General features: G+C 44.0%; 67 protein-coding genes, 1 other RNA gene and 2 pseudogenes (2 of these 70 running past the window's edge). 19 read left to right on the plus strand and 51 right to left on the minus strand.

Annotation, left to right across the window (positions count from 1 at the left end):
- Positions 1–68, minus strand: the beginning of a protein-coding gene (locus tag ACOJUN_RS12225; protein WP_422136877.1) for a hypothetical protein. The gene continues 379 nt to the left of window position 1, outside the view; the window shows 68 of its 447 coding nt (coding positions 1–68); it begins with the start codon at positions 66–68; the stop codon falls past the left edge of the window.
- Positions 69–267: 199 nt separating this feature from the next.
- Between ACOJUN_RS12225 and ACOJUN_RS12230 the strand changes: the two genes are divergently transcribed.
- From ACOJUN_RS12230 to ACOJUN_RS12250, 5 genes are all read left to right on the plus strand, one after another.
- Positions 268–621: a helix-turn-helix domain-containing protein gene (locus ACOJUN_RS12230; protein WP_422136878.1), complete on the plus strand. Its 354-nt coding sequence runs from the start codon at positions 268–270 to the stop codon at positions 619–621.
- Complete coding sequence (locus tag ACOJUN_RS12235) at positions 618–1,886, plus strand: type II toxin-antitoxin system HipA family toxin (protein WP_422136879.1); 1,269 nt, start codon at positions 618–620, stop codon at positions 1,884–1,886. Before ACOJUN_RS12230 ends, ACOJUN_RS12235 begins: the two co-directional genes overlap by 4 nt.
- 241 nt (positions 1,887–2,127) lie before the next feature.
- The gene (locus ACOJUN_RS12240; RefSeq protein ID WP_422136880.1) at positions 2,128–3,345 is read left to right on the plus strand and encodes a hypothetical protein; all 1,218 of its coding nucleotides are present in this window, start codon (positions 2,128–2,130) and stop codon (positions 3,343–3,345) included.
- Positions 3,346–4,470: 1,125 nt separating this feature from the next.
- Positions 4,471–5,535, plus strand: a complete 1,065-nt coding sequence (locus ACOJUN_RS12245) for a hypothetical protein (protein WP_422136881.1) — start codon at positions 4,471–4,473, stop codon at positions 5,533–5,535.
- A 283-nt stretch (positions 5,536–5,818) separates the two neighbouring features.
- A complete protein-coding gene (locus tag ACOJUN_RS12250; protein WP_422136882.1) occupies positions 5,819–7,546 on the plus strand; it encodes a hypothetical protein in 1,728 nt (575 codons plus the stop codon).
- Between the two features lie 166 nt (positions 7,547–7,712).
- Here the strand turns inward: ACOJUN_RS12250 and ACOJUN_RS12255 are convergent.
- A pseudogene (locus tag ACOJUN_RS12255) lies at positions 7,713–8,881 on the minus strand (IS3 family transposase).
- A 258-nt stretch (positions 8,882–9,139) separates the two neighbouring features.
- Between ACOJUN_RS12255 and ACOJUN_RS12260 the strand changes: the two are divergent.
- A complete protein-coding gene (locus ACOJUN_RS12260) occupies positions 9,140–9,640 on the plus strand; it encodes a hypothetical protein (protein ID WP_422136883.1) in 501 nt (166 codons plus the stop codon).
- Between the two features lie 72 nt (positions 9,641–9,712).
- On the opposite strand, the gene ssrA is transcribed toward ACOJUN_RS12260, so the two are convergent.
- From ssrA to ACOJUN_RS12300, 8 genes are all read right to left on the minus strand, one after another.
- Positions 9,713–10,077, minus strand: a transfer-messenger RNA (tmRNA) gene (ssrA, locus tag ACOJUN_RS12265).
- A 55-nt stretch (positions 10,078–10,132) separates the two neighbouring features.
- Positions 10,133–10,960 (minus strand): UTP--glucose-1-phosphate uridylyltransferase GalU, encoded by an 828-nt coding sequence (gene galU, locus ACOJUN_RS12270; RefSeq protein WP_422136884.1) that lies wholly within the window; start codon positions 10,958–10,960, stop codon positions 10,133–10,135.
- A 62-nt stretch (positions 10,961–11,022) separates the two neighbouring features.
- Positions 11,023–11,640 carry a hypothetical protein gene (locus ACOJUN_RS12275; protein WP_422136885.1) on the minus strand — a complete coding sequence of 206 codons (618 nt, stop codon included), beginning with the start codon at positions 11,638–11,640 and terminating at the stop codon, positions 11,023–11,025.
- The gene (locus tag ACOJUN_RS12280) at positions 11,633–12,391 is read right to left on the minus strand and encodes a tyrosine-protein phosphatase (RefSeq protein WP_422136886.1); all 759 of its coding nucleotides are present in this window, start codon (positions 12,389–12,391) and stop codon (positions 11,633–11,635) included. Before ACOJUN_RS12280 ends, ACOJUN_RS12275 begins: the two co-directional genes overlap by 8 nt.
- Positions 12,392–12,633: 242 nt before the next feature.
- Positions 12,634–12,966: a type II toxin-antitoxin system HicB family antitoxin gene (locus tag ACOJUN_RS12285; RefSeq protein ID WP_422136887.1), complete on the minus strand. Its 333-nt coding sequence runs from the start codon at positions 12,964–12,966 to the stop codon at positions 12,634–12,636.
- Positions 12,963–13,217, minus strand: a complete 255-nt coding sequence (locus ACOJUN_RS12290; RefSeq protein WP_422136888.1) for a type II toxin-antitoxin system HicA family toxin — start codon at positions 13,215–13,217, stop codon at positions 12,963–12,965. Before ACOJUN_RS12290 ends, ACOJUN_RS12285 begins: the two co-directional genes overlap by 4 nt.
- Before the next feature lie 876 nt (positions 13,218–14,093).
- A complete protein-coding gene (locus ACOJUN_RS12295) occupies positions 14,094–14,519 on the minus strand; it encodes a helix-turn-helix domain-containing protein (protein WP_422136889.1) in 426 nt (141 codons plus the stop codon).
- Positions 14,516–14,830, minus strand: a complete 315-nt coding sequence (locus ACOJUN_RS12300; protein WP_422136890.1) for a type II toxin-antitoxin system HigB family toxin — start codon at positions 14,828–14,830, stop codon at positions 14,516–14,518. The genes ACOJUN_RS12295 and ACOJUN_RS12300 overlap by 4 nt, the downstream gene beginning before the upstream one ends.
- Positions 14,831–15,252: 422 nt before the next feature.
- Between ACOJUN_RS12300 and ACOJUN_RS12305 the strand changes: the two genes are divergently transcribed.
- On the plus strand, positions 15,253–15,672 hold the full coding sequence (locus ACOJUN_RS12305) for a hypothetical protein (RefSeq protein WP_422136891.1): 420 nt from the start codon (positions 15,253–15,255) through the stop codon (positions 15,670–15,672).
- Positions 15,673–15,728: 56 nt separating this feature from the next.
- Here ACOJUN_RS12305 and ACOJUN_RS12310 read toward each other — a convergent pair whose 3' ends face one another.
- Positions 15,729–16,016, minus strand: coding sequence for a hypothetical protein (locus tag ACOJUN_RS12310; RefSeq protein ID WP_422136892.1), 288 nt, complete (start codon positions 16,014–16,016; stop codon positions 15,729–15,731).
- A 554-nt stretch (positions 16,017–16,570) separates the two neighbouring features.
- Between ACOJUN_RS12310 and ACOJUN_RS12315 the strand changes: the two genes are divergently transcribed.
- A complete protein-coding gene (locus ACOJUN_RS12315; RefSeq protein ID WP_422136893.1) occupies positions 16,571–17,152 on the plus strand; it encodes an ATP-dependent zinc protease in 582 nt (193 codons plus the stop codon).
- Between the two features lie 263 nt (positions 17,153–17,415).
- Here ACOJUN_RS12315 and ACOJUN_RS12320 read toward each other — a convergent pair whose 3' ends face one another.
- The 6 genes from ACOJUN_RS12320 to ACOJUN_RS12345 all read right to left on the minus strand — a co-directional run bounded on the left by ACOJUN_RS12320 (position 17,416) and on the right by ACOJUN_RS12345 (position 23,075).
- Complete coding sequence (locus ACOJUN_RS12320; RefSeq protein WP_422136894.1) at positions 17,416–17,940, minus strand: hypothetical protein; 525 nt, start codon at positions 17,938–17,940, stop codon at positions 17,416–17,418.
- Positions 17,930–18,235 carry a hypothetical protein gene (locus tag ACOJUN_RS12325; RefSeq protein WP_422136895.1) on the minus strand — a complete coding sequence of 102 codons (306 nt, stop codon included), beginning with the start codon at positions 18,233–18,235 and terminating at the stop codon, positions 17,930–17,932. The genes ACOJUN_RS12320 and ACOJUN_RS12325 overlap by 11 nt, the downstream gene beginning before the upstream one ends.
- 137 nt (positions 18,236–18,372) lie before the next feature.
- Positions 18,373–19,773: an O-antigen ligase family protein gene (locus ACOJUN_RS12330; protein WP_422136896.1), complete on the minus strand. Its 1,401-nt coding sequence runs from the start codon at positions 19,771–19,773 to the stop codon at positions 18,373–18,375.
- A gap of 76 nt (positions 19,774–19,849) precedes the next feature.
- Positions 19,850–21,220 carry an undecaprenyl-phosphate glucose phosphotransferase gene (locus tag ACOJUN_RS12335; RefSeq protein WP_422136897.1) on the minus strand — a complete coding sequence of 457 codons (1,371 nt, stop codon included), beginning with the start codon at positions 21,218–21,220 and terminating at the stop codon, positions 19,850–19,852.
- A gap of 11 nt (positions 21,221–21,231) precedes the next feature.
- Positions 21,232–21,609: a VanZ family protein gene (locus ACOJUN_RS12340; RefSeq protein WP_422136898.1), complete on the minus strand. Its 378-nt coding sequence runs from the start codon at positions 21,607–21,609 to the stop codon at positions 21,232–21,234.
- 83 nt (positions 21,610–21,692) lie between these two features.
- The gene (locus ACOJUN_RS12345; protein ID WP_422136899.1) at positions 21,693–23,075 is read right to left on the minus strand and encodes a phosphomannomutase CpsG; all 1,383 of its coding nucleotides are present in this window, start codon (positions 23,073–23,075) and stop codon (positions 21,693–21,695) included.
- A 120-nt stretch (positions 23,076–23,195) separates the two neighbouring features.
- On the opposite strand from ACOJUN_RS12345, the gene ACOJUN_RS12350 reads away from it, so the two are divergent.
- The 3 genes from ACOJUN_RS12350 (at position 23,196) to ACOJUN_RS12360 (ending at position 24,334) form a co-directional block, all read left to right on the plus strand.
- Positions 23,196–23,519 (plus strand): DNA-binding protein, encoded by a 324-nt coding sequence (locus ACOJUN_RS12350; protein ID WP_422136901.1) that lies wholly within the window; start codon positions 23,196–23,198, stop codon positions 23,517–23,519.
- A 118-nt stretch (positions 23,520–23,637) separates the two neighbouring features.
- Positions 23,638–23,907 carry a hypothetical protein gene (locus tag ACOJUN_RS12355; RefSeq protein WP_422136902.1) on the plus strand — a complete coding sequence of 90 codons (270 nt, stop codon included), beginning with the start codon at positions 23,638–23,640 and terminating at the stop codon, positions 23,905–23,907.
- Between the two features lie 178 nt (positions 23,908–24,085).
- Positions 24,086–24,334, plus strand: coding sequence for a hypothetical protein (locus tag ACOJUN_RS12360; protein ID WP_422136903.1), 249 nt, complete (start codon positions 24,086–24,088; stop codon positions 24,332–24,334).
- Positions 24,335–24,400: 66 nt separating this feature from the next.
- On the opposite strand, the gene ACOJUN_RS12365 is transcribed toward ACOJUN_RS12360, so the two are convergent.
- Positions 24,401–24,736: a type II toxin-antitoxin system RnlB family antitoxin gene (locus ACOJUN_RS12365; protein WP_422136904.1), complete on the minus strand. Its 336-nt coding sequence runs from the start codon at positions 24,734–24,736 to the stop codon at positions 24,401–24,403.
- 178 nt (positions 24,737–24,914) lie between these two features.
- Here ACOJUN_RS12365 and ACOJUN_RS12370 point away from each other — a divergent pair, with 178 nt between their 5' ends.
- The gene (locus ACOJUN_RS12370) at positions 24,915–25,145 is read left to right on the plus strand and encodes a type II toxin-antitoxin system Phd/YefM family antitoxin (RefSeq protein WP_422136905.1); all 231 of its coding nucleotides are present in this window, start codon (positions 24,915–24,917) and stop codon (positions 25,143–25,145) included.
- Between the two features lie 147 nt (positions 25,146–25,292).
- Entirely contained in the window at positions 25,293–25,541 is a 249-nt protein-coding gene (locus ACOJUN_RS12375; protein WP_422136906.1) for an AbrB/MazE/SpoVT family DNA-binding domain-containing protein, read from the plus strand.
- Between the two features lie 113 nt (positions 25,542–25,654).
- On the opposite strand, the gene nadS is transcribed toward ACOJUN_RS12375, so the two are convergent.
- From nadS to ACOJUN_RS12415, 8 genes and pseudogenes are all read right to left on the minus strand, one after another.
- Positions 25,655–25,951, minus strand: coding sequence for a NadS family protein (gene nadS, locus ACOJUN_RS12380; RefSeq protein ID WP_317143432.1), 297 nt, complete (start codon positions 25,949–25,951; stop codon positions 25,655–25,657).
- Positions 25,952–26,180: 229 nt separating this feature from the next.
- Complete coding sequence (locus ACOJUN_RS12385) at positions 26,181–27,665, minus strand: mannose-1-phosphate guanylyltransferase/mannose-6-phosphate isomerase (RefSeq protein WP_422136907.1); 1,485 nt, start codon at positions 27,663–27,665, stop codon at positions 26,181–26,183.
- Between the two features lie 393 nt (positions 27,666–28,058).
- A complete protein-coding gene (locus ACOJUN_RS12390; RefSeq protein ID WP_317143429.1) occupies positions 28,059–28,322 on the minus strand; it encodes a DUF2442 domain-containing protein in 264 nt (87 codons plus the stop codon).
- Positions 28,323–28,454: 132 nt separating this feature from the next.
- Positions 28,455–28,580, minus strand: a complete 126-nt coding sequence (locus ACOJUN_RS12395) for a hypothetical protein (RefSeq protein WP_422136908.1) — start codon at positions 28,578–28,580, stop codon at positions 28,455–28,457.
- 428 nt (positions 28,581–29,008) lie between these two features.
- Positions 29,009–29,149: a hypothetical protein gene (locus ACOJUN_RS12400; RefSeq protein ID WP_422136909.1), complete on the minus strand. Its 141-nt coding sequence runs from the start codon at positions 29,147–29,149 to the stop codon at positions 29,009–29,011.
- Positions 29,094–29,621: pseudogene (locus ACOJUN_RS12405) on the minus strand (sugar phosphate nucleotidyltransferase). Before ACOJUN_RS12405 ends, ACOJUN_RS12400 begins: the two are co-directional and overlap by 56 nt.
- Positions 29,593–29,736, minus strand: coding sequence for a sugar phosphate nucleotidyltransferase (locus ACOJUN_RS12410; RefSeq protein ID WP_422136910.1), 144 nt, complete (start codon positions 29,734–29,736; stop codon positions 29,593–29,595). The pseudogene ACOJUN_RS12405 and the gene ACOJUN_RS12410 overlap by 29 nt, the downstream one beginning before the upstream one ends.
- Before the next feature lie 82 nt (positions 29,737–29,818).
- Positions 29,819–29,944, minus strand: coding sequence for a hypothetical protein (locus tag ACOJUN_RS12415; protein ID WP_422136911.1), 126 nt, complete (start codon positions 29,942–29,944; stop codon positions 29,819–29,821).
- 122 nt (positions 29,945–30,066) lie between these two features.
- Here ACOJUN_RS12415 and ACOJUN_RS12420 point away from each other — a divergent pair, with 122 nt between their 5' ends.
- Both ACOJUN_RS12420 and ACOJUN_RS12425 read left to right on the plus strand, forming a co-directional pair.
- Positions 30,067–30,324, plus strand: a complete 258-nt coding sequence (locus tag ACOJUN_RS12420; protein ID WP_422136912.1) for a type II toxin-antitoxin system Phd/YefM family antitoxin — start codon at positions 30,067–30,069, stop codon at positions 30,322–30,324.
- Positions 30,324–30,761, plus strand: coding sequence for a type II toxin-antitoxin system VapC family toxin (locus tag ACOJUN_RS12425; protein ID WP_422136913.1), 438 nt, complete (start codon positions 30,324–30,326; stop codon positions 30,759–30,761). The genes ACOJUN_RS12420 and ACOJUN_RS12425 overlap by 1 nt, the downstream gene beginning before the upstream one ends.
- Here the strand turns inward: ACOJUN_RS12425 and ACOJUN_RS12430 are convergent, their stop codons facing one another.
- The 14 genes from ACOJUN_RS12430 to ACOJUN_RS12495 form a co-directional block, all read right to left on the minus strand.
- Positions 30,762–31,049 (minus strand): four helix bundle protein, encoded by a 288-nt coding sequence (locus ACOJUN_RS12430; RefSeq protein ID WP_422136914.1) that lies wholly within the window; start codon positions 31,047–31,049, stop codon positions 30,762–30,764.
- A 106-nt stretch (positions 31,050–31,155) separates the two neighbouring features.
- Positions 31,156–31,404 carry a sugar phosphate nucleotidyltransferase gene (locus tag ACOJUN_RS12435; protein WP_422136915.1) on the minus strand — a complete coding sequence of 83 codons (249 nt, stop codon included), beginning with the start codon at positions 31,402–31,404 and terminating at the stop codon, positions 31,156–31,158.
- Between the two features lie 209 nt (positions 31,405–31,613).
- A complete protein-coding gene (locus ACOJUN_RS12440) occupies positions 31,614–32,261 on the minus strand; it encodes an SGNH/GDSL hydrolase family protein (protein ID WP_422136916.1) in 648 nt (215 codons plus the stop codon).
- Complete coding sequence (locus tag ACOJUN_RS12445) at positions 32,248–33,066, minus strand: polysaccharide lyase (protein ID WP_422137070.1); 819 nt, start codon at positions 33,064–33,066, stop codon at positions 32,248–32,250. The genes ACOJUN_RS12440 and ACOJUN_RS12445 overlap by 14 nt, the downstream gene beginning before the upstream one ends.
- Complete coding sequence (locus ACOJUN_RS12450) at positions 33,047–33,382, minus strand: acyltransferase (protein ID WP_422136917.1); 336 nt, start codon at positions 33,380–33,382, stop codon at positions 33,047–33,049. The genes ACOJUN_RS12445 and ACOJUN_RS12450 overlap by 20 nt, the downstream gene beginning before the upstream one ends.
- Before the next feature lie 387 nt (positions 33,383–33,769).
- Entirely contained in the window at positions 33,770–34,909 is a 1,140-nt protein-coding gene (locus ACOJUN_RS12455; RefSeq protein WP_422136918.1) for an O-antigen ligase family protein, read from the minus strand.
- Between the two features lie 329 nt (positions 34,910–35,238).
- The gene (locus ACOJUN_RS12460) at positions 35,239–36,531 is read right to left on the minus strand and encodes a polysaccharide pyruvyl transferase family protein (protein ID WP_422136919.1); all 1,293 of its coding nucleotides are present in this window, start codon (positions 36,529–36,531) and stop codon (positions 35,239–35,241) included.
- Positions 36,503–37,966 carry a lipopolysaccharide biosynthesis protein gene (locus ACOJUN_RS12465; protein ID WP_422136920.1) on the minus strand — a complete coding sequence of 488 codons (1,464 nt, stop codon included), beginning with the start codon at positions 37,964–37,966 and terminating at the stop codon, positions 36,503–36,505. The genes ACOJUN_RS12460 and ACOJUN_RS12465 overlap by 29 nt, the downstream gene beginning before the upstream one ends.
- The gene (locus ACOJUN_RS12470; protein ID WP_422136921.1) at positions 37,947–39,161 is read right to left on the minus strand and encodes a glycosyltransferase; all 1,215 of its coding nucleotides are present in this window, start codon (positions 39,159–39,161) and stop codon (positions 37,947–37,949) included. Before ACOJUN_RS12470 ends, ACOJUN_RS12465 begins: the two co-directional genes overlap by 20 nt.
- A 120-nt stretch (positions 39,162–39,281) precedes the next feature.
- Entirely contained in the window at positions 39,282–40,091 is an 810-nt protein-coding gene (locus ACOJUN_RS12475; RefSeq protein ID WP_422136922.1) for a hypothetical protein, read from the minus strand.
- Positions 40,088–40,573 carry a glycosyltransferase gene (locus ACOJUN_RS12480; protein WP_422136923.1) on the minus strand — a complete coding sequence of 162 codons (486 nt, stop codon included), beginning with the start codon at positions 40,571–40,573 and terminating at the stop codon, positions 40,088–40,090. Before ACOJUN_RS12480 ends, ACOJUN_RS12475 begins: the two co-directional genes overlap by 4 nt.
- A 12-nt stretch (positions 40,574–40,585) precedes the next feature.
- On the minus strand, positions 40,586–41,032 hold the full coding sequence (locus ACOJUN_RS12485; protein WP_422136924.1) for a UDP-N-acetylglucosamine--LPS N-acetylglucosamine transferase: 447 nt from the start codon (positions 41,030–41,032) through the stop codon (positions 40,586–40,588).
- A 318-nt stretch (positions 41,033–41,350) separates the two neighbouring features.
- Positions 41,351–41,578 (minus strand): nucleotidyltransferase domain-containing protein, encoded by a 228-nt coding sequence (locus tag ACOJUN_RS12490; RefSeq protein WP_422136925.1) that lies wholly within the window; start codon positions 41,576–41,578, stop codon positions 41,351–41,353.
- A complete protein-coding gene (locus ACOJUN_RS12495; protein ID WP_422136926.1) occupies positions 41,575–41,745 on the minus strand; it encodes a hypothetical protein in 171 nt (56 codons plus the stop codon). The genes ACOJUN_RS12490 and ACOJUN_RS12495 overlap by 4 nt, the downstream gene beginning before the upstream one ends.
- Positions 41,746–41,951: 206 nt before the next feature.
- Between ACOJUN_RS12495 and ACOJUN_RS12500 the strand changes: the two genes are divergently transcribed.
- The gene (locus ACOJUN_RS12500) at positions 41,952–42,287 is read left to right on the plus strand and encodes a hypothetical protein (RefSeq protein ID WP_422136927.1); all 336 of its coding nucleotides are present in this window, start codon (positions 41,952–41,954) and stop codon (positions 42,285–42,287) included.
- 206 nt (positions 42,288–42,493) lie between these two features.
- Here ACOJUN_RS12500 and ACOJUN_RS12505 read toward each other — a convergent pair whose 3' ends face one another.
- The 7 genes from ACOJUN_RS12505 to ACOJUN_RS12535 form a co-directional block, all read right to left on the minus strand.
- On the minus strand, positions 42,494–42,775 hold the full coding sequence (locus tag ACOJUN_RS12505) for an addiction module antidote protein (protein WP_422136928.1): 282 nt from the start codon (positions 42,773–42,775) through the stop codon (positions 42,494–42,496).
- Between the two features lie 392 nt (positions 42,776–43,167).
- On the minus strand, positions 43,168–43,584 hold the full coding sequence (gene hepT, locus ACOJUN_RS12510) for a type VII toxin-antitoxin system HepT family RNase toxin (RefSeq protein WP_422136929.1): 417 nt from the start codon (positions 43,582–43,584) through the stop codon (positions 43,168–43,170).
- A complete protein-coding gene (gene mntA / locus ACOJUN_RS12515; protein ID WP_422136930.1) occupies positions 43,577–43,981 on the minus strand; it encodes a type VII toxin-antitoxin system MntA family adenylyltransferase antitoxin in 405 nt (134 codons plus the stop codon). Before mntA ends, hepT begins: the two co-directional genes overlap by 8 nt.
- Positions 43,982–44,389: 408 nt before the next feature.
- Positions 44,390–44,644, minus strand: coding sequence for a UPF0175 family protein (locus ACOJUN_RS12520; RefSeq protein WP_422136931.1), 255 nt, complete (start codon positions 44,642–44,644; stop codon positions 44,390–44,392).
- Positions 44,641–45,057 (minus strand): nucleotidyltransferase substrate binding protein, encoded by a 417-nt coding sequence (locus ACOJUN_RS12525; RefSeq protein WP_422136932.1) that lies wholly within the window; start codon positions 45,055–45,057, stop codon positions 44,641–44,643. The genes ACOJUN_RS12520 and ACOJUN_RS12525 overlap by 4 nt, the downstream gene beginning before the upstream one ends.
- Positions 45,058–45,096: 39 nt before the next feature.
- A complete protein-coding gene (locus ACOJUN_RS12530) occupies positions 45,097–45,300 on the minus strand; it encodes a hypothetical protein (RefSeq protein ID WP_422136933.1) in 204 nt (67 codons plus the stop codon).
- A 109-nt stretch (positions 45,301–45,409) separates the two neighbouring features.
- Entirely contained in the window at positions 45,410–45,820 is a 411-nt protein-coding gene (locus ACOJUN_RS12535) for a nucleotidyltransferase family protein (RefSeq protein WP_422136934.1), read from the minus strand.
- Positions 45,821–45,838: 18 nt separating this feature from the next.
- Here ACOJUN_RS12535 and ACOJUN_RS12540 point away from each other — a divergent pair, with 18 nt between their 5' ends.
- Positions 45,839–46,036 carry a type II toxin-antitoxin system VapB family antitoxin gene (locus tag ACOJUN_RS12540; protein WP_422136935.1) on the plus strand — a complete coding sequence of 66 codons (198 nt, stop codon included), beginning with the start codon at positions 45,839–45,841 and terminating at the stop codon, positions 46,034–46,036.
- Positions 46,037–46,257: 221 nt separating this feature from the next.
- Positions 46,258–46,494: a hypothetical protein gene (locus ACOJUN_RS12545; RefSeq protein WP_422136936.1), complete on the plus strand. Its 237-nt coding sequence runs from the start codon at positions 46,258–46,260 to the stop codon at positions 46,492–46,494.
- Between the two features lie 133 nt (positions 46,495–46,627).
- Here the strand turns inward: ACOJUN_RS12545 and ACOJUN_RS12550 are convergent, their stop codons facing one another.
- The 4 genes from ACOJUN_RS12550 to ACOJUN_RS12565 form a co-directional block, all read right to left on the minus strand.
- Positions 46,628–47,800, minus strand: a complete 1,173-nt coding sequence (locus ACOJUN_RS12550; protein WP_422136937.1) for a nucleotide sugar dehydrogenase — start codon at positions 47,798–47,800, stop codon at positions 46,628–46,630.
- Positions 47,801–48,683: 883 nt separating this feature from the next.
- A complete protein-coding gene (locus tag ACOJUN_RS12555) occupies positions 48,684–50,897 on the minus strand; it encodes a GumC family protein (RefSeq protein ID WP_422136938.1) in 2,214 nt (737 codons plus the stop codon).
- Positions 50,898–51,062: 165 nt separating this feature from the next.
- Positions 51,063–51,635, minus strand: a complete 573-nt coding sequence (locus tag ACOJUN_RS12560; protein WP_422136939.1) for a polysaccharide biosynthesis/export family protein — start codon at positions 51,633–51,635, stop codon at positions 51,063–51,065.
- Between the two features lie 390 nt (positions 51,636–52,025).
- On the minus strand, positions 52,026–53,219 hold the full coding sequence (locus tag ACOJUN_RS12565) for a hypothetical protein (protein ID WP_422136941.1): 1,194 nt from the start codon (positions 53,217–53,219) through the stop codon (positions 52,026–52,028).
- Between the two features lie 260 nt (positions 53,220–53,479).
- On the opposite strand from ACOJUN_RS12565, the gene ACOJUN_RS12570 reads away from it, so the two are divergent.
- Positions 53,480–53,827, plus strand: partial view of a hypothetical protein gene (locus ACOJUN_RS12570; RefSeq protein WP_422136942.1) — the 5' portion only. The gene runs 189 nt beyond the window's last position; only the first 348 of its 537 coding nucleotides appear in the window; its start codon is at positions 53,480–53,482; the stop codon falls past the right edge of the window.

Here is a 53,827-nt window from a genome sequence, read left to right on the forward strand (position 1 = left end):
TTAGAGCGGGCAGTGCTTGAGAAAACACTCGTATACCCAAGCATTATTACAAACAGGTAATTCTTCATAAAGCGACCTCAATGGTAATTAATTCATGATTGGACATGAAAAAATAGCATTTGACTGAAAACTTGCAATTCTGGCTGCTTTGGGTCTGATTCAATGGATTGGAAAATTGTAAAGCAATACATTAGTTGCTTTTCTCAAAAATGAAACTAATATGTTTCTTTATAGCTAACAAAGCAACTAGTAAGTTGACAAGATGATATGGATACTTTGCTTCAGCAACTTAAAAAAAGGCGCTTGGATTTAGGTCTGAAACAAAACGACATGTTGCTGCGTGTTGGTGTTTCCCGCCAGCAATATCAGCGCCTGGAGTCTAAAGGGAATCCACGGCTTGACACGCTCCAATTGATAGCAAAGGGCTTAAATAGTGAAGTAGTGCTTATACCCAAAGAGAAGCTTGGGGCGGTTCTGACCGTCCTGGGGAGAAGCGTTAACGAAGAGCAGGAGGCAGGATCTGAAGGCGTTAGCTCAGGCCAAAGAGATCAGTCTAATTCAGTGAACAAGAAAAGCTTGTTTGATGATCCGTGGCAAGATTTGCTTGGAGATGATTCGTGAGCAACGATGTTAACGTCATTAAGCTGACACTTCATGGAGAGTGCGTGGGTTATTTGGCTGGCTACCAGAGTGGTAGGAATGTACTTTTTTTTGCCGATGAATTTAGCAGTAATATTCATCGGTCAACGTTTAGCCTGATCACCCATCCTGCATTTCCTCATTCTGATAAATTGATGTCAGAGCCTTGGGCACGAAATCAACGCTTGCATCCAACGCTATCAAATTTATTACCAGAAGGATCGCTGCGAGAACTCATTGCACAGGGATTAAAGGTGCATATTGATAATGAATTTCAAATCTTCTCTTATCTGGGGGAAGATTTGCCCGGAGCAATCATTGCCACACCATTAGAGCCAGAACACGTACCTGATGATGTTGTATCCCTTATTTCCAGAGGTCATTATCGAAATGCGAAAGTGATTAAGTTCGAAAAATTAGAACGAGAAAATAAATTTTCCCTGGCAGGCGTCCAGATGAAGTTTTCAATGGAAGAAAAGGATGGGCGTTATAACCTTTGTAAATCCGGGGTTTTAGGCGATTGGATTATAAAAACGCCATCAACAAAATATAGAGATGTTCCTGTTAATGAATATTCGGCGATGACTCTGGCATCCATAGCGGGTATTGATATACCGGAAATCAAGCTGGTTGATATGGGACAGTTGGATAACCTGCCACAAATCAATTTACCTGAAGAATCCCTTGCTTTTGCGATAAAGCGTTTTGATCGAAAAAAGAGCAGGCGAGTTCATATGGAAGACTTCGCACAAGTATTGGTGAAGTATCCCCATGAAAAATATCGCACCGCAAACTATGAACAGATTGCCAGGGTCTTGTACGAGTTTTCTGGTGATGCATTAACAGATGTACAGCAGTTCGCAAGACGACTGTTAGTGAATATTTTGTTGGCAAATGGTGACGCGCATTTAAAAAACTGGAGTCTTTTATACGAAGACAAGGTGACACCACGGCTATCTCCTGCTTATGACATAGTAACGACAAATGTGTATATCGATGGGGAGCGAAACTTTGCTTTGAATTTGGGAAAAACAAAAGATTGGTATGCTGTATCATTCTCAAACTTCAAGGCGTGGTCAGAAAAATCGGGCATACCATGGCGAGCAGTAAGGCCTCATCTAGAAGATGTAATGTATAGGGCCCGAACATTGTGGCATTCCGCTATTAAAGAACTTCCGATGAATGTGAAACACAAAGAAAAGTTAACAGAGCATTGGAAAAACTTGCATCAGGATTTCAGGCTGTAAACCTATCTTGATGAAGAAAAGTGACAGAAGGGGCAAGGCCTCATGTATTGCTCAGCGGATGGTCTGCCATCTTCCCAGCTCTCAAGACACTGCGATGGTGCTAGTGGCAATGGTGTCTACAAACTTTTTTTGCGGCAACCTTTGGTTTGTTTCTGAAGGCAAATTACAGTTATTTTTTTGATTTGCCATTTTTCTGGTCTATCAATTACTCTCCACAAAATTAAATTGTATAGACCGGATAATGAAACAGCTGTTTTTTACGACATTGCTCTTACCGCTTCTGTTGCTGTCTGTCATCTGTCAGGCAGAATCGTTGACAACACGTTTTCTTGTCGAGCATGCACAGTTATACCAGAGCTTTTCTATTAAGTGCGCCTTGAATTCATTGCAGTACACCCCGTCAGGCGATGCCGATACAAACGACTATGCATGGGCAACTTTTCCGCCTGATGACCAACTACGAAGGCTTGTTGTTTACGGGCGAAAAAAGAACTTTATCGAGTCCATTTCATGGCGATTGCTTTTCACCATCAATCCGCTGGTTGCTTACGAACTGATCCTGGCCAAAGGTGACACCGCTTCCAGCGGCAAACCTTATTCATGGATAACAGCAGAAGCGTTTGTCGCTGTTAGCTGGCTTTTAAAAAGCTACTGGAACTCCGATTCACTGCTGTTTAAGCCAATGGATCAACTGGAGGCAAGTCAGGATGACTCGTTTGCAATCACCACTTTGATGCTCCCGGGACAAAAGCAACAACAAAGTGACCAACAAAAGCCGCCATCAGAATCATCCGGTCATCAAGCCTCAGGGACAAGTACCCGTGTTTCAGGCTCTATCACAAGTCGACTGTCGTCTGGATCTGGCGGCGGAAAGGAAGACCCTGAACAAAACCAGCATACTTTGGATTTAAATTGTTACGTCGGTTCCTGTTGTGGTGTTTGTGAACTCCGACAATCATCTGATAGTAGTGAGCCACTTGTTAACGCCTTTCCAGCGGAGCACAGCACTTTTTCGGCAGTCGCAAAAGCTCATGAAGTTGTGTCAGGTATTATAGGGCACATGAACTCTTTAAAAAAAATTCTGATTGAAAACGATGAGCATTATGGCCCGAAAAATCCTAACACGGATATTCAGGCATTCGAGAATGCCATCCAATTACTTGAATATCTTCAACCTTGGGATATTTCAAAAGGTGAAGATGTTAAATTCGTGCCTGATGTCTGTGGAAACTATGATTTTGGCATCAATACTTATTACCATGTTTATTATAAAGGTGATGTGTTATTCACTGTTAATGAAACTGTTAGTGAAAGAAGATTTTCAACTAAGTACAGTTGTGGACAGTTAGCAGATATTAAAACCAGTACGTTATTTGATGAACTCTATTATGCTCCTGATGCCCCCGGGTACCAATCTGCAAAAAGTGAATTTGAGGCGTGTGCAAAATCAACTGGTTAGGTACTTAATGACGTATATTATGACCGGGTGCTGGTTCAGATTAAATAAGTTATCCAAGAGTGAGGAAAATCTGAGTTTTTTGTCTAGAATGATGTTTTCGCTTCTATTTGGGCTTGGTTATCAATAATGAAGAGTAATTGTTGTGTCTTTATTTTTGCCAGCATATTTTTTTTCAGCTGGCAGTCAGGCTGCAATTCCTTACACTTCATCATTGGTCTCTGGTTATGGTGTAGATACAATTCTGTCCTCTATCTTATCCGCCGACCCAGTTCGTATACCAAAACCTAACCTGCCTTTGATGCGCAAGACCTCGACTCTTTTATTTACATGATGATCCACATTTTGAATATATCGGGGCCGGAACCCGATTTCGTTACATTGTGTCAGTTACGCCAGTTTCCTCTGAGGTTTGCACACCTGACTCAGGGACAGCAGAATCTGAATCGGTTGCTGGAGAAAATTCCTGAAGAACGTCAAAAGGAGGTGAATCAGGTAATCGATGAAACTCGGGGCCTGTTAACCCTCAATGATGGAACTCTCCGTAACAACGTGAACCTGGCTGCTACCCTACTATGGATGAAATTGAATGTTGATTTGTTGGATGGGAACTGCCAGGGGCAGGGAAAATAAATCAGCCTTGCTTACTCTTTTGTGACACCCTCGACAAGGCGGGGAGTGTCAAAGTGCGCAGGTCGAATAATGAAACAATCGCTTTTTGCGACGCTGCTGTTCCTGCTTTTAGCGCTGTCTATTGTCTGTCAGGCAGAATCGTTGACAAGACATTTTGTTATCGAGCATACGCCAATCACTCAGAGCTTTTCTGTAAAGCACAACTTCAATCCGTTGTTGGGCAATCCGACAGACCTTGCTGACACAAACGACTGTGCAGGATCAACTTTGCCACATGATGACAAGCCAGGCAGACACGGTGTTTACGGGCTAAAAATGAACTTTAGTGAGTCCATTTCATGGCGATTGCTTTTCGTCACCAATCTGCTGGTTGCTTACGAACTGATCCTGGCAACCAATCACGCCGCTCTGAGTGGCAAACATTATTCATGGATACCTGCAGAAGCGCTTGTCACTGTCGGCTGGCTTTTAAAAAGCTATTGGAAGCCCGATTCGATGCTGTTTAAGTCAATGGGTCAGCTGGGGGTAAGTCAGGATGACTCGTTTGCGATCACCACTTTGGTGCTACCCGGACAAAGCCAACAACAAAATGACCAACAAAACCCACAATCAGAATCATCCGGTCAGCAAGCCTCAGGCTCAGGGACAACTACCCGTGTTGCAGGCTATTTCACTTATCCACTGGCGTCTGACTCTGACGATGGAAAGGAAGACCCTGAAGAAGAACAGCATACTTTTGGTTTAAATTGCTATGTCGCTGCCTGTTATGGCATTTGTAAATTCTCTCTATCATCCAACAGTAGTGAGTCTGATGAAGGGGCGCTGAATTCCGTTGAAAGTTCGACAAGCCAAAGTCATCACGCGATGAAAGAAAAACAACGCTCTCAGCCACGCGCCGATAAGGCTATTGCAAAAGTAGAGAGACAAGCTAAGAAAAGAAAAAAAGAGAAACGGAAAAAGGAGAAAAAGAAAAAGGAGAAAAGGAGAAAGGAGAAAAGGAGAAAGGAGAAAGTGTCAAAAAAACGCAGGTTTGAGGAAGTAGATGAGCATGTTGACGCCTCTTCTGACACTGAACAATCGAAGCGTAGGCGTACTTCTTCGACCGCTTCAAAAGCTCATAAAACTGTGCCAGGCATCATAAAGCATATGAACAGGTTAAAAAAAATCCTGACTGAAAACGATGAGCACTATCGCGCAAAAAAACCTAACCCGAAGATTCAGGTATTCGAGAACGCCATCCAATTACTTGAATATCTTCAACCTTGCGATATTTCAAAGGGCGAAGATGTTCATGACGGGAATAATATTTGTTCATGTTGTGAAGGTTATAGCAGTACTTATTATCGTGTCTATTACAGGGGTGAAGTGTTATTGACTGTAACTCAAACTGTTAGTGAGACAAGATTTGCTAAACAATATACATCTGGGGAATCTGCATATATTGAAACAAATAATTTGTTTGATGAACTCTATTTTGCTCCTGGTGCTCCCGGTTACCAATCTGCAAAAACTGAATTTGAGGCGTCTGCAAAATCAACTGGTCAGTTAGTCAAAGATTGATTCCGTTGGGCATGTTTAAACGGTAATATTTACTACAAAATGGAGTAGCGGGTATTTGTGATCGATGATTATCTGCCTGAGCTTGAATCAGTTCTGAAAATACGTCTAAAGGTAACATAGACGGAATTCCCGGTTTTTAGTTAGTTGATGTCGTATATATTGAGCTTCTGATCTGTTTAAGACAATCTTCTTAAGACAAAAAGAAGACACCACCTAGTCGGGCAAATCTGAGTTTTTTGTCTAGTATGATATTTTTGTCTTTATTTGAGCTTGGTTATCAACAATGAAGAATATGAGCCATGTCTTTATTTTTGCCAGCATCTTTTGGTCAGCTGGCGGCCAGGCTGTAATTCCTCACACTTCGTCATTGCTCTCCAGTGGTGGTGTCGATGCGATTCTTTCCTCTTTCTTATCTGACCCCATTCGTTTACCTGAGTCTAAGGTTGTTCCGTTTTTGCTGTTACAGAAGAAAAAAAAAGGTTCGATAGTCAGTTCACCTGTCTCTGAATGGGGAGGATTACAGCCAGATAAAGCAACGGTGTTTTCTGCCTATCCATTCGAATTGAACCGTTTTGGTAATGAAAACAAGAAACAGACCAAAACGGGCAATCAATCGCCACCACCACAGCAGCAGCGACAAAGCAAAAAGCAACGCAGTGAAGGGCTGGGCAGTTCAGGTTCCTCTGCTGCAGCGTCAGCGTCAGCTTCCGGAAACGGTGAGGGTCATGCCAGGTATCTTGAAAAACTGAAAGAAATACTTAAGGCCACTGAAAAGTCGTTGAAAACAATGGATCAGAAAAAAAATATTGATGACTTTACTGAAGAAGTGAAAAAATTCTACGCCGAAAACCCCGGTATTCTGGAAGAAAAAGGCTCTCTGGAGAAGAGTCAATACCGTTGGAAAGCGATTCTAAGTTTACTTCAGCTTTATTTTCCTGGAAAGCTGGAAACTGGTGAAATGACACATGTTCTACTTGACTATCCAAAGCTTAAGAGTTTGCCAGTAAATTTAATCGAATTTTTTGCCAAAGCGGTGCTTCCTGAGCTTGAGTTACCCAAAGGGCTGCTCGACGACGAGTTAGTTGAGAGGGTTTTGGATGCTGCCAGCCCGGATATTATAAAACTCATACATATTTATATTGGCTTCCCGCAGTGTCTTTACCAGCTGGTTGCGTTATTTATAACCGAGCTGCCATTAATGGCAACCGAAGAGCCAAAAAACTATATTTTTCAGGTTAAAACAGGCCACATTAGTGTTTTTTCTATCAGGAAAAATAGCAAAGGGCATTATCGGGTTTTTGTCGCTGATAGCCTGAATGTTTTTAAGCACTACAATAATGAACAAACTTATTCACCCCTGCCGCATTTTGTCGCTTTAGCTTTAACACTGGCGATAAAATATCACGGCTTTACTGATTCCCGGTTTTACTTTTTTCCTCAACGTCAAGTCAGTCGCTTTGGTTGTGAGTCATTCGTGTTTCACGATCTGGAAACATTGTTGGCATTCCCCATGTTGGCTGATAACGGTTATTATTCAGAAAAAGAACCTCTTACTAAAGAGAAGATGTTGAGGTTTTTTTTGCAAATAATGTATCTGGAGGGAAGTGAACAACTGGGACGATTGGTAATCAATGGGGAGGATAAGGACTTTATTGAAACGCTAGACAAGCCTGCCTTTGATACCCTTGATCTGGAATCCCTTGTTATGATGGCATTGCGAAATTGGAAGGACTGGGGGCTGGAACCAGATTTGGTTAAACTTTATCAGCTGTGCCAGTTTCCTCCGAGGTTTGCATATCTGACCCAAGGGCAGCAGTGTCTGAAACGATTGCTGGAAAATTTTCCTGAAGAACGCCAACAGGAGGTGAATCAGGTGATCGATAAGACTCGGGGCCTGTTATCTCTCGATGATGGAACCTGCCATAACAACGTGAACCTGGCTGCTACTCTGCTGTGGATGCAACTGAATATTGATTTAATGGATAAGAGCTGCTCAGGGCAGAAAAAATAGATCAGTACGTTCAGTGTTTACTGTTGGTGGACAGCACTAATCCCTGAATATTCCAGAGTGATGTTTTGTTTCTATTTGAGCTTGGTTATCTACAATGAAGTATCTGTGTTGTGCCTTTATTTTTGCCAGCATTTTTTGTAGTGGTCAATTAAAAACGGACACCTGATTAAGCTGCTTTTTTCAATTTTTGCTTCTCGAAGTCTACTGGACTCACATAGTCCAGATAGGAATGTAATCTGTTATTGTTGTAGAACAAAATGTAATCAATAACATGTGCCTCTACTTCTGCCCGAGTATCATAAATATAATGATCCGTTCTTTCCCTTTTCAGGCTGCCAAAGAACCGCTCCATCACAGAGTTATCCCAGCAATTACCCTTGCGACTCATACTACAGACCATCCCATACTCCCTGAGTTGATTCTGATACTCCAGAGACGCGTACTGGCTGCCACGATCTGAATGGTGCATCACACCATCTCCAGGCTTTTTGCCCCAGTAAGCCATTCTCAAAGCTTCCAGGGGCAGCTCTGTCGTCATACGGTTACTCATCGACCAACCGACGACTTTCCGCGAAAACAGATCAACGACAGCCGCCAGATAAACCCAGCCTTCACGAGTCCAGAGGTAGCTGATATCAGCTACGTATACTCTGTCGGGTGCTGAAACTGAAAACTCACGATTCAAAAGGTTTGCCGCCACTGGCAGTTTGTGTTTGCTGTTGGTTGTCACCTTGAATTTTTTGACCACCCGAACCCGCAGGCCAAGCCGTTGCATCAGGGTTTTGGCCTGATAACGCCCTATGCTGTAACCTTTTGAACGCAGGGCTTTCGCCATTCGACGACTTCCATAAGAGTCACCTGATTGAGCAAAAATCTCTCGGGCATCTGCCTCCAGGCGAAACATCTCCGGGTCAATCTGTTGATTTTTTGCCTGTTGTTTATTCTATTCGTAGAAGCTACTGCGACTAACTTTTAGTGCTTTGCATAGCGTTACGACAGGATAGGCCTTCCTCTCCCGCTGTATGAAGGCGTATCTTACAGCTGGTCTTTCGCAAAGAAGGCCATGGCTTTTTTTAAGATTTCCTGTTCCATTTTCAGCTGTTTGTTTTCAGCTTCAAGCTCTTTGATTCTCTGCTGTTCAGTCGTCAGGGCCTGATGGCCTTTGCCGGGGAAAGCCAGCTCTTTCTTCTCTTCACTGAGTCGAACCCAACGACGGAGGTTAGTCGCACAAATTCCTAGACTTCTGGCGACTGCTGTAGGCGACTGAGCTTGTTCAGTAACCAGTTTTACAGCTTTGAGTTTGAATTCCTGAGAATAATGTTTTCGCGTTGCCATTATGAACCTCGTTACTGGTTGCACTATTGTGCTTAACGAGGTGTCCGGTGTCATTAGACCACTTCACTTTAACTCCCAACACATAGCGGCAACCAAGCCAAGGTGATTGAGGTTCTTAGACTGGTATTGAGCTTGAGGTATGTTGGTGCACCTGAATGTCTGTTTATTTCTTTGACAACAGATTTTAGGCAAATATCAATCGGGGTGGTGAAAGGCAGCTAGAATGTAAGTTGTTGTGATGTAGCGAGAGATTCCATTATGTTGACGCAAAATACAAGGCAGGCCTTTAAGCTCGCGTTTTTAACGGTTGTGTTCTCTTTATGCTCCCTGAATGTTCTCTCCGACGGTGTGAGGCAGGTAGAAATCTTTCAGAAAGTCGGACCCGATGAGGACGCCTACTCCGTTAAGGCAGTGTGGGACTCATCGGGCGTATGTGTTGACTTTGTCGTGCCTCGTTATGTGGGGACGATTCAGGCGTATGAAAACGGTCAATCCATGAATATCCATTATCTTGAATCCGGTGCTTGTAGCGAAAAGTCGGCTGCTACCCAGCTGTTCCTGGTGAAAAGCAAAGCACACTCTGAGAGAGTGGCGAAATTTTGGTGGGAGAAAAAGACTGGTGAGGCCCCCAGTGTCAGTGTGAGTGAAGGCGCGGATCCATATGGATTATTATGGATTGATAATGGCGATGCCAACAGGATTAAAGTCTGGGTCAGTTATGATGGCAAGAAGAAGCCTGATGGATTCGAGAGTCAGTAACGAGGGTTGATAGTTAATTTAAAATAAAAAGCCCTAATGGTTGCTAAGAACTCATTAGGGCTATTGACAAGTTGGTGGAGGCGGCGGGAATTGAACCCGCGTCCGCCGATTCTCCGCCTTCGGCTCTACATGCTTAGATTCCGTTATTAGGTTAACGCAGAACGACCCAACGGTCAGGGTGACACTGCGCGATCCTGAAAAGTTTAACCTGTCAGCCCCAGGCAGACATCAAGGCGATCCTGTTTTCAGTAGCGGTCATTTCCAGCCAACAGGCAAGTCGGAGTGACCGGGAGGAGGCAGGGTTTAGGCTGCCAGAGCTCCTTGGAAGTTGTCTTCGTTAGCAACTAAAAGGTTGTAGTGTTTTGATTTACGAGAATCACTACATTCTCGACATGCACCTAAGGTTTCGTAACCGTCGTCGAATCCAGATCGCCCCCGGTGAAACCTGAGACTAATTATTCAAAAAGTGGGTTCAAAGTCAACCACTTATTATTAATGAGCGTAAAGCTTATCGTAGCAATAGTTAGTGGCTTCGATGAAACCTTCAATACTGCCGCAATCGAACCGTCTGCCCTTGAATTTATAAGCCAGCACACAGCCAAGCTGAGCCTGGGTCATCAGCGCATCGGTAATCTGGATCTCACCTCCCTTGCCCGGCTGGGTATCTCTGATCAGGTCGAAAATGTCCGGAGTGAGAATATAGCGCCCGATAATGGCCAGATTACTGGGAGCCTCTTCTCTGGCAGGTTTTTCCACCATATTTTCTACGCGAATCAGGTCATCAGAAATAGCCTGTCCGGCAATGACACCGTATTTATGGACTTCATCTTCCGGCACTTCCATGACTGCCACAATTGAGCAACGGAACTGTTTGTAGAGCTGTGCCATCTGTGCCAGTACACCAGGCCCATCGGCATTGATACACAGGTCATCGGCCAGGACCACACCAAAGGGCTGCTTGCCAATTAATGTTTCACCACAGAGAATGGCATGGCCCAGACCTTTCATCTCTCGCTGTCGTGTATACGAAAAAGTACAGCTGTCGATCAACTGTCGAATATTGGTCAACAATGTTTCTTTGTCCGTACCTGCGATCTGGTGCTCCAGCTCGTAATTGGTATCGAAGTGATCCTCCAGTGCTCGCTTACCGCGACCAGTCACCATACAGATGTCCGATAAGCCAGCCTGCAGGGATTCTTCTACACCGTATTCAATCAGTGGTTTGGACACCACCGGCATCATCTCTTTGGGCATACTTTTAGTAGCAGGCAGAAAACGCGTACCGTACCCGGCAGCAGGGAAAAGACATTTTTTCAGCATAATCAATTGTACTTTTGTGATTTAAGAGCTTTTTATGCCCTTTGGGGAAAATGGCTAATACTTTAAGGCAGTGGGTATTTCTGTTCTATCTGTTTAGCCCGATGAGAATAAAGCGTTACCAGCCGCTGATGACTGCTATTGAGCATCTGCTGAGTCGGCTCAGTCAACCATCCGTGATAATATCTGCCAAGAATGCTGGCGTTTTCCATCACGTACTGTTCCCACGGACCGAGTTGGTCAGCGCGAACCAATGCCTGCTCAAACGACGAGTCAATTAATGATCGCTGTGAACGAGCCTGGGCATAGTTGCTCCAGCTATAGGGCCAGGCGGGTCTTGATAGAATGGATTGTTGCCAGGCGTCAAGTTCTGACAGCTCTCCGTAATCATGCTTTGACCAGCCCGCTTGTACTCCCCGATCAAGTACTTTGGCACGCATCACCAGCAAGTCCGGAGAGCCTGGCATATTGTCTAACGCCTTATCTGCACCATTCAGCGTGAGTTGCCACTCTTCTTTATCCACCGAGAAGCCGTCATCTTCTTTCGTTTTAGCAGCCCAATGATCGAGAAAGTTCTCTGTCTGGGAGCGCCATATCTGCGACTGCACCAGATTCCATGCAGTATTCAAGGCGGTTACCAGCAGAACTATCGCTGGAAAAACCATCAACCATCGCTTAAACATCACGTCCAGCCTTTAAGAGTGATTGGTTACCGAAGAGCGAAAAGGTCAACAAGTCCGGATTGATCATCGTCAACTGATCCCGAAACTCCTTACCGTACCAGTCATCCAGCATCTCTGCAGCAGCCTTCATCGCGGGTGGTCGATGTTTGCTGTGATGAGCATCAGAAGCCACAAATTGCACCAGTTCATGATCCAGTAGCCAGCGGGCTGAGGTCTGCGCCTTTTCACCAAAAAAACCGGGAATGCATCCTGCGGTCACCTGCAACAAAGCACCCCTCTCCACCAGCGGGAAGATTCGCTCAGGGTAGGCCATCAATTCTTTATTACGTTCCGGGTGAGCAATCACTACCCTCACATGCTGCCGAGTCAGCCACTCAAGCATCTCTTCAATACCCATGGGAATATTCTGGTGAGGCATCTCCAGCAACAGACAGTCGTTGCCTTCCCACTTGCCGATCATCGGAATACGCTCATTGCGGAGCTGAAACATCAACTCGTCACTGAAGCGCACCTCAGCGCCCATGGCCAGTTGAATACTTACGCCTGCTTCAAGGGCTAAGCCCACCAGTGCATCAAAGGCAGGAGTAATGGTGGTGATATCGTTATCGTAACGGCCAGGATGCATATGGGGCGTACAGACCAACCGCTGGATATCATTGGCTTCGGCAATACGCAGCAGTTCCAGAGATTGCTCCGGGGTGTCCGGACCATCATCAATGGCGGGGATAATATGGTTATGAATATCGATCATGTTTAAAAGCTATTCACCGCAAGGGCACGTGAAATTATCGGTTGAGCAAAACGTTCGCAGTGCAGCAGGCATTAAACGGCAGCTTTCTTGCAAATCCTGGGCTTGTTGCTCTGAAAGACTTATGGATCAGGTTTCACCATCCTCGGTCAATCGCCAGGCGCGGACCCGCATACTGTTGTGGTGTGGGGAGAGCTGGAGAAAGACCAGCTCTTACCCGATTTAGGCTCCGGTAGGCAGAGAGGTTAAATTTGAGAAGCATTGCTTAGAACTTCTGAAGCCCACTGGTTCAGGCTTTTCCCTTTTGCTTCGGCGGCAGTCGCAGCAGCAGCATGAACTTCCGGTGAAATCCGCAGCATCAGATTGCCCGAATAGGGTCTCTGAACCGGACGCCCCGTTTTTTCACTGATTGCAATATAGTCATTAACCGCATCATGAAAAGCCGTTTCCAGTTCATCTACAGAAGAACCATGAAAACCAACAATATCTTTTATGCCAGCCAGATGCCCTACAAATATACGATCTTCATCATCGTATTCAACTCTGGCTATATAGCCTCTATATTTCATTATATTCATGGTTTAATCCCTGCCTGTTCCAGAAAACGCCTGGCATCCTTAATCCGGTACCGTAGCGATGCTTTGTCTGGGTGCGGTCTATGAAAATCAGCACGTACATCATTCAGAACGAAACTGACTGAAGAACCTCCCTTAGTTGTCCGTTTGGCTCCCAATGACAGAAACAATGCTTCGAGCTTGCGCCACTCAATATTGCCATTTATCGGGTCGGCAAATAGCGCCTTTAGTGTTTTTCTATTTGCATTATTCATGATTTGAAATGATAGCTTAATGCGCAATCATACCAAATGATATTTTAGGAGCCTAACGCCAAATTCAGCGGCACGAACGGAGCTAGTGTCCGCTGAAATTTTTTGGTACGCCCGGCATGGGCATGAAATTATGGGATGAAAGTCCCTTCTGGGTAAACCAGCATCGGATCTTGCGCTTAACAGGCCAACTGATAAGATTGATGGGCAATGCTACCCCACTCGGGTAGGTATGTCACAAGGTGGTCCACTTTAACCGCTACTGTCGAATGTACTTCTTGATAACCTGGACAAGGAACTGGAATACCGGGGTCACTGTTTCGCAAGATATTGCGATGACTTCGTGATATTGGTTCGCAGCCAATGGGCAGGGGAAAGGGTGATGGAAAGCATCACTCAGTACCTTGAACGTCGACTAAAACTGACAGTCAACCCGACCACAAGCAAGGTGGTGAAATTCACGAGATCGAGTTCCTGAGTTTTACCTTCACAGGGAAGAGAATCCGCTGGTCACAGAAGGGCCTGCTTCGCTTTAATTACTGCCCCATACTGTTACTGGATCAATGGATACGTCGGCGCATCCGTTGCTGTTTTATCAAGCAGTGGCGTAAGCCGAAAACTCGTTATATAAATCTGATCAAGTTAGGCGTTGACCATATCAAAGCCGCCTCGATCGCAGCCAGTAACAAAGGGTATTACCGGTTGAGCAAAACGTTCGCAGTATAGCAAGCATTGAACGACAGCTTTCTTGCAAATCCTGGGCTTGTTTCTCTGAAAGACTTATGGATCAGGTTTCACCATCCTCGGTGACTCGTGTAGTGCGGACCCGCACGCTTCGTGGAGTGGGGGCTGGAGGTTAGAATCCTCCGGCTACCCGATTTATGCTCCACTGAAGAACACAGACGGCGATATTTTGAACCGTTGTGAAAGAGCCTGAATATGATCTCTGGTTAGATTTCGTGAACCATTCAAGATCATTGAAACCAAACTCTTACTTCCCAGCTCACTTTTTAAATCATCAGCTTTGAGCTGATATTGATCCATTAGTGTTCTTAGAACAGCTACACCATCATCCAGAGCTTCAATTCTTGCATTGAAATCTGAAAAATCCTCAGACTCATCTTCCCATTTTTCAATGGATATAGAGAGAACTTCGATTAGAGGAAGATATTTATCGTAGTCTTCGATGAGTTCTTCCATTAATTCCAGAGCTTGTTCGTACTCTTCCTCACTATGAATACGACTTACAAAGCCTGCTTCAGAAAAAAAGTCTAGAGCCTTTTGCTTAAGATTTGTGTATCTCATGTACCAGCCTCCTTTGCGTACTTCTTGCATAGTTTGTCGTATTCAGAGTGTGAGACGATGTGTTTGACATACATTCTACTGTCTCTGAACTCAATGAAAGCTATGAGTCGAAGGTTGTTGCCACCAACATCTATTACCCACCATTTATCTTTGTACTTGAAATTATCCAAGCTGGGGAATAGTGAACTCAACTCATTCGGGCTATGAAAATCACTATTTCTCAATGACTTATAGGTTGCGTCAATTGCAGTAGCATCGTTTGGATACTTTTTTGCAGCCTCGTTAAACGGCTTTCTTGAGATAACGTGCATAATAGTCTCTATATTCACGTATTGTGAACTCTAGCACGCATAAGGGAATTTTACAAATTGTGAACTAGAAGAATTGATAGGAGCATAACGCCTGGTTCAACCGCGCTGCGGACGTCGGTTGGAGGGGGCGCAGGCCCGGAACGAACTGGAACCATTCGGTACTTATTGAGCCTTCTCCCCAGCTTATTGCCGAAACAATAAGCTAAAGGCAACCAATCAATCCCACATGGAGAAGACCCAATGGGATTCTGCATTAATTCTCACCCATATTACTGCGGTATAGATCTACATGCCCGAATGCTTGGTTGACTCGACTGGGGAGAGCTGGAGAAAGGCCAGCTCTTACCCGTTTAGGTGCGTGCTACAGGGGAGTATGAAAACTATAATACCGCTAACTTACTGATCTATAGCAGGTTGCCAGCGTGAAAAGTAAATACTTTCAGTATGTATTGTTTGTCATTTGCCTTAGTAGCTCATCTGTTCACTCTGATTACGAAGAGATATTAGATCGGCTTATGTATGATGAGCACAGGGTAGCATGGTGTTTTGGTGCTCGCAGAGTCTTAAATTTAATGATAGAAAATTTAAATCGATGTGATCATTGCTTGTCTGAATATTTCAATTTCATGATAGAAAATAGAATTCAAGGCATCAGGATATGGCGTTTATACCACTATCTATCTAATGAATCTCTCATACACTTTATCGGAATTATCCAAGATGGTATTTCCAAAGTAGTAACTCCAGAAGCTATTCAGGAAATGGCAGACTTGGAAAGACATGATATTAAGCCTAACTTTGAAATTCATCCAAATATTCATTTGTTCAATTTTCATGAATAGCACTTAACGATGAGCAAAGCGGCGGCACGTCTAGCGTCGTCTGCTTGTGCTCCTTGTTATGCGTGCTCTCTGATTTTTGCAGCAAGAATGGTTAATTTTTCATCATCAGCTCTTTCATGGTCATGTGATGAAATATAGCTTTCGTATTGCTCGAAGTATTTTTTATTATTTGAAGAAATTGGTTTGAGAGTTGAATCATATCCTGTTCCGTGCATTGGAAACAGCTTACTATGCAAATGATCAATACCATAACCCTCAAAGAACATACCTGTTCTTGCCACACCATCAAGTGTTTTATCCAGAAGTTTGGCGACTTTCTTTGTTGCTAAAACAAGATTGCTCAAAACCTCATCAGATTGATCGAAAGCATAACTTGAATGATGTTGTTTTGGATTCGCATTTTGTGATTTGTATATTTTTCGGTCAAGAAATCCTTGTGATTACAGACTGCTTTATTTTCACTTATAAACAAAAAGTTAACTATTCAGTTGATTTTCTACATATACGAACCAACTTGACTGTATAAAAAAAACAGCATCAAGCAACAAGTATTAAGTGCCCTGGTTTTTTTGTACAAGCAAGTCCTGGAAGGTCACAAGATGATGCGTTAATCACCGGCACCTCTGCAACTACCACCCAAAGGAGAATGGTGGCATTAGTCAGCACAGGCTTGTTCATGATTTTCGCCATGATAATGACATTTTCACAACACTGACCACCAGAAACCCCACACGCACGTTCGCAGTGCTGAACTCCTGACGCCCTGACCCTGAGCAATCATCGGGATAATTAGGTACATCGCCATTTAATGCCTCTGGTCAGCACCCTCCGGCAACACCATCCTCCATGAATACACTTAAGGAAAGGTTAAAGAAGTAGTACCTTCATGGAGGAAGATATGTTGTATTCTCTAAGGCTGCGCTATGCAGCTGGTTTTCTTTCACTGGCTCTGATGCTGTTATTCCCGCCACTGTCTCAGCCCCTTTCGGCCAGCACTTCTCAACAGTGCAATATTGGCAACCGTTACCTGGTGGGCCATCTGGAAACCGTGACTCGCATTGACCATCAGTTTGATACCCAACTTCCCGCACTGATTGACTCCGGTTCCACCACATCCTCTATGGATGCCAGGGATATTAATTTCGAAACCTCAGTCAATGGTTCAGACTGGGTAAGGTTCAAGATCCTGACAGAGCGGGGCGGCTATGGTCGGGAAGTGACCCTGCTCAAACCCGTTAAACGGTTTATTCGTGTACTAACCCATTCCGGGAAACCACAACGACGGCCCGTCATTGAAGCCACTATCGAACTGGGCAATATAAAAACCACCACCGAATTCAGCCTTACCTCACGTTCCAAATTTCCCCAGAGTATTCTGCTTGGGCGGAATACGCTGGATGACCTGGCAGTGATTGATACCTCACAACAGTATCTTCTGGATAGCTGCCAGCCAGCCGGGGGCATTGCTTTCAGCCACTGAAAAGTGGCTGAAAGGCTTAAAAGCCTGGGGAAAAATCACGAAACCTCACACCCAGCAAGGATTTCAGACAGGTATTGTGTGCTCATGGCTGCCTTTCATTGCCGAAGTCTTCAATTTCTTACCGATCTTCACAACCTGCAATGACCGCAGAGATGGTTAAGAGCAGAATATCAGCAAGTTTATGATCTACTTTCCATTGTTGACATGCGTCATAAATGACAGATTCGTTATGTTGCTAATGCACAAAACTACAATTTGTTCATTTACCTTTGAGCCTGATACTTTTTATCTATTTCGAATACAAAAGAGTTGACTAGGGCTATACAGTATTGTAAATCTTGATCTTCAATTACTACTTTATTTCCTTCAAGATCGTAACCATTTCTGTGAATGATGTGGTGCCTTATGTTGAGAATTTCAAGCAATGTTGTACTGATATTAATCTTTATACCAATTACATTTTTGAACAAAACATCAATATCGTTAAGTCTATGCCAGACCATGTTTTTCATTGCATTAATTAAATATTCTTCAACTGTATGATGAAGCAAGTAAGGAATTTTCAGTGATTCAGTTCTAAATTTATTCTGCATTCCTAATCTTACAATCGCCTCCCTATTTGAAGAGATTTCATTTATGAAAAGGTCATATAGATATTTTTCCATCAAGCTTATTACATTAGAAAAATATAATTTATTGTGAAACTTATCATTACTTTGGTTTTCTATTATTTCTATACCAGAACAGAATTCTTCATAGAAACTACTTTTGCATCGGTCAGAAGTCATTTGGGCGATACTCCACACCAATACGTTCTTTTAAGTTTTCTCTATTATTAGTTGACGTTATGTCTAGCTGCCAATCCACACCCACATTTGAAGACCATACCGATATTGAAAATTCATTTCCATTCGAGTCTTCAAATTCATCATGATTTTCTGAAATGCTGTCCTTATGTCTATCTGCAAATATATTTGGAGATGGAACACTAACAACATGTATTTCCTGGTTGTCAAGAAAAATGATTAAATAACCTCCTGAAAGTGGAGGCATGCAATCATTACCTTCAATAGTAAATTTCATGCTTATATGTTGCTCCAATACATATGTGACAGAAAATTATAGTCTATTAAGGTGGACATCCTTATAGCCATTGAACTCAGTGACTTCGGGGGCTTTCATGATTTATCCCTATTCAAAAACCTCTCACCAGAGATCTTTTACCTGCGTGTTTTGCCAACCGTCGGCAAATATCGCGCCAGCAATGCCAGCGCCATCATGCAGATAAAATACGCTGAGTTAGAAGGGATTTGCAGATTAAAATCCACCGATGAGTGAATCATAATGGCCAGAATGCCCATAAAGGCTGTAAAGCCCATACCAATCATCAGCCGATTACGACGCTGGCGCATGGCCACAATGGCATGCCAGACCGCAGCAAGCACCATCAGCGCCAGAATGGCATAAGCGAGCAAACCAAACTCCAGGGGAAACTGCAGAAAATCATTATGGGCCAAGTCATAATACCCCCTCCAGCTACCATCGTGATAAAAAGGCAGTGTCGTATAGAAGGAGCCGCCACCGGAGCCGGTCAGGCCAAAATCGCCAATGGCATTTAGTGTCACTTCGGAGACATTGGGACGGGTCTCCCGTTCCAGTGAAGTCTGCTCAAGACGCTCCACCACCTTCTCCAGGCCAAACCATTGACTGACAATAGCAATGTCGATCACCAGTAAACTGACAAACAGCACCACCATACTCCGGCTCAGCTGTTTTCGACAGATGACGTACAAAAAGCCGGTCACCATCAGGCTTGTGAAAAACGCAGTATTCCCCATACGTGAGCGCGAGAGCACCAGACCAATCACCATAATGGCCAGCCCGGTGCGGAGAATTACCTTATTGCTCATCAGGGTTTTCAGGGTGCGGTGCAGCCATTCCTGCCAACTTTGGGAAGGTCGCTCATTAAGCTGGGCAATCAGCAACCCCATACCAGCGGCTAAAGTCATCTCCAGAAAACCGGCAAAACTGTTACGGTTCACAAAGGTACCGGTGGCGACACCGAAGTAAGAGGGCTTATCCCGGAACAGCAAAACCTCCAGACCTGACAGCGTAGTTAATGAACCAAACACTGCTTGTAAAATACCTGAAATGACCAGCACCCAGGCAAAGATTTTCAGTTTCTCAGGCCGGTCAATCAGTAGAAGACACAGGCAAAACAGCAGGTAATAAGCCATTGTCAGCAAGGCCGTAACCAGCGTGGCAAAAGGATCAATAGAGAGTGGGAGCCATTCGGGAAGAGGCAATTCCAATGCCAAACTGGCTTGAGAATGAATATCCCACGCATGGGGGGAAATCGTTTTTACCCAATTAGCCGGTAGCGGCGTTTGTTGTATAAACAGCCAGCTGGTGATCAGAATAAACCCAACGTGAAACCAGCGGGCTTTCTGAAAAACAAGGGTCACCGGCAGCCGATTCAGGGCATAACCCAGTAACCAGAACAACGCCAGCCCGAAGACCAGCATCATCATAATCCCTATCGCCCACTCGGGCTTGCTGCCTTCGGGTAACGGCAGCCAGAGCATCACCGCCAGCAATGCTAAAAAAAGAACTTGTTTCATGTTTATTTAAATCCGCTGCCCGCTGCTCATAAAAGTCTCAGTCTTATCTTTTTCGGGCAAGGCAGGCAGCGTCAAATCAATAGGCGTTAGGGTTCATAAACCCTTTAAACACGGTACCGATGATAATCCTGATATCCAACCACAGCGACCAGTTGTTGATGTATTCCAGGTCACACTCCACCCTTCGCTGCATCTTATCCAGTGTATCGGTCTCACCCCTGAAGCCGCGCACCTGGGCCAGACCGGTAATACCCGGTTTCACTTTATGGCGTTTCATATAGGATTCCACCAGGTCTTTGTAATACTCATTATGAGCCAGGGCATGAGGCCTTGGCCCGACAATGGACATCCGCCCCTGCAGCACATTAATAAACTGGGGCAGCTCATCCAGACTGGTGCGGCGAATAAAGGCACCGACTTTAGTCACTCGCGGATCACCTTTGGTGGCCTGGGTTACTTTACCCTCGCCTTCCTTATGTACCTTCATACTGCGGAATTTATACACTTTCACCTGCTTGCCAGAAGCACCGTGACGGTATTGCCTGAAAAACACTGGCCCCGGTGACGAAAGCTTCACGGCAATGGCGACACCTATCATCACGGGTGATATCAGCAACAGAATCAGGCTAGCAAACAGAATATCAGACATCCGTTTAATAAAAGCGTTACTGTTGTCCATGGGGGAGCAACTGATATCCAGGGTAACAAAATCACCGACTTTGGTAATGTTATGGTTTAACAGCGGCAGATCCTGCAGCCCTGGCATGTAACGAATGTTGGCGGTACTGTGGCGCAGGGTGAACAGCACCGGCTGAAGCAGAGAGTTTTTGTTAAAAGGAATACAAAGCCAGCACTCATCAAAGCCTTTATTTTCAGCAAGGTATTCTTGTAGCTCTGCCAGTGCCTGCTCATTATTGTGATGCTCAATCACATGTTGCAAACGGAAACCCAAGCTGTTGTCTTTGGAAAAATAGGCGCGCATTGCCTCAAAGTTACGGCCTTCGCCAATCACCAGCACATGCCGGGTATTGCGACCGCGCCGTCGAATCGACATCAATATACGATAGAGAACAAAGCGGGTCAGCAGCGCCATGAAAATGCCCCCCACCCCCCAGATCAATAACCAGATTCGGGAATACTGCGCAGAGGTTTTGGTCAATACCAAAATGGCAAACAACGTCATAAACGACAGAAGCCATGCAGCAAAAACTCTGCTGAGCCGCTCAATGAGTTTACGCCCACGCCACGGCGAGTAAACATCACACAAAAACGAAAAAACCACGACTAAAAGGGCCTGTATGGCCATCGCATTCACATAATGGGTGGCATGATTCCCAAAACGGATATATTCGGACAGCTCAGCACAACCAATTGCGATGGCTATGTCCATAATCACCAGAGAAAAAAGAGGCAGCCGGGAGCGGCCCGATAACAAAGAGGTAGGCATTTACGTAGACTCTATCTTTTTGGAGTACAACTCTTCTTCAGAATTCTCCACTGCGCTACCATAAACGGCAAAGCAGCCAACAACAACCCGATACAGGTTACGAGAAAATCCAGCGGGTTAAAATTTCGTAGGGGTAAAAAAAACTGCACGCTTTCATCCAGTGCACAGCCAATAATCAACAGTATTAACAACCAGCCCCGTTGCCAGAATCCTGAGCTGGCCAGATGTGCCAATGCAGAGAGGATAAACGCCATGACAAAATGCATCTGCAAATTGCCGCCCAGAAAATGCTCAATACTGCCCCAGGCCCATTTGCCATAGCCCAGACTCTTACTGGCGGAAAGAATCACCACAAAGGCCAGCCAGCCAGCCGCTATAATCCGTACCATTCACAACCCTGTTTATTGGCGACAAAGGCACAGAGAATGAGTTTTTTAAAAAGAAAAACTCCATGCCTCCGTGTCCAAAACAATCACTGCCGAATCAAACTCAACAGTTCAGATGTTTTTTCTTCCATCAGCGCCACATCCCCCCGGCTTTCCACATTCAGCCGAATCACTGGCTCAGTGTTAGAAAGGCGCAAGTTAAATCGCCAGTCACCCATGTCCAGAGAGATACCATCGGTATGGTCCACCGCCACCGCATCCTTTTCATAAATTGCCAGAGTGCGATCAATAGCCGCTTGTGGATTATCCAATGTACTGTTGATCTCACCAGAGGATGGAAACAGGGCAATCCGCTCGGCCACCAGTTCAGAAAGCTTCTTGTTTTTATGGGACATCAACTCCGCCACCAGTAACCAGGGAATCATCCCGGAATCACAGTAGGCAAAGTCACGGAAATAATGGTGCGCGCTCATCTCTCCGCCATAGGCCGCATCTTCTTCCCGCATCCGTTCCTTAATAAAAGCATGGCCGGTTTTACACAACACTGGCACACCACCGGCACTGGCAACCTGATCAATAGTATTCCAGGTCAATCGGGGGTCATGGATAATTTTCGCACCGGGATAGTGAGCCAAAAACGCCTCGCCCAACAGCCCGACAATATAATACCCCTCAATAAACTGGCCTTTTTCATCAAACAGGAAGCAACGGTCAAAATCCCCATCCCAGGCAATGCCCATATCGGCCTTGTGCTCAAGAACCGCATCCACCGTTGCCTGCCGACAGTCGTGTAATAACGGGTTAGGAATGCCATGGGGAAAGTGACCATCCGGCTCATGGTGAATCTTCACAAACTCCACCGGCACTTCAGATGCCTTAAACCGTTCCTCAATGGCATCAATCACATGCCCGGCAGCGCCATTGCCGGCATTGACCACCAGTTTCAGAGGCTTTAGCTCATCCGGTTTGATATACCCCAGAATGTGATCCACATAGGGAGCAAGGTTGCTGATCTGCCGATAAGAACCTAATGGGGTATCCGGGGAGCCCGTTCTATTTGGCTCCACAAACACATCTTCAGCCAACCGCTGAATTTCACGCAACCCGGTATCCCCGGAAATCGGCTTGCTTTCTTCCCGCACCAGCTTCATCCCGTTGTAGTCTTTCGGGTTATGGCTGGCCGTGACCATAATGCCGCCATCTGCCTTCAGGTGCGATGTGGCAAAGTAAACCTCTTCAGTGCCACAAAGGCCGATATCAATCACATCCGCCCCGCCTGCCCGAAGACCGTCGCTCAGAGCAGCTTTTAACTCAGGCGTAGACAAGCGAATATCGCCCCCCACTACCATGGTTTTGGGTTTTAGATATTCCGCTGTTGCCCGGCCAATCCGCCAGGCGACAGCTTCATTCAATTCATCAGGCATGCGGCCACGGATATCGTAAGCCTTGAAACAAGAGAGTTTGGTCATTGTAAACCCCGAAAATAAAAGTCCGGCAACCAGCTGATTTATTAACTAAGTTACCTCAATAAAAGAAAAACAATCCGGCTCTAATGTTGATATAAGCCAAAAACCAGTGAGAACTTCGCTATGCCATTGACACGAGATTGCAAAAAGACAATACAGGCCCGGGCAGAACGAGATCCTGATTTTGCCTGTGTCCTCCTGGACGAAGCCACAAACCTGTTCCTTAACGGTGAGCCTGATGCCGCCCGAATGGCTCTAAGGGATTTGGTAAATGCCACGATCGGTTTCGAGCAGTTGGCGAATACTACCCAAAAATCCGGCAAAAGCCTTCATCGAATGTTATCGGGCAAAGGAAACCCCAGTATGGATAATCTGGCAGATATATTTTCTGCACTGCGAGAAAAAATGCAGGTTTCATTGCAGGTTCAGATCGTGCCTCAGCCATAAGCTCTGAAAGTTCTGGTCAGGCTGGATGGGAAGCACTGGACTGCCGTATTTACGCCACGTAAAGATAAAACCCGAATTATTTCAGTACGTCGCTCAAGATCCAAAGAGATAGCCGCATATGAAAGCCAAAGAATTTGACCAGGCCTTTGATGAAGGCCACGACAGCATTGATGAACATATTGACTGGCCCAGCGCTCAGCGTCCCGGCCTAAACCCGTCGAATCAATATCGACTTTCCTGCGTGGATGATCGCCGCGCTCGATCGCGAGGCAGCAAGGCTTGGTATTGCCCGGCAAGCTGTGGTCAAAACCTGGCTGGCCGAAAGACTGGATCAGGGAAGGCGGAGTTAGCTAATTGCTCAGACGTTAGTTCTGCAGAACCGCTGTAACAGCATTTGCGGACACCGTCCAGATTTACCAGCTCACCTCTAATTTCTTGCGATGAGAGCACTATTCCCAAGGCTTTTAAACCCGGCCAGTCAAGGGAAAAAATCCACAAACTCATCGAAATGCCAATTTATTTTTGTGTGCTATGCCGATCCCTCAGCCACCTTTCAGTAGTAAAGCATGAGCTTGAGAAATCACCGAACGTCTGACACAGAACTTGACCATATCCGAGACACCCTGACGGGTATGGTCACATATGCCAGCAATACCCGTGGCGAAATGCTCCGGAGGTTTGATCATCAGGATAAAGAAATTGCTGCATTAAAATCGGATGTCACGGTCCTAAAGAAAGATGTCACAGTCCTGAAGGAAGATGTTGGGGAAATCAAAGGAACGTTAAAAATCATACTATCCCGACTTCCCGGCTAAAATTTTATACGGCTAACGACTTTCAAAAAGAAAACCTTGTCCCAGAATTTTTCTTTAGGTTTTCTTTTAGAAGTTTTTCAGCTCTGAAAAAGACAATACACTCTTTTTCAGTAAATCTGGATGAGTACGAAAGTAATTATCCTGTTTATTTATCAAATTTTGATCAATATCAGTTGGAGTCTTAAATGATGCTCTGTCGAAGCTTTTTCCATTAAAAAATAATGTTGCAAAACGGTTATCACTCTGGCCATTAAAAACCAAAAGGTCAAATACGACAACGCCACAATAATCAATAGACTTAAGCTCAACACTCAATGCTTTTAAATGTTGCAAAGGATGATATCCAGCAATAGCAGTAATCACTGCTATTTCCGAGTTATCGACCTTGCGAAATTTAATCATTTTGATTTCCTCACCCAGATACTCCGCTATGAACCTCGACCAATTCAAGGTCAAATTTGCCAGTATCACTTAAAGAGGGCCAACAAGTGTAACAGGATTAAATCACGTCAATAAGCAAGCCTGGGGTTCACTGAATCTGCTATTTTGTACAAAATTTACGTACAAAAAAGAGATCACCATGGAACTGATCAATATCAGTGAACTACGAGCCAATCTGTTGAGCTATCTAAAAAAAGCTCAGGCAGGTCAACCAGTTACGGTCACTTCCAATGGCGAAATGCTGGCCACGATTGCCTCACCTGTCGCCCTGAGACAATCAGCCGGTAAAGCTCTGAACGAGCTGGCGTCAAAATCACAGGCCGATGATCTCACGGAATGCACCAACGAGCCATGGAAAGCCATGCAATGATCATCCTTAATAACTGTACGTTTGCAGCTGGTCAAGGTCATTTTCCACTTTTCGGGCAGCGAGTAGCGATAATAGTTGCCCTGTGTACAATCTGTGCCTACAGATAATATTACTATTGCAACACAGTAATACATAAAGAGGTGCGATGTGCATAAATTAACGACCAAAAGGCAAGTGACTATTCCTCAAAGCATCTGCCAAAAGCTCGGGCTAAAAACAGGCGACTTTATACAGGTTTTCGAGCGCGACGGTGTGGCACATTTGGTAAAAATGAACTCCGATGATCTCTCTGGCACCATCAAATTATCCGCTGATACCCATCTGCCCCTGACGCCAGAGAACACCAAAAAAGCCATCAAAGGCAAAGCCGCCAGAAAATTCCGGGGCGAACAATGATTGCTGTGGCTACCAATGTGCTGTTGCGTTATGGCTCGCAACACATTGAACAGCCTGCATAAAATCTTTTTTCTTTTTCGAGAATTCTTCTTTAACAGGTCTATCTCACGTTCTCATTGATGAAGCAAAGCCATTGCCTGGGCAGGATTGTTGCGAAACATAATAAGTAGCGATCTGGCTGGGCCGAGCGGTTTTCTCACCTTTTGTTCCCAACTCTGCACTGTCTTGATGCTCACACCAAGGAGGGCGGCAAACTTCTCCTGTGAAAGGTGCGTTGCCTTCCTGATAGCAAAGACGTCAATCTCTTCATATTTGAACGACCGTGAAGGTTTCTTAATGCCTTTGTTAATGTCGATCGCTTCCCTGACGCTCTCCACCAATTCATCAAAGTTAAATTCATGGTCACTCATTGCAAAACTCCCTCGCTAGTTCTGACAGTAACTTTTTCTCAGCACTTGTTAAGTCTTTTTGTCGGTTTTTGGTGTAGGCATACAGCATGTAGCAGATTTGCTGGTTATGCACAATGAATGACCAGATACCGGCTTCTTCACAGGGAATGAATAGTTAAGGAACGCCGCTCGCCTCCCGCTCCCCATAAAAGATAAGAGCTGTGCTTTTTCGGGCAGCGGGCGGCGTCAATCAAGCCCTACCGTAAGTATCCTCAAACCGCACAATATCATCCTCACCCAGATACCCGCCGCTCTGCACCTCAATCAACTCAAGGTCAAACTTGCCGGGGTTTTCCAGTCGATGCACGACACCAATGGGAATATAAGTCGATTGGTTTTCGGTCAGCAGAATTTCCTGATCGCCATTGGTGACCAGCGCAGTGCCTTTCACAACAATCCAGTGTTCGGCCCGGTGATGGTGCATCTGTAAAGAAAGCTGTGCACCCGGCTTAACAGTAATGCGCTTAACCTGGAAGCGGTCGCCCATATCAATCGAGTCATAGGCACCCCAGGGGCGATAAACCTTACGGTGCAATTTAGCTTCAGACCGGTTAGCTGCCTTTAGCCGTTCAACAATCTTTTTAACATCCTGCACCCGGTTCTTATGGGCCACCAGAATGGCATCATCGCTTTCGGTGATCACCAGATCATCGACGCCCAAGGTGGCAATCAGTTTTTTCTCACTGCGCACGTAAGTGTTACGGGTATCATGAAGCAGAACATCACCCAGGGTGGAGTTTCCAACCTCATCTTTTTCAGAAATATCTGCCAGCGATGACCAGGAGCCAACATCAGACCAGCCTGCATCCAAGGGAACCACCACTGCATCGGTGGTTTTTTCCATCACGGCGTAATCTATGGACTCCTCCGGGCAGGCTTTAAAGGCCAATTCATCCAAACGGACGAAGTCCAGATCAGCAGTTTGTACTTCCATGGCTTTCTGGCAGGCTTCCAGAATATCCGGACGGAACTTGTTCAATTCCTCCAGATAGCGCGAGGCTTTGAACAGGAACATGCCGGAGTTCCAGTAATAGTCACCTGTAGCCAGATAACCCTGTGCCGTTTCCAGATCTGGTTTCTCTACAAACTGCTCCACAGGCATTATTTTTTCAGCAGAAAGGCTCGAAGGCTCAAAGGTTTCTTTTTGCTCATCAGAAGAAAAACCTTGTGCCTTTGTCTCACTGTCGTTCAAGGCTTTTATATAACCGTACCCTGTTTCCGGATGACCAGGCACAATCCCGAAAGTGACCAGCTTGCCATCAAGAGCCGCAGGCAACGCAGCCTCAACAGCCTGATGAAAAGCATTGACATCATTAATCACATGATCCGCAGCCAATACCAATAACAGCGGTTCTTCATCTTCGGAGAGGGTCTTGGCTTTTAAAGCAGCCAAAGCAACAGCAGGTGCAGTATTCCGCCCCACTGGCTCCAGAATAATTGCAGAGGCTTTGCGATTCACCTGGCGAAACTGCTCTGCTACCAGGAAGCGGTGCTCTTCATTGGCAATCACCATTGGATCGGAAACAGAGTTTAGCCCATCCAACCGGCTCAATGTGTTTTGCAGCATGGTCTGTTCATTGACCAGCGGCAGAAACTGCTTTGGGTATAAAGAACGGGACTGGGGCCAGAGGCGGCTGCCGGAGCCGCCGGACATGATTATAGGTATTAAATTCATAATTTTTAAGGTGCAGTCTTTTTAAAAAATAATCTTTGGTGTCTTAATACACTTGTGATAAGCATGGAGATTTGAGCCTTAAGACAAGGCGACGATCGCCAACACAGGATTAAGACTCAAATCTTCAGCGCAATAGGGAGTTAGGAACCGTTACTCACGTCCTGCTCAATATTGATCACTATAAAGAGATCACCCGCAATGCTGCCAGTATTCTTGAACTGCTGGCTATGCCCGAAGCGAAGGATGTCGATCTGGTAGCAGAGCCTTTAAAAGACAACTTTCTGAAACCGGCAGATTTTTCCTGATGTACCTGCTTGATACCAACGTTGTCTCGGAGCTACGCAAATTTAAAAGCTTATTTGCCCCATAGGCAACTTATTTAGAGGACAATTCCTATGCAGCTGGCTTAACCAGTTTACCGGATTCTTCCAGCCTTTTATAAAGGCTGCCCGCACTGAACTCCAGGCCATTAGGCCAGCAAAGAGCACCCAGCTCGATAAAGAAGCGCTGAAAAAAAACGCCATCCTCTAAAGCCAGGGTAAGGCTGGTTTTATGTGACAACATTTCACTAAAATCCATAACACCAAAGCTGCCATCAGAAAAGCGAAGCTTTATTTCCAGCCTTGTCTGATAAACAGCCTGAACAATTTTAATCATTATCAGCTCCTGCTATACGCCCAAGTGGTTGGAGATCTATTGCCCTTAGAGGGTGTCGCAAAACTGACTCCAGCGTGGGAACGAGTTGACTCCCGACATTCCCGGCTTCATTCACGTCATTCCCGGCTTCATTCACGTCATTCCCGCGAAGGCGGGAATCCAAACTGACTCACTACCAGAACCATACTGCCCGGTGCCCCCCCTGGCCTTGTCAACCCCGACTTCACTCTCGTCATTCCCGCGAAGGCGGGAATCCACACTGACTCACCACCAGAACCGTACTGCCCGGTGCCCCCTTGGCCTTGTCATCCCCGACTTCACTCTCGTCATTCACGCGAAGGCAGGAATCCACACTGACTCACCACCAGAACCAAACCGCCCGGTGCCCCCTGGCCTTGTCATCCCCGAGACAGAGATCCGCCGTTGGCGCTGGATTCCCGCCTTCGCGGGAATGACGACCTCAGAGCATGGGAACGAGCCGTTGGAGTTTTGCGACAACCTCAGAGCGTGGGAACGAGTTGTTGGAGTTTTGCAACACCCTCGACAGGGCGGGGAGCAATCATTTTTGGCTTATGAGGGAATAGTTAATGCCAAGAAACGCTGCCCTGTGCCCGCTTACCAAAAGAACAAAACGCTTGCGATTAACGTGAGGCGGGCAGCGGGTGGCGGCATTCACCCACGACTCATTACACCCTACCGTACGTATCCTCAAACCGCACAATATCATCCTCACCCAGATACCCGCCGCTCTGCACCTCAATCAACTCAAGGTCAAACTTGCCGGGGTTTTCCAGTCGATGCACGACACCAATGGGAATAATAGTCACCGGAAGCAAGATAGCCCTGAGCCGTTTCTAAATCTGGCTTTTCCACAAAATTGTCTACCGGAGAAACCTGTTCACTATTCCCGGTTAATGTTTTACTGGCCTTAATATAGCCATACCCGGTTTCCGGATGGGTAGGTACGATACCAAAGGTCACCAGCTTGCCATCGCTTGCCGCAGGTAATGCAGCTTCAATCGCCTGATGAAAAGCCTGAACATTCTGAATCACATGGTCCGCAGCCAATACCAGCAGTAATGGTTATTCCTCTTCAGACAGGGATTGAGTTTTCAGGGCTACCAGAGCGACGGCAGGTGCCGTGTTTTTACAGACAGGTTCGAGAATAATGGCTGAAGTCTGCCGCCCCATCTGGCGAACTTGTTCTGCTACCAGGAAGCGGTGTTCTTCATTGGCAATCACTAACGGATCAGATACCGAATCCAACCCGTCAAGCCGGGCAAGTGTGTTCTGCAACATGGTTTGTTCGTTTACCAGTGGCAGGAACTCCGAACTGCTTAGGGTATATAGAGCGGGACTGGGGCCAGAGGCGGCTGCCGGAGCCGCCGGACATGATAACGGGTATTAAATTCATAGAGGATATTTGCCAAGAGTTAACGGAGGCACAGACTTTTTTTTAGCACAGGTTTTCACCGTGCTTTTGCAGCCAAAAAAAATTAAAGAAAGTAGTCTTTGGTGTGTTGATGCAGTTGATTGGTCAGATCTAACTCATCATGACTTCGGGTGATCAGTTCTATATCAGCCTGTCCAGACAGCTGACGAACAATAGCCGAGCCCACCATGCCCTGGTGGCCCGCCACATAAACGTTATTTATAAACTTTGAAAACCATAAATAATGTAGCTACATTACTACGTGGTGAATAGTTAATAGTGAAAAGTTAATAGGGGCAGAGGGATTTCGATATGAGTATAACGACCATTTCATCACGGACATTCAACCAGAATGTTACTGAGGCTAAACGATCTGCGCTCAAGCAGCCGGTATTTATTTCCGACAGAGGGACCGTCACCCATGTCCTGCTTAATATCGAACACTATAAAGAGATTACCCGCAATGCAGCCAACATACTCGAGCTGCTGGCGATGCCCGATGTGGAGGATGCCGATCTGGAAGCGCTGCCCCTGAAAGACAACTTCCTGAAACCGGAAGATTTTTCCTGATGTACCTGCTTGATACTAATGTTGTGTCTGAGCTGCGCAAGTGCAGTGCAGGCAAAGGTCATCCTTCAGTGAGTCATTGGGCCACAACTGTGGCACCGAATGAACTCTATTTATCAGTCATCAGCGTCCTGGAAATAGAAATGGGCATCCTGTTGAAAGACAGGAAAGACCCAGTGCAGGGCCGGTCGCTCAGAGCATGGATGAACGAGCGAATGCTACCCGCTTTCGAGGGGCGCATTTTGCCACTAGATACCACGATTGCCCTGACCTGTGCCCGGTTACATATCCCCAATCCAAAATCCGAGCGGGACGCCATGATTGCTGCCACAGCAATCACCCATCAACTGACGGTCGTTACCCGGAACATTAAGGACTTTGAACAGACAGGGGTGAAATTGTTAAATCCTTGGGAGTTTTGGGCTGGGAATAGAGAATAGTTATTGAGTTTTTTTGATGGCGCTGATTAAGCCTGACAGCACTCTGAATAGCCCATCGACTTTCGCTAATATGGTTCCAGGTGGAAAAAAACCCAGCTCACCTACGATAATAAGCTGTGTTTCCAATTCACGGAGTGCACCTCTGGCAATATAAAGAAAGCGCAAGTAATCCTTGTTGCTGCCCCGCCCAGCACCTTCCGCAATATTGGATGGCACTGATACACCAACGCTTGCCGCAGGTAATGCAGCTTCAATCGCCTGATGAAAAGCTTGTACATTCTGAATCACATGGTCCGCAGCCAATACCAGCAGTAATGGGTCTTACTTTTCAGACAGGGATTGAGCTTTCAGGGCTGCCAGAGCGACGGCGGGTGCCGTGTTTTTACCGACAGGTTCAAGAATAATGGCCGAAGTCACCGCCCCCCATCTGGCGGACTTGCTCTGCTACCAGGAAGCAGTGTTCTTCATTGGCAATCACTAACGGATCCGATACCGAATCCAACCCGTCAAGCCAGGAAAGTGTGTTCTGCAACATGGTTTGTTCGTTTACCAGTGGCAGGAACTGCTTAGGGTATAGAGAGCGGGACTGGGGCCAGAGGCGGCTGCCGGTGCCGCCGGACATGATGACGGGTGTTAAAAACATAGATATTCTTACGTTAACTCAAGGTAATGAATGATGTAGTCAATCTTGACATGTAATAAAAGGAATAATATTTAACACTAGGTATATTAAGGCTTACCGATTAAAGTAAAGATTAGGTGTAAGGCGATTTAGTTTTTTAAGTATATTTCTGGGTTTTTGTAGCCTGCTAGCAAGATAACATATGATTTTATTTTGTTATGTATTTAGAACTAATTAGTACAGTTTTCGTTACTTAGGAGTTTTAAAAGTGGTGGAACCATTACTCTAGCTGCGTAGGTGGGTGCAGGGTGAATCCCATCTGGAATATTTTCTTTAAGTTCATCAGAAAGTATACTTTCCCATTTTTCATAAAAATCAATCACAAATACATTATGGAGCGTGGCAAACTGGTCATAAATATCGTAGAAAGATTTAAGCCTAGGTCGCATTACTTTCTTTAAGCCAAGAGCAGGATTCATCTTCATCATGATTATCTTGGCTTCAGGATAAGTTGTTCTTATATTATTTATTAGTGTTGTTGTTTGCTCCTTGCTTTTAGTAAACGTTACACCTTTAATAAGGTCGGCATCGTTAACCGAAAATTCAATAAGAAAAAAATCAGCTCTATTTTTAAGAATAAGATCAAGTTGACTTAAACCATATTCAATGTTTCTACCAGGGTATCCGAAATTTAGGTGCTTTACTGGAGCTGATAAACATTTGCTTAATTCGTTACTTAATTCTTCTAACCATATACCGCGCTTTGTCAAGCTTGTCCCAATAGCAATGATCTCAATATTATTTTTATTTTCATATGCTTCTGTGGGAGTCGATATCATAGTAATCAAAACAATAAATATTAAATCATAAATCTTCATGGCAATTTAGTTTGTTAATTCTGTAATTTTTAAACCAAATACTCTGATCTTTTGGTGATTGACTGCCCCATAGATAAATATCTCCCCCCCATAGTTCAGTCAGGAGTGGTCCACGAATAAACCAGTCATCTGCATTTCTAAAAATCAAGTCTCTCACAATTAAAACGAGCTTATCGTTCAACCAGAGATAGGACATACCATCGTTTCTATTAGGGGAGTTCAAGAAAACATCTATAGCTATTTTGTGCCAACGATTAGATTCAATATAAGTGGAGCTAATGTGAGTAGAGCCATATACTTTCTTATCCGAACCTGATGACCTGTTTAGGTTATATATGTATAAACCGAGGAGTCCTTGATTTTCAATCAACCTTATACTGAATCCATCTTGCCTTGTAGGTGGGCAACCACCTGCAAGGCATCTGCTATCCAAACTGCCACCCCATAAACCGAGTGGTAGCTTATGACCACCGCGACTGAACTCAAATCCATCTTCAAGAAAAATATCAAAGGTTATTCTGGCAGCTGTTATATTGCGATCAAATAAAGTAAGTTTGATTTGTGCTATATCATTTGGACCCTTAAAAACATTTCTCTTTAGTGACGGTGAATCATCTGGAGCAAGCGCCATGATAATAGATGATGCGGAACTACCTTTGAATCTTAAATTCTCCGAGTTAGGCTTCCATAAGATTTGGCAGCCTGTTGCAGGCTTTTCCTTGGTAAGGGTGCTTGTGCAACCATACAGAGTGAATAGTAAAAAAGACGAGAGAATAAATAGGATTTTATTTCGTGGAATGATCATTCTCTGCAATGAGAACTCCATATTTATCTACACAGATATTGGACCGTAATAACTTTGCCGGATTACCTACAACAATAGAATTGTTGGGTACATTTTTTGTTACTACAGCCCCAGCAGCCACAATGCTGTTATCACCAACAGTTATGCCTGGTAAGATAATGCTGTTAGCACCGATAAAGCAGTTTTTGCCAATAATAGTATTCGTTTTAATCCCCCTAGTCATATCATGCGTCAGGATTGAGCATCGGAATGCTAAGTATGAGTATTCACCTATATTGACTCCTTTAGGGTAGGTTTTATCTAGTTTTGCACTCATAGATATAACGACTGTTTTATGTATCTTCATTCCCCAAAAATGTGTATACCAAAACAATCTCAGCTTTACTAAAGCTCTTTGTAAAAAAAGGAATTTGTTTAGAGTCATCTTTCGTTAAGTTCTTAAAAGAAAATAAAGTTAATTTGGAATCACTCAAAAAAATGAATATGTCAGCTTCATAAGTCTCTAAGCCTCGTAGTAAGCCCAACCTATGAAGGATTTTTAATTTTTAATAGACTTTTTTGAGGGAGTTTATATTTATTATTTGGTTATTAAATTTTAAAACACAAAAGTATTTAAAACAGTTTTTTGTCCCCTCCACTTTTACTACGAGAGCTAATTCTATTTTGATTACTCATTGCAAAATCCTAGCAAGAGGTAAATAGTTTACGGTTGTCGCATAGAAGTACGCATTGGTTCCATGCGAGTCATTACAACAACAATTAAGAACAAAAAACCAGAAACTGAAGAAATTGCATTCTCAGTTATACAAATTAATAAAAATAATATGCTGGACCAAATTATTTCAAAGGGCTTAGTACATTCTGTCAGCCTAGCCTTGAGAATAAGTGCGAGGAGCAAAAGAGAATAGAATACAATAGTTTGGATGTATCCAATTTCCACTGCGACTCTCAAATACTCATTATGCGCACTTATTGTTCCACCCACTAAAATTCTAACCTCATCTGGAAGGATTGTAGCCTGATGCCCATAACCAACACCAAACCACCAATGTTTGGCGAGTACGTCGTTAAGATAATCCCAAATGATTTCTCTGCCACTTAAATGTGTTTGAAAAATACGACCAATTATAATATCGCCCAACAATATCAAAAATAAAATTAAAAATATAGCTGCTGCAATAATTATGAGTCGTTTTAGATTCATGTAGTTTTTGAAGCCACCCCAGAAAACTGGAAAGCAGAGAAGAGCACCAATAAATAGCGCCATTCTCCCTCCAGTTAAGATAAGTATGACTGTATTAATAAAAACTAACCAGAGATAACGTATATCATATGTATCAGCATACCTTAAAGATGAATAACAACCTGCAATACAATAGGCTCCAAGATAGGCAGGTATTAACGAACCTTGTAGCCTAGGTAAACCACTAGCAAACTCATAACTAAATATGCTTCTGCCAAAAGCAACCCAATAAAACATACCAATTAGTATTGAAAAAGTTGGTAGCCAGGTAACCACCTTTAAGACGAACCTTATTTCAGCCTCAGTTAATCTGGCAGATAAGAAAATAAAAATTGTAATTATTTGAAATAAAGCTTTTCCGTAAATAATCCAACTAAAATCAGAGTAATCTGACAGGATCGCACTAAAAAGAGTGATCATTAAAATAACAAATAGTATTGCTATTATTCTATGATCAAAATGCCGTCTAAAAATTAGTACCAATGCTGAAAGTAGTAGGAAGGATTTTTCTATTGGATTTGCAAAACCGACATTAAAAACCATTCCAACATTTAATACTAATAAAAGCAATGAAAATGAAAAAAGCTGGTAGAAAATCATTATCTTTTAAAAAACCAATATTGAAATACAACCTGGCTATAAATCTATAACAGATTACTAAAGTATAAATTTACCGAATGACATATGTGGGGGGTAATTGATTTAAGCAATTCTTATGGTTTAAAGCACAAAAACTTGTAACTAGTTAATCGAGAATAAGAACAGTATTTTTTGCTTTTTGCTACAATACGAACTACGCCTGCCAAAGCAAAGTAGCACCTCCTTTAAACAAGCCAGAATTGAAAACCGAATTTTACAAATTAAAAATCACAAGTTAGTAACTTAAATACTGTTTTACCAAGAGTGAGACTAGACAACATTTAAACTGTTCAAATTAATCGTATGTTTTTTTCTGAAAGCGAACTGACAACCTCTACTTTGGATTGAACATTTTTTTTGAGTTCATCTACATTATGAATCCCATGCTCACAAAATTTTTTAAAAAATGAAGCGTCAATAATCTTCTCTGGTGATGCAAGCACGTAACTTGGAAGTTCGAAATGTTTAATAAGACCCTCAAATTTATCTTGATAGGTTATTCCTAATATAGGTACGCCTGAGCCTAAGGCTGCTATTGATAAATGCATTCGTCCTGTAATCACCAAATCAGCCAATGATGCTAAACCCTTTAAGTCTGAGGCAGGAATATCATTGAATACTGTTGAAAGATAACTCTTATCACTCTTACACTTGGAATAAATCTCATTCAACATAAAAACATCACCAGTGTTTTTATCTCTGAAATCATGTGCTACAAATAAAACGCTTGCATTATATTCAGATATGATAAAGTCAACAGTTTGTGCACAGCTGTTAATCATTGAGGTCAGTTTTTCTTTAGAACGATCAGGAACTAAAATCGGGTGGATGTTAAAAATAACAACCATTCTTTTGTTATTTTTCTGTATCTCAACCCATTTTTTTATATCACTCACTTCTTTACTTAAAGTAGGAGCAAGCATAAATGCATTATCTGCGACGAGTTTGGCATCAAAGCGAGCTATTTGATCATAGCGCTTTAAAGAACAAGAGTCCCTTAAATTTACAATGATTTTGTCTGATATAAATTTAGTTAAAAAGAGTTTGGTAAAAGTAGCAGGCAAAGAATTAAATGAAAACCCTCCTATTATTGTTTTTTTTCCATGTCGAGCCATCAAATCTGAAATTAGCCAAAGCCGCAGTGACTTAATGTCAGAATAATAGCCATCCATAACATCTGCACCTATGCAAATACTTGCATCATAATCCTTTACATGGGCAAAAATATTTTTAAGGCTCCATGGATAAGACCAGCACTCAATTGGTTTTACATCAAGCTTTTTCAAAGGAGAAACAAATGCTCCAGGTTCAACCGCTATTGCTAACTCGATATCAGGGTTTTGAACCTTTAACTTATTGACAAGTGCAATAAGCATTGCTTCATCACCTTTAGAGCCGAAAGGGTTGCTTGTATGGGGTGAGAAAAATACCAATTTTTTAACACAATTATCAACTTTGATAGGAGTTATCTTGCGTTTTAAAAAATACCACGAAGTAAACATTAGCGGTGGCAAAATAAACTCTCTAATCTGAGATTTGATTGATTTTGTTTCCTTACTTTTTTTTTGATTGTGAAAAACCATAATATTTATCACCTAATACAATTTTCAAAACTAAATTGGCTTTCGAATTAAAGAAAGTCACCAAAACAAAAAAATAAATTGATACTGAAATTATTCCAAGTAAAAATAAACTCAGAAGGGAATTATTCAAAGATAATAACGGGTGATCTCTGAGATGAGTAACACTAAACGCCATTGCAGTGGAAGCTAAGAAAAACGGATATGTTTTTTTAACAATATTAATTAATGAGGTTTTGGAGTATTTTGCGACCATCAAAAAACTGGCTGGTACAATAAAAAGTTGGACTGTGAAGTAGAAAAAAACAAAGTCAGAAAAACTTACTTCTGTGGCAAATATCATTAATGTCAACACTCCAATACTTTTTACTAAAAGTATTTTAAGAGTGAGATCTGGCCTCCCTATAGCATTTAGAAGAGTACCATTATAAAACTGAATAACTTGTATTGCACCTAAAATAGAAAGATAAAAGGCCACCCTTTCAGAACCTTGCCCATTATGCGAGTAAAGTATATTAACGACTTCAGGCGACAAAATAGCTAGTATAATAAATATGGGTGTGCCAATAGCAGCTGTAACAGTTACTGCTCTATAGTAACAACTGCTAAGTTCCTCATGGGAAGATTTTAACAATGAAAACTTGGGCATATATACATCTACGGTCACAGCAGAAATAACTTGCATGGCCAGACTGTATAATCTTTGCCCCATTACATACAAAGCAAGTGATACGGGCCCAAAAATTGTAACCACATAGATTTCTACAGATCTATTTGAAAAATAATCCAGTACTTTAGCTCCAATTAAATTTGATCCAAACTTAACTAGCGGTTTGGCTTCTGTAATCGAAAAAGAAGTGCTTGGACGCCAGTCAACTCCTTTCCAAACCAGTACCACATTTACAAGAGCCATTAATAGAAACTGAGCCAGTAGGCTCCATACACCAAAGCCTGCCAATACAAGGGTTATACCAAAAACACTACTGATTAGAGCACCCCAAGCTGCTCTTATTGCCAGCCATTTAAACTTAAAATTTTTCCTGAGTAACGCTTGTGGTACAAAGCCAATAGCGTTCATTAATAGTGCAAGGCTACCAAATTTAAGAATTTCTGTTATTCCCTCCATTGGCAAAAGAAAAGCCAAGTTGTCTGAAAAAGACCATACCGAAACAACCAGTATAAGGGCAATGACAATATTTATAGCAAAAGCAGTATTTAATATTATATCATTAAGCTTTTCTCTTTGAATAAGAGCATCACTAATACCACCATCACTAAAAATTTCTAGGAATGCTAAAACTGCAAGAACTGCTGAAAATATACCTAGTTGTTCTGTTTCCAAAACCCTGGCCATTACTATAAAAGTAATAGCACCACTGAATCGGACTAGAGAATTTTTTACTGCTGACCATAATAAGCTAGATCGTATCTGTGTCACTATTCAAACCTAATTTTTTAAAACAACCAGCCATTGATTTTGCTGCAGACTTCCTTGTAAAAATCTCTAAAACAGCCGAACAATATTCTGCTCTTTCAGTTACTAATTTACGGTCACCTATCCAGCTAGAAATAGCATTGATATACTCACTAGCTGTTGATACACAAATATATGGCACATGATCACCCTTCGGATACCCGTATCCACCTTCTTTTGTGGTTATTGTCGGTAACCCTAAAGCTAAGTAATCAAGAATTTTTATTTTTATCCCGCTCCCCATTAATACCGGATTGATTGCAAATAGGCAGTCTTTAGCAATTTCCTCTATGGAATCTAATCGACCAAGGAAGTTGACATTTTCTGGCGGGCTTTGAAAAGCATCACAAACTGAACCGATAATATTTAAATGTATATTTGGATGCTGTTTGAGAATGGTTGGCCAAATTTCATTAAAAAACCATTTAAGCCCATCAACATTGTGGTTTGCATTAGCACCAATATATAAGATACTAGATCCATTATAAGTACGTAATGCCGGATAGGTGTTATTAGAAACACTTGGATAAATGGTTACCACTGACTTATTCTTTATTAATGAAGATATTAAATCCATCTCTTCAATATTGATTGCTGCAATACAATCAAATTCTTTCCATATACCAATCTCTTTATCCTTTGTAATACTAGGTGATACTTCATAACCCCGTTTTTGAAATGATTTAGTCCGATCAAAAAATACATCATGCGCTATTAATATTTTTTTTGACGATAGCTCATCAATAATTGCTGACCTAAATATTGTGTCTACAACAACTAAGCTGCATTCTTTCGTAATCAGTTTTTTTGTAGAGTTGGTATCTCTTTTTGATAAAAACTTACCAATTGTCATTTTTTTTTGAGGACTATGACTATCAAAAAACAAATAACTTATTTTTTTTAATGGCCTTAAAAATGAACGCCATGATTTAGACAGATAAATACTAAAAATCTTTACCGCATTTACATATTTAGTTTTAACTTGTGGATGCTTGATTTCGTATTTGCTTGAAAAGATAGCAGGAAAGTAGTCACCAGTTATTATTACAGTTACCTCATAACCACAGTCTAACAATGCATTAATTATATTAAGGTTGTAGCTTTGAGCGCCACTGAAGCCCAAGCTTGGTAATCGTTCACATACAAAAATAGCTTTCATAGTCATTGTTTAGTTGTTAGTGTGCTTTGTAATTAATGCTGTATATTTTATACGGTGGATCATTAGCGTCTTTTCAATAAATTGATATGGTTTTTCAAAAAAACTAGAAGTGTTCGTTCTTTAATATTTAGCCTTCATAAGTTTAGTAATATTCATATCTCCTTTAATAATCAATACGATCCCAACAATCAATTTTCGAAACCATTGGTAAAAAAGGGTTGGTTTTTTAAATGCATGTTTTCTTAAAGCAATATGGCTACCTTGGAAATATTTTTCTTTCAGTTCTAACATTTTATCTCTGTGACCAACCAGTTCATTATCAATAAATTCTGTTGACCTAGATGATAAGAATAATTTTATTGCATAATCCAAATCTTCACCCCCATTATTTGGTGTGCCCACACCTAATGATTCGTCAAAGCCACCTGCATTTATTGCTATATTTGACCTGACAAATATAGTATTTGATGAAGCATTTTTTATTAGATCAGTAATTTTAGCTTTTTTTGGTTTATTACTATCCAATGCATCTACCGGCTTAGATGAATACTTACAAAATAAGAAGTCAAGGTTGTTTTTGCTTGCAAAGATAGAGCTAATGTATTCCAGAAAACTTTTTGTATACCAACAGTCGTCATCGGGGTAAGCAATTATATCAACATTTGACAAAGTACCTTCTTTTCTAGCCTTTGCTAACATTAGATTTCGTGCTTTTGATAAAGACATTTTTGAATCAAAAGTCATGAAATCAATTAATCTCGAGTGTTTTTCTATAAAAAACTGATATTCTTCTGTAAAGTTTTGAAGAAGAACTATGTGTTTAATTTTTTCTAGCCTTTTCTCTGATTCTTCAATACTGTTAAACAGGCGTTCTAGTTCCTTTATTGCTCTTTCGCTTAATATTGAAGTTGTCATAAGTAAGAATTTCATAATTCATTCCCTTCAATAAAAGAATTGATGAAATTTTTCAACTTGTAATATTCAGGATTATTTTTTTGTTCAGGTTTCTTTAATCTATTCCATTTATCTAAGTAGTTGTGTATTTCAGTTTCATTTGTCGCAACATAGATTCCAGATACATCTTTAAATTTGTTTGCTGTTGATGTTTGATGATCATTCCTATGCTCACCAAGAGCAAAACTTCTAGGGAAAATTATAATAGGAATATTCAATTCATAAGCGGTTAAAATAGAACCCATGCCAGCATGCGCTACTATAACCTTTGTTTTTTTTAGCAAGCTTGAATACTGTACTGGAGTTAAGAAATCAGTACTCTCTATATGTTGTGGCTTAATTCCACCTTTACCAATTTGGGCAAATATCTCTACTTCACTATTTATACTGCCCCACTTGTCTACAGCAAGAACCATTCGGTCAAAAGGAAACTGTGTGCCTGTAGTAACCAATATCAATGTACTTATCTCTTAAATAATTGAACCATGATAAAAAACTTTTCTACCATCACAAAGGTTTTCCCATTGTGAAAGCGTTTTATGCGCAAAGAAGGTGGATAATCTACCACACATAGAAAGTTTTTCACCATTTGCTATGCTATCGATCCATAGTGTTTTTGAGCCTAAAAGCCGACCACACACTATTGTTAATAAGCCTGGTGCAGCACCTGTCGAAATAATAATATCTGGCCGTTCCTTAACAATCATTTTAATGACTTCATAAAGAAGATTGGGTATTTTTAACTTTTCAGTACTGCTAGCTTCAGGCAAGATATATGAGTTTTTAATACCCTCTTGTTCAGCCAAACCTTTGATAGTTGTTGCATATATTATATTTGCTTTTTCTAATTCAGGTTTCAATTTAATTAGTTGCTTCCAGTGACCACCACCGGAAGCCACAGCAAGAATTTTTTTCATTTTGAATTTATTCCGTTTTTGGTTAACCAATTAATCAACTGGGGGTAGTTCTTTAATCCTGAATCATTAACTGTTGCTCTGCTCTACTCAGACATTACGGCAAAATTATGAAATCGCCTCCCCAGCAAGGACATCAGCCAGTTAGCTTATACTTATAGCAGCTTTCTTTTGTTTTCTCTTCAGGCCCGTTTTGAAGGTTTTCGTATTGTTCAGCAGTTTGACTCTAAAATGTCTAAAAACATCTACATCAAACCAACCGTGCACCTTCCAGCTTGGCAATTCGGTGAATGGGCTGTTCAGGGTGCTGGGTGTCGTGAATCAGAATATCCACTTTTTGTTCACCCCATCGGTCTTCCAGTGCCAGGCGTAAGTGGTTTTCTTTTCGACCAGGTTGCTTAAACCATCGATTTCAATCAACAAGTCAATATCGCCACCCCGTGCGTCATCTCTGACCCTGGAGCCAAAGAGCCAGACCCTGGCCTGCTGGCTGATCTCTTTCCTGACCAACTCGATGATGTCGTCTTTCTGTTCCGGACTGATTCTCAATGGTCACGACCTAACTTTATATTGTGGAGCCTGAGTACGTACGCTTCGATCTGTTCAGTGATTTCAATCAGTTCCGGAGCCACAGCCCATGCCATGTTAAGCGCTTCAGCCCACTGCGATTCAGCTACCGGGTAGTCGTGAGAAAATGCATTGCGAATTTCACGCATTTTCCGCCAGCTGTCGGCAGAACTGAGGATATGTCGCTTTTGCATCCATTCAAAAACTTAACGAAGATGATAACACTGACAAAATACATCTGGCTTTCTGCCCTGGCAGTGACAGCACAGATGGTCAGAAAAAGGTTAGGTGTCTTTGTGCCATCTTTTATTGACTGCTATGCTCAACGCACAAGAAATAATCACAGGGTGTACGAATGAACCACGATAAAGACACAGACGATTTCTTTAATGCCATCAGTCGTGTAGAGGTCAGTGTAAAAAGCTCACAGGACGATATTAGGAAGCTTTACCTGCACAGCGCACGGCAGGAAATAGCTATTGAGTCACTTAATGAAAAGATTGAAGCTAACCAGCAAGAAGTTCGCCAATACCAGCAAGAAAATCGTGAACGTTTTGACAAGATTGACGTTAACCTGCAAGAAAATCGTGAACGTTTTGACAAGATCGACGCTAACCAGCAAGAAAACCGTGAACGTTTTGACAAGATTGAAGACACTCTGGCTATCATTGTAAACCACCTCCAAAAATAACCACGGCACCTGACAACAGCATCCACGGGACTTCTCCCGTGATGCAAAAGGCTGTCTTTTAGCTGTTGTCAACTTACCAAGCTTGGCGAGGGTTACTGATAATAGAAAGAAAACCGGGGTCAGGTCTTTCATCGTTCACAATGTAACCCAACATCCTTATTATACTTTTATACTTTGTATTGTCCGATGCCAGAATAACACTAATGCTAAGGGCTGATTTTCAAACTCACTCCCAGAGCCTGAAGAATTTTGAACACTGTTTCAAACCTTGGTTTCGCACCTGGTGCCAGGGCTTTGTATAGACTTTCCCGACCAAGGCCTGAGTCATTGGCTATCTTCTGCATCCCTGTTGCCTTGGCGATATCACCAATAGCCGATAAGAGCAAAGCCTGGTCACCCGTTTCAATGACAGCATTCAGGTACTCTGCAATCGTTTCACTGTCGTCAAGATACTCTGATGCATCAAAGGTCTTTAGCTTCCTGCTCATGTCATGCCTCCAGATTTTTTAAAATGGCTTTTGCTTTTTCAATGTCTCTGGACTGGCTGGACTTGTCACCACCATTGAGTAATACGATGATGATATCCTTTTGCCTGGCAAAGTAGATCTTATAGCCTGCCCCCTAGTGCACCCGAAGCTCTGACACTTTGCCTCCAACTGATTTCCAGTCCCCGATGTGCCCCTGCTCCAGCAATTTCAGAGAGGCCAGGATTCGAGCCTTGCCCGGCTTGTCTTTGAGTTTGTTCAACCACTTCTCGAAGTGGTCAGTGGTCTTGAGCAAGTACATTAAAGAAGTATGTATCCATTTGGATACGTGTTCAAGTTACAAAAACCGGAAAGGAAAACCGGGGTCAGGAAAACCATGTTCAGGTCTTTCATTGTCAATCCTTATTAAAACTGCGCATAACTTCTTCTGCGAACCCGTTAATTTCATCAACATGGTTTTCTATAACAGATTTGAGAATAGCTATGTTCAATTTTTGGTACTCATGAACCGCTATATTCCTGAACCCCACCATTTTTGTCATACTGACTGTGAGTGGGGCTGATACTAGTCCATGATCGTTTAGTAGCTGGAAAGATTCTCTGGCATTCTGGGGGATTCCCAATTTTTTCAGTTTGATAACGTAGTTCGCCATATCCTGGGCAGCCTGGCAGGCTCTCTGAATATTCAGAATTATAGAATCCTGCTGAGTGTAATTTGTCGCCAGTTCAGACTCATGACCTTTGTATTCTTCATTAATACGGGCAATACAGCGCTGAATGATTGAGTATTTGTTAAGAATAATGTCATTCATTACGCAGCCTTCTTTGTAAGTCGTCCAGGATTTCCCGTCTATCGTATTGTAGCTGCTGGTACAACGACATAACCTGGAGTTCGAATAAGTCACAGGTTAGGGTATCTTGCTGCCACAGCCAGATTCCTGTATTGATCACTTCATGCTGTAGTACAGTAGTTGCTGCGCGTAAATCTATCAGGTCAATATTGGTATTCACCTGGCTGGCTAGTGTCTGGGCGTTTTCCCATAGTTCAACCGGGTCAGCCATACCGTCAATCAAAATACCCAAGTCTATGTCACTTTCTTTATTGGCTGTGCCGTTGGCATGGCTCCCAAAGAGCAGTATACCTTGTGACAAGTCACCATAAGCTTGCCTGAGAAATGAGATGATGACTGCCTTGTGCAGTGGTTCCATTGGTTTGATATTAGCTCTATCGGTAATGGTTTAGGCAACGTAACTTTTTTGCCGGGTTTTTCCAAGGAAAAACCAGGGTCTGGGCTTTCATTTGGAGTCTGACCATGATTGAGATGAACCCTTTCGCCTGGGCTCTGGCTATTTTCTTTTCCATTGTCTGTGCACTGGTGATCTGGGTTAAGTACCTGAACCGTAATGATCATAAAAAATAGCTGCTGGTTTCAGGTCTTCCATATCTGCTATGTAACTGTCAGCCGAATAGTGCGTAAACCCATTGATGTCTTTCTTAAGAAACAGCAGGGAAGTCAGTGTAAAAAGCTGATTTTCACTGTTGGTGTTGAATTTCTGGTGATTATCAAAGGCAATTATTGGGCTGCTATTGGCTACGATTTGCGAAGTATCCTCGGCTTATCCAAGGTTTTCAAGGTCACTGTCCAGATCCGCAGGGTCATGGTCAACTACAGGAATGCCTTGTGCACCCAGAATCTGGATAAAATCACCCAGTGGAACCCGGGCTATCCTGGCCCCTTTAGCAAGGGTAACCACGTCATTTCGAAACAAATGAATGGCCAGGTTAATTGCCACTCCCTGTTCCAGTATTTGGTCTGTAAATGGAATGCCCAACAGAGCATTCAGGTCAGGTGTTTCCAACGCTGTTTTCATGACCAGGTTTCATCGCTCATGCTTACATAAAGCTTTACGGAATCTTTGATAAAGGCATCCATAATATTTAGTGCAGCTTTTGCTTTTTTCCCATCGTAGTCGTGAGAAGTTCCGATGCGAGTGTCTGCGTATGTCATCCACTGAGCGACATCAGATGTTAGTAAGCGGTTCTCATTGGCTATCCGAAACAGCGGCTTTGGACTGTTAGGCACATCAGGGAGACCAAGGCCTTCTTTCAGGTAGTGTTTCAGGGCTTTCCATAAGCAGTCGTAGCAGGTTACATACCGCCGGATAACGGATTCAGAAACTGCTTCCTGAATCCATGAAGGTAATGAGGTATCCAGAGTTTGCCAATTTCCGAATTGCGATTCTAGAAGCACAAGTGACTGCTTGAACTTTCCAAAGTCGATCATTTTTTCACCCATGTGCTTTTGGTTACTCTTCATCACCCATTACAGGTGATTTTTTAGCCACTGAGCACAATCGCTACGATCTTGTGTAACTTGCGTATTATTGAGAGCATCATGGTCATCCAGAACATCATGCTCTGCAGACCTTGTCTTCAAAGCCTCTTTTTTCCACTCAGGCCAGTCGGCTGTCAACTTTTTTGTGCTTTTCAGATAACGCAGAAAATTACTCTCTGTTTTCTTTTTCATGGTTTTCTACCTTCAGCTTAAGGTAAGACAAATATAGTTTTACTTTAAGGTGCGAAGAGTAGGAAACCAGGTTCAGGTCAAAAAACTGAGGTTAGGGGATTTTTCAGTTTTATATCGGCTCTGCCTGGCTAAGAACTTCTTCTCTGATCGAGTCTGAAAGTGAGCCGGGGGTCAGGATGTCAACTTTTACACCGGTTAGCTGCTTTAGCTTGTGGCGAGTCGCTCCAATATCAAATAGGGTCATGCCCTGATCTGGGTCAATCAGTATGTCCAGGTCACTGGTTTCGGTGTCTGTTCCATTCAGTACAGAGCCAAATACTCTGGCATTGGCCGCTTTGTGCTCTTTTATGATGGCCTTGATCTTTACCCGGTATTTTTTTAATGCTGCCGATGGTCTCATGGAATGCCTCAGCCGATAGTCGTTTCTACCTGGTCTTAGTCGGTCACTCAGGTTTTGCGATTGTTCAGCCATTGGCAATGGATGAGCACTCGGGCTAAATTGATTTTTTGTGTAAACCATTGTGTAGCAGTTGATAACATGCCATCAAACCTCGCTATAGACGACGACTTGATTGCTCAGGTCCAACAACTGGGTGGCTATAAAACCAAAAAAGCAGCCGTTAACGAAGCTCTCGCCGAATTTATTCGCCACCGCAAGCAGTTGGAACTACTGGATGATCTCGGCACCATTGATTACGACGCTCAGCCCCTTAAAAAAGAGGCCCGAAGAAAATAATGGTGCTTGTTGATACCTGTGTATGGTCGGCTGCACTGCGTCGACGCAGGACTGAATCCATACCTGAAGAAACAATACTGTTGCAGAGATTAATCCGCCAACACCGGGCTGTGATGATTGGCCCGATATTGCACTGACGACGGATAGGGACTTTATCGAATTTTGCGTAAAACCCCTCGCTTTAGCGGGTGTCGCAAAACTCTCTCCAGCGCGGGAACGAGTTGACTCCTGTCATTCCCGGCTTCGTCCTCGTCATTCCCGCGAAGGCGGGAATCCATACTGACTCACCACCAGAACCAGACTGCCCGGTGCCCCCCCCCCCCTGGCCTTGTCATCCCCGAGAAGGCAGAGATCCACCGTTGGCACTGGATTCCCGCCTTCGCGGGAATGACGACCTCAGAGCATGGAAACGAGCTGTTGGAGTTTTGCGACACCCTCTTCAGGGCGGGGTTCAGTGACGGATTTTCTCCTGATTCTTTCAGTATCAGCGCACGTATCATACTACGTATTCTTTGATTCTGCCTGGCCGAGAAGAGTGCCCGCAGTATGGACGGCAGAAAAAGATAAGAAAAACTCAGACCCGCCCTGACTTCACGAATCCACCCCAAATAAATCACGGGTATAAACTTTCTCCGCAACATCTTCCAAATCAGATTCTTTGCGGTTGGCAATAATCACATCACTGACTGCTTTAAAGGCTTCCAAATCGTTGATCACCTCTGAATGAAAGAACTCATCTTCAGTCAGAACCGGCTCATAGACGACCACTTTAACCCCTTTGGCTTTTATCCGTTTCATCACACCTTGAATGGCTGATGCACGAAAGTTATCGGAGCCGGATTTCATCACCAGTCGGTAAACTCCGACCACTTCAGGGTTGCGCCGGAGAATGGAGTCGGCAATAAAATCTTTTCGGGTGGTGTTGGAATCAACAATGGCTCTGATCAGGTTATTGGGCACATCCTGATAATTGGCCAGTAACTGTTTGGTATCTTTTGGCAGGCAATAGCCGCCATAACCAAAACTTGGATTGTTGTAGTGGTTGCCAATCCTTGGGTCCAGCCCAACACCTTCGATGATTTGCCGTGAGTCAATACCGTGGGTTTCACAGTAGGTGTCCAGTTCGTTAAAGTAGGAAACCCTCAGTGCCAGGAAAGTATTCGAGAAGAGTTTCACGGCCTCGGCTTCGGTGCTGTTGGTGAAAAGAATGGGAGTATCTTTTTGCTCCGCACCCTGAGCAAACAGCTCCGCTATTTTTTTTGCCCTCTCTGACTGTTCACCAATGATGATTCGGGAAGGGAAGAGGTTGTCGTGCAGTGCCTTACCTTCTCTCAGGAATTCCGGAGAAAAGATGATGTTGTTGCTGCCGGTGTCTTCTTTTAATTGCCGGGTGAAGCCTACCGGTACCGTTGATTTAATGATCATGACGGCATCCGGGTTGATGTCCATCACATCACGAACCACTGTTTCAACACTTTCGGTATTAAAATAATTGGTCTTCGGATCATAATCCGTAGGGGTTGCGATAATGACATAATCAGCCTCGGCAAATGCCTGCTGTTTATCCAGAGTGGCCCGGAAGTGAAGCATCTCACTGCGAAGGTAACGTTCAATATCGTCATCCTCGATCGGTGAGAGGCGTTCGTTCAGCATACCCACTTTCTCAGGGATAATGTCCAGCGCAATCACTTCATTGTGTTGGGCCAAAAGCATGGCATTGGACAAACCGACATATCCGGTTCCGGCTATTGCAATTTTAGGCATTGGAGTCACTTGTATATTCAGAGCGTCAAAATTGCCGAGGCAGATTTGTGATCGTGTATTTTCGCAGCAGCCCGGCCAAACCGGTTAAAAAGTGCTGGGTAATGCGTGAAGCGTTAATTTTGCTCAAAGCCGTCAGACGCGGGTGCGGGAACTGGTTAGATAAACTAACCGGAATTCATAGAATCTGGCAGCATTAGACAACTATTGCGATAAAAAAACACGCTACCGCCCCTCAGATTTTCGGTTTTTACTGAAACAACCAGCGTTGAGTTGTGATGTCTAACCATACGGCCTCGGTAACAGGCATTGCTTACATCGCCAACCACGCTGCCTGTCAAATAAAAAAAAGCACACCACTGACAACCAATGATGCAGGTATGAGCAGACAGGGAAAAATTAGAGAGATCTAGCACCCCGATAACAATGGAGATACATTTTACGGCTACAATATTACATTTCAAGTACGACGCATGTTTTGTACTGTGTTCACATGAGTGTATGACCGCATTAAACCCCATAAGTCGTTGTTTTCAGGGAGTTTGTACTACAGCCCTGAATAGTTTTTTGGTAATTTCACTGGCTCAGTAGCGAAAAGCTATGGTTTTTAGTTTTAGACAATATTTTTATATTTAAAGTATCAGAGGTCACGCCGAGCATTAAAAATAACATATTTAATCTGTCGTACATAATCAATATTTCGATTAACTAATATACGACTTTGGTCAATACCTGCCACAGCAATTGGTCTATCATTGGCAGGTATCAGGCTCTCGTTTTTGGCCTCAGCTTGAATTGCTCCCGCGACATAAAACGGTATTTTTCGATTTACCAAGAGCCTAAGGCCATTTTTTAAGCCTTAGCGCTCTTCACGATTTAACAGAGATCAGGAGGCTCCGGAGTAGTAACCAGTTGTGTCGTAATACCGCTGGTTATAACCGTAAGGATCTTTGGCTTTCGGGTTAATCTTGTTCAGCACCGCTCCGGTAACCGGAGCCCCGGCCTGCAGCAGTCGGCCAACCGCCGCGTTGACGGCATTGGCCTGCATACGGCCGGCTTCCACTACATAGACCAGCCCGTCACAATGGCGGGAGACCATCAATACATCGCTGACGTTCTGCACCGGTGGGCAGTCCAGTACGATGTAGTCGTAATGCTCCCTCAGTTTGGTCAGCAGGCTTGCCAGTCGATCAGAAGCCAGCAGTTCTTGTGGGTTCGGAGGTACCATGCCGCAGGGAATCACATCAATCTCTTCCAGTTTATGCACCGCATCGGACACTTTGGCGGTACCGGCCATTAAGTTGGCCAGCCCGGCAGAACCCCCTTTGATATGGAAGTTTTTACCCACCACCGGGCGACGTAAGTCACAGTCAATCAGGAGGGTTTTGCCCAGCTGCCCAAGAGCCAGCGCCAGGTTGGAGGCCACCGATGATTTGCCCTCACCGGGCACCGTTGAGGTGACACCAAACAGTCGGTGTTTCTCGTCCATTGCTGTCAGGTTGACGCTTGTACGGATGGTGCGCACCGCCTCCCCGAATGAAGCCTGCTTCTTGTCGGTAAATAGGTTGAACACACGGTCCAGCAGGGCTTTATCGGTGAGTTTTGGCAATACCCCCATTACCGGCAGGTTTAGCTTCTCTTCAACGTCTTTCGTCGTACGAACAGTGTTGTTCAGCATTTCCAGCAGGAAGGCGATACCGCAGGAGATCAACAAACCCATCAATGCGGCCACGGCAATAATCAGCTTTTTCTTCGGTTTGATCGGCGAGTTCGGCACAAAGGCTTGATCCACTATTCGGGCATTGGCGGTTTGCAGGTCGCTGGTAGCGGAGGTTTCCTGAATCCGTGTGAAGAAGGCGTCGTACAGGTCTTTATTGGTCTGTACTTCACGCTCCAGAGCTCGCAGGCGGAATTCTTTGCGGTTGGTCGCCTGAATGCGTTTTTTCAGCGCTTCTACCGCCGCAGTCAGGCTGCGTTCATTGGCCTTGTCGATTTCGTATTCTCGCTCTACCCCTTCGACGATGGTGCGAATCTGGAGATTAAGGTTGTCCTGAATACTTTTCAGTTCAGACCTTGCCGAAATCATATCAGGATGTTTTGGGCCGTAACGGCGGGACAGATCCGTTACCTGTCGTTGAACTTTTGATTTCTCCTGCTTCAGATTTTGAATCAGCGGGTGTCTAAGCACCGCCTGCAGGGATGCATTGTCGCCTTTGCGCGTTTCACCGGTAGAGATCTGTCTATAGATGTTCTCAGATACCGCCAGCTTGCGGCGCACTTCCACCAGGGCATTGGTTAGCGCCTTGAGTTCGTCACTGGAAGCGTTCAGGACTCCTTCCAGCTCAATCAGGTTCTCCTGTTCACGGTAGTCCTGTAACTCCTGTTCTGCCACTCTTAGCTTTTCGGAAAGTTCACCCATTCTGCCCTGCATCCAGTCAGTGGCGTTCAGGGTCAGGGCCAACTTTGATTCCATGTAGGCTTCGATATAGGCGTTGGCAATGGCGTTGGCGATTTTTGCCGCCAGTTGCGGGGTTTCGGATTGGGCATGGATTTTTACAATCTGGGTTTTTCGCACGGGCTCAATGGAGACACTGGCTGACAGTGCATTGATGGTATCGCGCATGATCATGCCCGGATCTTCCGGTGCTTTCGGCTCTTTCAGTCCGAACCAGCTGCGCCAGTCCAGCATGCCTGCATACCAGGGGGCTTCTTTCAGTCGACCGTTAAACTCCGGGTTGTTCAGCAAATCAAGCTTGTTGACTACCTTTTCCAGTACGCCACGGGATTTCAGCACCTCAAACTGGGTGTTGAGGTAGCTGTCGGTTCCACCATCAATGCCGTAGACCTCTTCAATGGACAGGACTTTGGCCTGCTCCTGCTCGATTTGCAGGGTAGCGGTGGCCTGGTAGATGGGTGTCATGGAGAACACCACAAATATCGCCACCAGGGTGACCGCAGCGGTAAAACCGACAATCGCCCAGCGGTGACTGTTGAGCACATGGAAAATCTGGCGAAGGTCGATAATCTCTTCGTCCCGGGGCAGTCTTGTTTTTGCAGAGGCTTCGGGTGGCGATGATGCCTTTCGGGTTTCTGTGTTCATATCGGGTACATATTTTTTGCCATGGAGTCACTGAGGAAATTATTTTTAAAAGAAAAACCTCGTGCCTTCGTGGTTACTGAAAAAGAGTCTGGTTAGCTGCCGGTTTTCTGAGATGTTGCACGAGAATAGTCTTCTATTTTTCGGACTCTATTCTCGTTCAACCTCCTAGAAGAAGCTTTCGCTGACAACGATAATATCACCGGGCAGAACCGAACCATTAAGCGACAGTTCCTTTTCTTTCTCACTGCCATTTTCATCGCGTGTGACGATAATGCCTTTTTTGGAAGCCCGCTGAGTAAAACCACCCGCCAGAGCGATAGCTTTTTCCAGGGTCAGCCCCGGTTCAAAGGGAAACCCTCCCGGTTCCTTGACTTCACCGGTGACAAAAAACTTGCGGTATTTCACCATGGAGACGCTAACCCGAGGGTCAATGAAGTAGCCGTCTTTCAGTTTTTCCGTTATCAGCCTTTGTAGCTGACCCAGGGTGAGACCTTTGGCGCGAAACTCCCCAAGGAACGGATAGGAAATACTGCCCGCATCCGTCAGGATTATTTCTTTCTCCATCCCTTCTTCACCGTAAACGGAGATCATGATTTCATCCCCTGCACCCAGTTTGTAGCGAGAGAGGCTCATGGGGTTGGCAGCCAGCAGGCCACTACTGAAGACCATGATTGATAGTAAAACGACTAAAGTCGTCAGCTGCCGCAGTGGGTTGGTTAGGTATTGTCTGGAAATCATTGCTTGTACCCTATTGAAATCTCCTGAAAAGGCTGAGGTTTATTTGAGGCGATAGATTGAAAAAAGTCCTGAATAAAAAAGCAAACATAATAACATAACATGCTAAACGCTTCCCGCCTTCTGAAAATAGGGGCTTTCAGAGGTTGGCTGACCAAAACCCAGATAAAGCTGCAGAAATGTTCGGCAAATAACAAGACGTTCTTCCTGCTAGCAAAATATTGCACTTGCTCAACCTGTTTACTGGGGGTTACCCGAAAACAGGTTGAGCATCATTTTCTTATTTGCATGTGTTAATGAATCGGTTCTAAAAATAGATCAACCCTTGAAAGAACCGAAAAAAAGACAGATTGATGCTAACACGGGCAACTGAAAGTGAGCAGCGGTAGTGCTTTAAAGAGCTAAAGTACCTGTGAGCATATAGTAGCTCCGCTTGTAATCTTCAGCACCGGTAAAGCCGTTTTTGTCGGTTTCATCGCGGCTGACATGCTGCCAGGAGGCAGAGAGTAGAATGTTATGTTTGATGTTCCAGTCTACCGCCAGACCCAGCTGGTTTACCTTGCGCTCTTTCTCGGTGATGCCGGTGCCGTCTTGAATCGATTCGTCGGAATAACTGTAGCTGGCTCGGGTGTTGATTTTTCCGGTCCACTGGTGCTCCCAGGTGAGTCGGGTTGTGGTGCCTTTGGTAAAGTCCGCACTGGCCGGGTCATCCGATTCCAGACCGTAGTCCCGGGTGGTGCTCAGCTGAATCAGAGAGCGGTCTACCGGTAGATAGCTTACACCCAATTCCCAGCCAGTATAATCCTGGCGTTCTATGCCAGTGGCACTCCGGTAACGGCGACCCAGTTTGGCGTAACCACTGCTTTTGGCGGTGGCATCCCAGCTGAGACCTACGAGATAGCTGGTGATATCGTAAGCAGCATTCTGTTCCTCGGTGTAGTCCAGCTTGCGCTCCTTGATTTCTATCAGGGCACTGGTCTTGGGCATGAACTGGTAATAGCCGGTGGCACCATATTCAGTAGTCTTTTTGTCTTCGCCACCCGCTCTGTAATTCTGTTTGTTGTAGCTGCCAAACAGGTCGGCACGCATTATCGCCTCCTGGGCGCCAAAGCCGTATTTCAGGCTGCCCTGGGTGCGATTATATTCCGGTGCGGACTTATCGGTGACATCATTAACAGTAGAGCCAGCATCGTGATAGCGGCCAAGGTCAAATCCGGCATCCAGCCTGTGGCGGCTGGTAAATTCCTGGTGGATATCTCCCTTAACACCAACGTCGGTATAACTGGCGTCGGACTGACTGGAAAAATTGGTGTTACGGGCTGCCAGGGTTGCCGCGTAGGTGTTGAGACCGGTTTGGGCTCGGAACTGCGCTTCGGCGTTCAACTTGTAAACTGTAGAGCCTTTATCCGCCAGTTCGCCTTCACCTTTACGGTAAACATTGTCGTCGTAGCCGATACCGGCACTGACTACCGGTACCATTTCCACAGGACCCAGATTGATATGGCCTGCATCCTCAACGGCAGCCATCGCATTCGTGCCATACATAGCCAGCAGACTTGCTGTGCTGAGCTGCTTTATTCCCTTCATGCTAACTGTCTCTACCTTAAACTGGAACGGCTGGTGTAATATAAACGACGTACATCTGGATAAGCCCGTATATTAATGTCTATTACTGCTAATTAACAGGCACTGTTTAAGAGGCTCTGTTTAAAAGACACTTTAAGACTTTTGCCAGTTTGTATTGGTTGAGGTCTGCCAATATAATTTCTCGCAGTCCCTGCCTATACATGGATGCGACAGTTGCTGTATAAAAGGTGCATGTCCAGGGAACCGTAACCGGAACAACGATGAAACCAAAACTCATATTTGCATCCACTGCGCTGATGATGGCGGCCCTCTCGGGTAGTGTCCGGGCCGACCTCGCGCAAGATCTGACGACCATGCCCGTCGAGCAGGCACTGGCCAAGGCCATGGAAAATGATGACCAATCCATTGAAGCGCTAATTTCAGGGGCTACCGCAAAGTTGCAGGATCAGCCAGACTTGCTGGCTTCACTGGTGGTGGCTGCGGTTGCTGAATTTCCGGATCAGATGAAGCCGATTGTCTATATTCCAGCTTGTCAGGTTTCTGAACAGAACAAAGAATCGATGGTCGCTGCGTTGATGACCGCCTCAGCAGGCAATGCTGCTTTGCAG

The sequence above is a fragment of the Endozoicomonas sp. ALD040 genome (assembly GCF_049275945.1).
In the GTDB taxonomy this organism is placed as follows: domain Bacteria; phylum Pseudomonadota; class Gammaproteobacteria; order Pseudomonadales; family Endozoicomonadaceae; genus Endozoicomonas_A.

What these genes read in the sequence shown, in the direction of transcription:
- ACOJUN_RS12340 (WP_422136898.1), bottom strand. Translation starts at nt 21,609, where the DNA reads ATGGTACGGATTATAGCGGCTGGCTGGCTGGCCTTTGTGGTGATTCTT.
- ACOJUN_RS12535 (WP_422136934.1), bottom strand. Translation starts at nt 45,820, where the DNA reads ATGGTTTACACAAAAAATCAATTTAGCCCGAGTGCTCATCCATTGCCA.
- mntA (WP_422136930.1), bottom strand. Translation starts at nt 43,981, where the DNA reads ATGGAACCACTGCACAAGGCAGTCATCATCTCATTTCTCAGGCAAGCT.
- galU (WP_422136884.1), bottom strand. Translation starts at nt 10,960, where the DNA reads ATGCTGAAAAAATGTCTTTTCCCTGCTGCCGGGTACGGTACGCGTTTT.
- ACOJUN_RS12470 (WP_422136921.1), bottom strand. Translation starts at nt 39,161, where the DNA reads ATGAAAGCTATTTTTGTATGTGAACGATTACCAAGCTTGGGCTTCAGT.
- ACOJUN_RS12350 (WP_422136901.1), top strand. Translation starts at nt 23,196, where the DNA reads ATGCCATTGACACGAGATTGCAAAAAGACAATACAGGCCCGGGCAGAA.
- ACOJUN_RS12260 (WP_422136883.1), top strand. Translation starts at nt 9,140, where the DNA reads ATGTTGACGCAAAATACAAGGCAGGCCTTTAAGCTCGCGTTTTTAACG.
- ACOJUN_RS12285 (WP_422136887.1), bottom strand. Translation starts at nt 12,966, where the DNA reads ATGAATATAATGAAATATAGAGGCTATATAGCCAGAGTTGAATACGAT.
- ACOJUN_RS12475 (WP_422136922.1), bottom strand. Translation starts at nt 40,091, where the DNA reads ATGAAATTCTTACTTATGACAACTTCAATATTAAGCGAAAGAGCAATA.
- ACOJUN_RS12540 (WP_422136935.1), top strand. Translation starts at nt 45,839, where the DNA reads ATGCCATCAAACCTCGCTATAGACGACGACTTGATTGCTCAGGTCCAA.
- ACOJUN_RS12415 (WP_422136911.1), bottom strand. Translation starts at nt 29,944, where the DNA reads ATGGTGGGCTCGGCTATTGTTCGTCAGCTGTCTGGACAGGCTGATATA.
- ACOJUN_RS12280 (WP_422136886.1), bottom strand. Translation starts at nt 12,391, where the DNA reads ATGATCGATATTCATAACCATATTATCCCCGCCATTGATGATGGTCCG.
- ACOJUN_RS12365 (WP_422136904.1), bottom strand. Translation starts at nt 24,736, where the DNA reads ATGATTAAATTTCGCAAGGTCGATAACTCGGAAATAGCAGTGATTACT.
- ACOJUN_RS12525 (WP_422136932.1), bottom strand. Translation starts at nt 45,057, where the DNA reads ATGATCGACTTTGGAAAGTTCAAGCAGTCACTTGTGCTTCTAGAATCG.
- ACOJUN_RS12335 (WP_422136897.1), bottom strand. Translation starts at nt 21,220, where the DNA reads ATGCCTACCTCTTTGTTATCGGGCCGCTCCCGGCTGCCTCTTTTTTCT.
- ACOJUN_RS12555 (WP_422136938.1), bottom strand. Translation starts at nt 50,897, where the DNA reads ATGAACACAGAAACCCGAAAGGCATCATCGCCACCCGAAGCCTCTGCA.
- ACOJUN_RS12530 (WP_422136933.1), bottom strand. Translation starts at nt 45,300, where the DNA reads ATGAAAAAGAAAACAGAGAGTAATTTTCTGCGTTATCTGAAAAGCACA.
- ACOJUN_RS12565 (WP_422136941.1), bottom strand. Translation starts at nt 53,219, where the DNA reads ATGAAGGGAATAAAGCAGCTCAGCACAGCAAGTCTGCTGGCTATGTAT.
- ACOJUN_RS12275 (WP_422136885.1), bottom strand. Translation starts at nt 11,640, where the DNA reads ATGTTTAAGCGATGGTTGATGGTTTTTCCAGCGATAGTTCTGCTGGTA.
- ACOJUN_RS12370 (WP_422136905.1), top strand. Translation starts at nt 24,915, where the DNA reads ATGGAACTGATCAATATCAGTGAACTACGAGCCAATCTGTTGAGCTAT.
- ACOJUN_RS12550 (WP_422136937.1), bottom strand. Translation starts at nt 47,800, where the DNA reads ATGCCTAAAATTGCAATAGCCGGAACCGGATATGTCGGTTTGTCCAAT.
- nadS (WP_317143432.1), bottom strand. Translation starts at nt 25,951, where the DNA reads ATGAGTGACCATGAATTTAACTTTGATGAATTGGTGGAGAGCGTCAGG.
- ACOJUN_RS12330 (WP_422136896.1), bottom strand. Translation starts at nt 19,773, where the DNA reads ATGAAACAAGTTCTTTTTTTAGCATTGCTGGCGGTGATGCTCTGGCTG.
- ACOJUN_RS12485 (WP_422136924.1), bottom strand. Translation starts at nt 41,032, where the DNA reads ATGAAAAAAATTCTTGCTGTGGCTTCCGGTGGTGGTCACTGGAAGCAA.
- ACOJUN_RS12320 (WP_422136894.1), bottom strand. Translation starts at nt 17,940, where the DNA reads ATGACTTCTGACCGATGCAAAAGTAGTTTCTATGAAGAATTCTGTTCT.
- ACOJUN_RS12385 (WP_422136907.1), bottom strand. Translation starts at nt 27,665, where the DNA reads ATGAATTTAATACCTATAATCATGTCCGGCGGCTCCGGCAGCCGCCTC.
- ACOJUN_RS12245 (WP_422136881.1), top strand. Translation starts at nt 4,471, where the DNA reads ATGCTGTTTAAGTCAATGGGTCAGCTGGGGGTAAGTCAGGATGACTCG.
- hepT (WP_422136929.1), bottom strand. Translation starts at nt 43,584, where the DNA reads ATGAATGACATTATTCTTAACAAATACTCAATCATTCAGCGCTGTATT.
- ACOJUN_RS12450 (WP_422136917.1), bottom strand. Translation starts at nt 33,382, where the DNA reads ATGAGTGCAAAACTAGATAAAACCTACCCTAAAGGAGTCAATATAGGT.
- ACOJUN_RS12455 (WP_422136918.1), bottom strand. Translation starts at nt 34,909, where the DNA reads ATGATTTTCTACCAGCTTTTTTCATTTTCATTGCTTTTATTAGTATTA.
- ACOJUN_RS12560 (WP_422136939.1), bottom strand. Translation starts at nt 51,635, where the DNA reads ATGATTTCCAGACAATACCTAACCAACCCACTGCGGCAGCTGACGACT.
- ACOJUN_RS12250 (WP_422136882.1), top strand. Translation starts at nt 5,819, where the DNA reads ATGAAGAATATGAGCCATGTCTTTATTTTTGCCAGCATCTTTTGGTCA.
- ACOJUN_RS12315 (WP_422136893.1), top strand. Translation starts at nt 16,571, where the DNA reads ATGTTGTATTCTCTAAGGCTGCGCTATGCAGCTGGTTTTCTTTCACTG.
- ACOJUN_RS12300 (WP_422136890.1), bottom strand. Translation starts at nt 14,830, where the DNA reads ATGCACGTTATCTCAAGAAAGCCGTTTAACGAGGCTGCAAAAAAGTAT.
- ACOJUN_RS12505 (WP_422136928.1), bottom strand. Translation starts at nt 42,775, where the DNA reads ATGAGCAGGAAGCTAAAGACCTTTGATGCATCAGAGTATCTTGACGAC.
- ACOJUN_RS12345 (WP_422136899.1), bottom strand. Translation starts at nt 23,075, where the DNA reads ATGACCAAACTCTCTTGTTTCAAGGCTTACGATATCCGTGGCCGCATG.
- ACOJUN_RS12355 (WP_422136902.1), top strand. Translation starts at nt 23,638, where the DNA reads ATGAAAGCCAAAGAATTTGACCAGGCCTTTGATGAAGGCCACGACAGC.
- ACOJUN_RS12500 (WP_422136927.1), top strand. Translation starts at nt 41,952, where the DNA reads ATGAACCACGATAAAGACACAGACGATTTCTTTAATGCCATCAGTCGT.
- ACOJUN_RS12295 (WP_422136889.1), bottom strand. Translation starts at nt 14,519, where the DNA reads ATGAGATACACAAATCTTAAGCAAAAGGCTCTAGACTTTTTTTCTGAA.
- ACOJUN_RS12230 (WP_422136878.1), top strand. Translation starts at nt 268, where the DNA reads ATGGATACTTTGCTTCAGCAACTTAAAAAAAGGCGCTTGGATTTAGGT.
- ACOJUN_RS12445 (WP_422137070.1), bottom strand. Translation starts at nt 33,066, where the DNA reads ATGATCATTCCACGAAATAAAATCCTATTTATTCTCTCGTCTTTTTTA.
- ACOJUN_RS12325 (WP_422136895.1), bottom strand. Translation starts at nt 18,235, where the DNA reads ATGAAATTTACTATTGAAGGTAATGATTGCATGCCTCCACTTTCAGGA.
- ACOJUN_RS12520 (WP_422136931.1), bottom strand. Translation starts at nt 44,644, where the DNA reads ATGAAAACAGCGTTGGAAACACCTGACCTGAATGCTCTGTTGGGCATT.
- ACOJUN_RS12440 (WP_422136916.1), bottom strand. Translation starts at nt 32,261, where the DNA reads ATGAAGATTTATGATTTAATATTTATTGTTTTGATTACTATGATATCG.
- ACOJUN_RS12435 (WP_422136915.1), bottom strand. Translation starts at nt 31,404, where the DNA reads ATGTTTTTAACACCCGTCATCATGTCCGGCGGCACCGGCAGCCGCCTC.
- ACOJUN_RS12360 (WP_422136903.1), top strand. Translation starts at nt 24,086, where the DNA reads ATGAGCTTGAGAAATCACCGAACGTCTGACACAGAACTTGACCATATC.
- ACOJUN_RS12390 (WP_317143429.1), bottom strand. Translation starts at nt 28,322, where the DNA reads ATGATTAAAATTGTTCAGGCTGTTTATCAGACAAGGCTGGAAATAAAG.
- ACOJUN_RS12460 (WP_422136919.1), bottom strand. Translation starts at nt 36,531, where the DNA reads ATGGTTTTTCACAATCAAAAAAAAAGTAAGGAAACAAAATCAATCAAA.
- ACOJUN_RS12495 (WP_422136926.1), bottom strand. Translation starts at nt 41,745, where the DNA reads ATGCGTGAAATTCGCAATGCATTTTCTCACGACTACCCGGTAGCTGAA.
- ACOJUN_RS12410 (WP_422136910.1), bottom strand. Translation starts at nt 29,736, where the DNA reads ATGAATTTAATACCCGTTATCATGTCCGGCGGCTCCGGCAGCCGCCTC.
- ACOJUN_RS12240 (WP_422136880.1), top strand. Translation starts at nt 2,128, where the DNA reads ATGAAACAGCTGTTTTTTACGACATTGCTCTTACCGCTTCTGTTGCTG.
- ACOJUN_RS12425 (WP_422136913.1), top strand. Translation starts at nt 30,324, where the DNA reads ATGTACCTGCTTGATACTAATGTTGTGTCTGAGCTGCGCAAGTGCAGT.
- ACOJUN_RS12290 (WP_422136888.1), bottom strand. Translation starts at nt 13,217, where the DNA reads ATGAATAATGCAAATAGAAAAACACTAAAGGCGCTATTTGCCGACCCG.
- ACOJUN_RS12420 (WP_422136912.1), top strand. Translation starts at nt 30,067, where the DNA reads ATGAGTATAACGACCATTTCATCACGGACATTCAACCAGAATGTTACT.